This window comes from Shimia sp. R10_1, from assembly GCF_017744095.1.
Taxonomy (GTDB): Bacteria; Pseudomonadota; Alphaproteobacteria; order Rhodobacterales; family Rhodobacteraceae; genus Shimia.
In genome coordinates, this window is sequence record NZ_JAGHQX010000008.1 from 168,076 (window position 1) to 225,746 (window position 57,671).

Sequence of the window (57,671 nt, forward strand, 5' to 3'; positions counted from 1 at the left end):
CGCGTACATCACGCCAATCAATTCTTCGGCTTCCGCATTGCCGCTGTTGGCAGCGGGCAGAAGCTCCTGCATCGCTTTGGTGTACTCTTTGGCATCCATGTAATCCCGGCCGGTCTCGATCTCGGCCAAAACGGGTGTGGTGCTGGCCAAAAGTGCAGCAAAAACAAAGCGTTTCATTCTTTCTCCCTCATCGCAGTTCTTGGCGCTCTCACGTGTGCGCCCGCGTATGGGAGCCCGCTTCCGCAGCCGTTGCAAGAGGATGATTTCATCCAGTTTGACCCGCGTCAGGCCAAGATCGGGCAGCTCTTGTTTTTTGATCCGATCCTGTCGGGCAACCGCAACATTGCCTGCGCCACCTGTCACCATCCGGAGCTGGGGTCCGGCGACGGGCTGAGCCTTGGGATTGGCGAGGGTGGTGACGGGCTGGGGCGGGAGCGGACGCCGGGCACAGGGGACAGCCGGATTGTGAAACGCATCCCGCGCAATGCACCGGCGCTGTGGAATCTGGCGGCGAAAGAGATCGACATCCTGTTTCACGACGGCCGCCTGTCGGTGAGCGATATTTATGAGACCGGTTTTGACAGCCCGGCGCAGGAATGGCTGCCGGGTGGGTTGAATTCAATCCTTGCGGCGCAGGCGCTGTTTCCAATGACCGCTGAGTTTGAGATGGCGGGCAATCCGAAGGAAAACCAGATCGCAGGGGCGGTCTATGACCGGATCGACAATGTCTGGCCGATTGTGGCCAAACGGGTGCGGATCATCCCGGAATATGCGGAGATGTTCATTGCCGCCTATGACGATGTAGATCAGCCGCTCGACATCAATATCACCCATATTGTCAACGCTTTGGCGGCCTTTGAGGGCACGGAGTTCAAGAGCTATGATAGCCCGTTTGATGCCTATCTGAACGGTGACGAAACGGCGCTGAATGCCGAACAAAAGGCCGGTATGGATCTGTTTTACGGCAAGGCGATGTGCAGCAGTTGTCATGCGGGGCCGCTGATGACGGATCAGAAGTTTCACGCGCTGATGTTGCCGCATTTTGGCCCCGGAAAGACGCGCCAATGGGATCCGATTGTGCGCGACGTGGGGCGCATGGGGGCGTCGGACCGGTTGGAGGATGCCTACCGCTTTCGCACGCCCGCGCTGCGCAATGTGGCGTTGACGGCGCCTTATGGCCACAACGGGGCGTATGACAGTCTTGAGGGCATGGTGCGCCATCACATGGACCCGCGCGGCGCCTTTGCGGCTTGGGAAAAGGACAACGCGGTGCTGCCGGAGGTGCCGTGGTTGGCGAAGGTGGATTTTCTGGCCTTTTCTGACACGCGGGAGCGGGCGCGTTTGGCCTCGCGTACCGATATTGAGCGGATTGAGCTTGATGATGCCGAGGTGGCGCAGATCGTGGCGTTTTTGCATGCGCTGACCGGGACGGAGAGCATCAAGGGGCGGCTGGGCGTGCCGGACAGCGTGCCAAGTGGGCTGGAGGTGCCGGAATGAGCAGGATCCTGTGCGTCGGCGCGGCGGTGGTGGATTTTGTCTTTCACCTGCCAGACTTGCCCAATCGGGCGGAGAAATACGGCACGGAAGAAGCGGACATCGTGGGGGGCGGCTGTGCCGCCAATGCTGCTGTGGCGATTGCGCGGATGGGTGGCGCGGCCGTGCTGGGCGCGCGGCTGGGGGAGGACAGCATTGGCGACATGATCGTGGCGGATCTGGCGCGCGAAGGCGTGGATGTCTCCAATGTCACGCGCACGGCGGGGGCGCAGAGTTCCTATTCGTCGGTGCTGATAGATGCGCAGGGAGAACGCCAGATTGTGAATTTCCGCGGGGCGGGGCTGGTGCTGAACACCGACTGGTTTGACGGCCTGACCGATCTGGGCGCGGTGCTGACGGACACGCGGCGAGTGGATGCGGCGCTGGCGGCGTTGGAGCTGGCCCGTGCGCGGGGTATTCCCGGAATTCTGGACGGGGAAGCGCCGATTGATCCGGCGCTGATGGGGGCTGCAAGCCATGTGGCGCTGTCGATGCAGGGGCTGCGCTCGCTTTATCCGGGGGCGGGTATCGAAGAGGCGCTTTTACAGATCGCGGAGGAACACGACTGCTGGGCCTGTGTGACCGACGGGGCGGATGGCGTTTGGTTTACTGATGGGGGCGCGGTGCGCCATGTGGCGGCCTTCCCGATCAGCCCAATTGATACGCTGGGCGCGGGTGACGTCTGGCACGGTGTTTTTGCGCTGATGCTCGCAGAGGGCATGGGCGCTGAAGAGGCAATCCGTCACGCAAACGGCGCGGCGGCCCTGAAATGTTTGACAAAAGGCGGGCGGGCCGGAGCTCCGAGCCGCGCTCAACTCAACGACTTCCTTAAGGAGACGAAGGTATGATTTCCCTGACACCCGGCAAGCTGAGCGGGATGCGCCGCATGGCCGATGAGAACGGCATTTACAAGATGACCGCCGTGGATCAGCGCCCGCCGATCAAGGGCCCGATTGCGAAACATCACGGGGTGGAGACCGCGCCGTGGGAGGAGGTCGCAAAGTTCAAAGGCATGCTGGTGGAGACGCTTCAGGCACATTCCACTGCGATGCTGCTCGACCCACACTACGCCATTCCCTACAGCTTTGATGCGCTCTTGCCGCACAAGGGGCTGGTGGTCACGCTGGAGGACAGCCTGTTCAAGGAAACCCCCGGTGGGCGGCTCTCTGACAGCATCGACAACTGGTCGGTGGGCAAGATCAAGCGCATGGGTGGTGACGCGGTGAAGGTGCTGGCCTGGTATCGGCCGGATGCCTCAGACGCGGTCAATCAGGCGCAGAAGGACTATGTGAAACAGGTGGGCGAAGCCTGTGCAAAATATGACATTCCTTTCCTGTTCGAGCTGTTGGTTTATCCGCTGGCCGCAGACGCCCATCAGACCAAGGAATACGTGGAGATGAAGGGCAAGAAGGCCGATGACGTTCTGAAATCGGTCGAGGAGTTTGCCAAGGCGGACTACGGCGTGGATGTGTTTAAGCTCGAAAGCCCGGTGAATGCGGCGGATGCGGATGGCTCTGCCGAGGTGCAGGCGGTGTTTGATGAGATGGGGCGTCTTGCTGGTCGGCCCTGGGTGATGCTGTCGGCAGGGGCGGGCAAAGCGGAGTTCCGCAATGTGCTGGAGCATGCATTCAAAGCAGGGGCGAGCGGTTTTCTGGCCGGGCGGGCGATCTGGCTCGATGCCTTCAATGCTTATCCGGATTGGGACGCGGTGCGCGCCGGGCTTGAGGGCGATGCGGTGGACTACATGAAAGACATCTCTGCCTTGGCGGATGCGCAGGCGGCCAATTGGGCGCAGCACAGCTGTTATGGCACAGGCGGCGCGCGGCTGCTGGCCGATGATGCCAGATTCCGCAACAGTTACGCAGACATCTGAGGGCATAAGCGCATGAAACTCGGCATTCTTCCATTGGGGCGTCCCACCTTTGACGTGCCCTTTGCAGAGGAAAACCTAACCGCGATGCTGGCGGCTTTGGAAGCGACCGGCCATGAGATTGTTGGCCCGCGTGAGCTGCTGTTTGATGAGGCGGCGACCAAAGCGGGCATTGCCGCGCTGAAGGCCGCGGAGGTGGATCAGGTGATGATCCTGCAGGTCACCTTTACTGACGCGTCGATGACCGTGGCGATTGGCGCGGCGTTTGAGCAGCCGCTGTCGATCTGGTCGATCCCAGAGCCGCGTTTGGGTGGGCGACTGCGGCTGAACTCTTTCTGTGGGCTCAATCTGGCGAGCCATGCTTTGGGTCTGAACAACCGTGCCTTTGGCTGGCTTTATGCGGACCCGACAGGCGATGTGGCTGCGGATTTGACCGCCATGCTCGCGGGCGCGCGGCCCTCAGGTAAGCTGGCGCTGGGCGCGGTGCCGGAGGCCACAGAGGCGGGCCGGGCGATTGCCAAAGCGGTGAACGGGCAGCGGATTGCGCGGATTGGCGAACATCCGGCGGGGTTTGACACCTGCGCCTATGACAAGGCGGATATGAAGGCGCTGTCCGGCGTTGAGGTGGATGAGCTGGCGCTGGACGATCTGTTTGATCTGGCCCGCGCGGTGCCTGCCGAGGCCGCCGCCGAAGTGCGCAAGCAGGCGGATGCGGAGCTGTCGGGGCTGGATGAAGTGGACCCGGAAGAGCTGGACCGCTCACTGCGCCTGAAGGTGGGGCTGGATACGCTCAAAGCAAACGGCGGCTACGGGGCCTTTGCCATTCGCTGCTGGCCAGAGACGTTTACCGAATATGGCGGCGCGGTCTGTGGCCCGGCGTCGATGATGGGGGAGGCGCGGGTGCCTTGCGCCTGTGAGGCGGATGTGTACGGCGCGCTCACGCAGATGGTTCTGGCAGCGGCGGCGGATGCGCCGGTGTTTCTGACCGATCTGGTGGATATGGACGCGGATGATGACACCGGTGTGGTCTGGCACTGCGGACAGGCCCCGATCTCGATGATCGCGCCGGAGGTGCAGGCCGAGGCGACCATTCACACCAACCGCAAGCAACCGCTGCTCTATCAGTTTCCGCTGAAGGCCGGTGAGGTCACGCTGATGCGGATCAGTCAGGCGCATGGGCGGCGGCATATGGTTTTGAGCCATGCCATGATGCTGACGCGGCCAATGTCTTTTACCGGCACGTCTGGGGTCTTGCGTTTTGGGCGCGGGGCGGGTGATGTGCTGAGCGATATCATTGCGAGCGGGCTCGAGCATCATATGGCTCTGGCTTATGGCGATCATCGGGTCGCCCTGCGTGGCGCTGCGGGGGCCATGGGGCTGCCGCTTTTGGAGATTTAAGATGACGATACGATATGGCCTGATCGGGTCAGGCATGATGGGGCAGGAGCATATCCGCAACCTCACCCTGCTTCAGGGCTGTGAGGTGACAGCGGTGAGCGACCCGGATGCGGGCATGCGCCAGCTGTCGGTGGAAAGCTCGGGTGGAACCGCCAAAGCCTTTGGTGACTATAAAGAGATGCTGGGGTCCGGTCTGGTGGATGCGCTGTTGATTGCCGCGCCCAATGACACGCATCATGAAATCCTGCTGGATGTATTAGAGACACCGCACCCGATTTTGGTGGAAAAGCCGCTGTGCACCACATCGGCGCATTGTTCCGAGGTTCTGGCAAAGGCTGAGGGGCGGGCAGCGCCGGTCTGGGTGGCGATGGAGTATCGCTATATGCCCCCGGTTCAGCGTTTGCTGAAGGAGTTGAACGACGGCACCCTGGGCACGCCGCGCATGATGGCGATCCGCGAGCACCGCTTTCCGTTTCTGGAAAAGGTTGGTGATTGGAACCGGTTCAATGCGCGCACGGGCGGCACATTGGTGGAGAAATGCTGCCACTTCTGGGATCTGATGCGGCTGACGCTGCAGAGCGATCCGGTGCGGGTTTACGCCAGCGCGGGTGTGGATGTGAACCATCTGGATGAGGCCTATGACGGGCGCACGCCGGATATTCTGGACAACGCTTTTGTCACCGTTGAGTTTGCCAATGGGGCGCGCGGGATGCTGGATCTGTGCATGTTTGCAGAAGGCTCTTACTGGCAGGAGACTATTGCCGTGACCGGCGAAAAGGCGCGGGTGGAGGCCAAGGTGCCGGGGCCTGCGCGGTTTACCCATGATGGCAAAGAGCGCCACAGCGAGGTGGAGATTAGCCACCGCGCGACCAAAGAGGTGGTGCGCGAAGAGGTCGAGGTGGATGAAAAGGTGTTGCAGGCCGGCGATCACCATGGCTCGACCTATTTTCAGCACGAACGCTTCCGCGATCTGGTGATGCGCGGGCAGGGTGAACCCGAAGTGAGCCTACAGGATGGGCTTTGGTCGGTGCGTGTGGGCGAGGCGGCCGAGGAAAGCGCGCGCAGCGGGCAGGCGGTGACCCTGTGAGTGACGTCTGGGGCCATATGCCGGATGGCAGCGCGGTGCATCGGATCACGCTCACGGGCGGCGGGCTGACTGCCCATCTGCTGACCTATGGCGCGGTGTTACAGGATTTGCGGCTGGCGGGGCATGACGCGCCCTTGGTGCTGGGGTTTCCTGAGTTTGCGCCCTATCTGACCCATTCGCCTTACTTTGGGGCCACGGCGGGGCGGTTTGCGAACCGCATTCGAGACGGGCATCTGGAACTGGACGGGCAAAGCTATCAGCTCGATCGCAACTTCATCGGCACGCACACGCTGCACGGTGGGGCGGACAGCATGGGCAAGCGTCTGTGGGAGATCGCGGCGGAGGCGGAAGACAGCGCGACGCTGCAGATCACGCTGCCCGATGGCCATATGGGCTTTCCCGGCAACCTGACTGCACGGGTGACATTTGCGCTCCTTGACGGCGGCGTGCTGGACATTCGTATGAGGGCCGAGACGGACAAGGCGACGCTGTGCAGTCTGGCGCATCACAGCTATTTCAAGCTGGATGATGTAGAGACGATTTCAGAGCACAGTCTTCAGATTGCTGCAGAGAGCTATCTGCCGGTGGATGCGGAGCTGATCCCAACCGGTGAACAGGCGCCTGTTGCGGGCACCTGCTTTGATTTCCGCCAAGGCGCGCCGGTGAAACAGGCGCATCCGGTGGATCACAATTATTGCTTGTCTGACAAACGCGAAGCCTTGCGTCCGGTGGCCGTGCTTAAATCTGCGGCATCCGGGGTGACAATGCGCTGTTTGACCACCGAGCCGGGTTTACAGGTTTATGATGGCACCCATATCGATATAGCGCTGCCCGGATTGGATGGGCGCGCCATGGGGGGCTTCAGTGGGCTTGCGATGGAGCCGCAAGTCTGGCCAGATGCGCCGCATCACGCGACATTCCCACAGGCCGTGCTGCGGCCTGATGAGACTTATCAACAACACACGCAGTTCGTCTTTTCGAAAGGGCAAACATGAGCAACTTCAATGGATTGATGCTGGAAGCCAACCTGATTGGTGGCCAGTGGGTGGGCGCAGACAATGGCGCGACCACAGAGATCACAAACCCTGCAACCGGCGCGGTGCTTGGCACGGTGCCAGACGCGGGTGGCGCAGAAACCGAGCGCGCCATTGCCGCCGCGTCCCAAGCGTTTAAAAGCTGGTCCAAAACCACGCTGGCAGAGCGCGTGGGCTTGCTGCACAAGCTGCATGATGCGCTGATGGACAACCAAGAAGACCTTGCGCAGCTGCTGACCGCAGAGCAGGGCAAGCCGCTGTTTGAGGCGCGCGGCGAGATCGCGATTGGCGCGGCCTATGTGCGCTGGTTTGCCGAGGAAATCCGACGCACCAAAGGCGAGATCATTCCGGCCCCCACCAATGACAAACGCCTTCTGGTGACCCACCATCCGGTGGGCGTGGTGGGCATGATCACGCCATGGAACTTCCCAAGCTCCATGCTGGCGCGCAAGATTGCACCGGCGCTGGCGGCGGGCTGTACCGTTGTGGCCAAGCCTGCGCCACAGACGCCCTATAGCGGTCTGGTCTGGGGCAAGCTGTGTCAGGACGTCGGCTTCCCAGATGGTGTGGTCAACATCGTGACCGGCGATGCGCCTGCGATTGGCGGCGCGATCATGAGCAACAAAGAGGTGCGTAAAGTGACCTTCACCGGCTCCACGGGCGTGGGCAAACTGTTGCTGCGTCAGGCAGCGGATCAGGTGAAGAAGGTCTCCATGGAGCTGGGCGGCAATGCGCCGTTCATCGTGTTTGACGACGCCGATCTCGATGCCGCTGTCGAAGGCGCGATGATCGCGAAGTTCCGCAACATGGGGCAGACCTGTGTCTGTACCAACCGTTTCTATGTGCAGGCGGGCATTCACGATGCCTTTGTGGCCAAGCTGAAAGACGCGATTGCGGCGATGAAGATTGGCGATGGCACCGAGGATGGCGTGGTGCAGGGACCGTTGATTGACGAGAACGCGGTCAAGAAGGTGGAAGGCATGATTGCTGACGCCAAGGCCAAGGGCGGCGAGGTTGTGCTGGGCGGCGGACGCCATGCGCTGGGCCAGACTTTCTTTGAGCCGACCCTGATCACCGGCGCGACATCGGAGATGCAGTTCACGTCTGACGAGATATTTGGCCCGCTGGCGGCGATCTACAAGTTTGAGGACGAAGAGGATGCCGTGGCGGCGGCCAATGCCACCGACTATGGCCTCGCGGCCTATGCCTACACCAAAGATCTCGCCCGTGCGTTCCGCATGAACGAAAATCTGGAGTACGGCATGGTGGGCGTGAATTCCGGCCTGATCACAACTGTCGAGGCGCCCTTTGGCGGCGTGAAAGAAAGCGGCATGGGCAAAGAGGGCGGCAGCCAAGGTTTGGATGATTACATGATCACCAAATACACCTGTGTCGCCGGGCTCTAAGACCCATTTGGGAGGAGACCTCTGATGATTTTGATCACAGAGTTCATGGATGACACGGCGGTGGGGCGGCTGAAGGCGGCCCACAGCACCACCTATGCGCCAGAACTGGCCGATGCGCAGGGCGATATCCCTGCGCAGATGGCCGGGGTGCAGGCGCTGATTGTGCGCAACCGGACGCAGGTCACGGCTGCGTTGCTCGATGCGGCGCCAGATCTGAAATGCGTTGGGCGCTTGGGCGTCGGGCTCGACAATATCGATGTGGCGGCCTGTGAGGCACGGGGCGTGGAGGTGATGCCTGCGCTTGGGGCCAATACGTTGTCGGTGGCGGAATATGTGGTGACCAATGCCGCCATTCTGCTGCGTGACGCCTATCAGGCCAATGCGGCGATGTTGGCTGGCGATTGGCCGCGCGCAGAGTGTTCCGGCCGTGAGGCGGGCGGGCGTGTGCTCGGCCTGCTGGGCTTTGGCGCCAATGCGCAGGAAACCGGCCGTCTGGCGCGGGCCATGGGGATGACGCTGATCGCCTATGATCCGTTTTTGCCGGAAGATCACCCGGCGTGGCAGCATGCGGAGCGCGGCGAGATTGCGGATGTGTTGGCCAAGGCGGATGTGGTGAGCCTGCATGTGCCGCTGACCGATCAGACGCGCCATATGATGAACGCTGAAGCCTTTGCTCAGATGAAACCGGGGGCTGTGGTGATCAATGCGGCGCGGGGCGGTGTGCTTGATGAAGCGGCGCTGGTGGCGGCGATGCGCTCTGGCCACATCGCAGGCGCGGCACTGGATGTTTTTGAAACCGAACCTCTGACGCAAGATGCGGCAGAGAGATTCAAAGGGGTCAGCAATTTGATCCTGACCCCGCATATCGCGGGGGTCACGCAGGACAGCAATGTGCGCGTGAGTGCAATGATCGCCGATCTGGTGCTTGACCGGTTGGCGTGAGCCAAAGTTAAGGGAGGAACGATGGCTACAAAGATGGATCAGCAGATCGTCAATGATCTGAAGGCAGCGGGGATCGACTATGTCACCTCGGTGCCGTGTAAACAGCTGGCGGGCGTGATTGAGGTGCTTGATGAGACCTCCGAGATCATGCACATGCCCTCCAACAAGGAAGACGAAGGCATGGGGCTGTGCGCCGGGGCCTTTATGGGCGGCATGAAGCCTTGCATCGTGATGCAGAACACCGCGCTGGGCGTGGTGGTGAACACGCTCGCGACACTCATCCAGTTCTATCAGATCCCGCTGCCCATGCTGATTTCCTATCGCGGGGAAGTGGGCGAGCCGGTGGCCTGTCAGGTGGAGATGGCGCTGCACACCAAAGCGATCCTGAACCAGCTGCACATTCCGACCTATCACTTCCACAAGCCGGAGGATGCGGCCGAGCTGCCGGGCATTCTGGAATATTGTCAGATGTCGTCCAAGCCGGTCGCCATTCTTTGTGACGCATCTTTCTGGAGGGCCTCGGCATGATCCGCAATGACGTATTTCAGACGCTGAAACCGATCATCAGCGAGCATCTTGTGGTCTGTAACATCGGCGCGCCGAGCCAGGAGCTGCATGCGATGGACGATCAGCCGTCCAATTTCTACATGCTGGGCACCATGGGGCTGGCGTCGTCTATTGGTCTGGGGCTGGCAGCGGCGCAGGACAAGCCGGTGATCGCGATTGACGGGGACGGCTCTGTGCTCACAAACCTCGGCACGCTCGCGACCATTGGCAACAACGCGCAAGGCAACTTCACGCTGTTGATCATCGACAATGGCTCTTATGGCTCCACCGGGGATCAGCCGACCTATGCGGGGATGAACACCGACCTGGCGGCCGTGGCCCGGGCCTGTGGCGCGCAGAACGTGCAGACCGTTTCGGCGGAGGACACGGCGGCGGCGGTGCAGGCGGCGATTGCCAGCGACGAGATGACCATCATCGTCTCCAAATGTGAGAGCGGCAATGTGAAGGTGCCGGTGATCAAGACCAATCCGATCGTGATCCGCGAGCGCTTTATGGAAGAGGTGCGGCGCTGAGCGCTTTGCCGACTGAACAAAAGTTCATCGAAACCCAAAGGGGCACCGTTCTGAGTGCCCTTTTTTTATTGGGTCAGACGGATTTGCGCTTTGTTGCGGAGAAAAAAGGGGCCGGTTGTGGCTTGATAATTCTCGCGCGGGCGTGGATCATCGCGCCACCAACTTTATCAGGGGAGTGAAATTGATGAAGTTCAAAACAATGATGCTGGCGACCGCTGCGATGGTGGCGATGCCAATGCTGGCACAAGCGGAAACCCTGCGCTGGGCGCGTGCGGGTGATGCGCTTACGCTTGACCCACATGCACAGAACGAAGGCCCGACATCGGCGCTGGCGCACCAGATCATGGAAACGCTGGTGATGCGTGACCATGCGGGTGCGATGGTGCCATCGCTGGCCACTGAATGGGGTCCGTCCGCGGACAATCCAAATGTGTGGGTGTTCAAACTGCGGGAAGGTGTGACCTTCCATGACGGCGCAAGTTTTGACAGCGAAGATGTCAAATTCTCGCTTGACCGCGCGATGACCGAAGACTCGGATTACAAAGAGCTGCTGGCCTCTGTGAAAGAGGTGCGCGCCACCGACGCTTACACGATTGAGATTGAGACCAACGGTCCCAACCCGATCATGGCCAACAACCTGACCAACATGTTCATCATGGACAAAGACTGGGCAGAGGCCAACAACGCCACCAAGGTGCAGGACTATGAAGGCGGCGAAGACACTTTTGCAGCCAAGAACGCCAACGGCACCGGCCCTTACAAGCTGGTCAGCCGCGAGCCGGACGTGAAGACCGTTCTGACGATCAACGAGAACTACTGGGGCAAAGATGAATTCCCGCTTCAGGTGACCGAGATCATCTACACCCCGATCCAGAACGCAGCGACCCGTGTGGCGGCGCTTCTGTCTGGTGAAGTGGACTTCATTCAGGACGTGCCAGTGCAGGATCTGGGCCGTGTGGACAACACCGCTGGTCTGGACGTGCGCACAGCCCCACAGAACCGCGTGATCTTCTTCGGGATGAACCAGGCGGCAGAAGACATTGCCAATGATGATGTGGATGGTGTGAACCCCATGTCTGACGTGCGTGTGCGCAAGGCGATGTCCATGGCGATTGACCGCAACGCGATCATGAAGGTTGTGATGCGTGGTCAGTCCGCGCCTGCGGGCATGATTGCACCGCCATTTGTGAACGGCTGGAACGAGGCGATGGACAGCTCCTCCACCACCGACATCGAAGGCGCGAAGGCGCTGATGGCGGAAGCGGGCTATGCGGACGGCTTTGGCATCACGCTGAACTGCCCGAACGACCGCTATGTCAACGACGAGAAGATCTGTCAGGCGGCTGTGGGCATGCTCGCCAAAATTGGCGTGAAGGTGAATCTGGACGCCAAGCCGAAAGCACAGCACTTCCCGCTGCTCAGCAATCTGGAAACAGATTTCTACATGCTGGGCTGGGGTGTTCCGACCTACGATTCCGAGTATATCTTTAACTTCCTCGCCCACTCCAAAGGTGAGAAGTATGGCTCCTGGAACGCAACCCGCTTTGCGGATGCGGATCTCGATGCGAAGATCGAAGCGCTGGCCGGGGAAACCGATCTGGAGAAGCGCAACGGCATGATCAATGAGATCTGGCAGGTTGTGCAGGATCAGCAGCTGTATATCCCGATCCACCACCAGGTGCTGAACTGGGGCATGAAAGAGAACGTTGGCACCATCGTGGAGCCGGAAGATTCTCCGAAGTTCAAATACTTTGAAATGAACTAAGCCCGCGGGTTTAGGACAACAAGAAACCCCCGCAGTTTGCGCTGCGGGGGTTTTTCTTTGGTTGGCTGTGATCGGTGCTTAGGATTTGGCCCAGAGCGCGCGGGCGGCCTCTGCGATGCTCTCGCGTGACGGCATGGTGGCGGCATAGGCTGGGCCGGTTGCGATAAAGCTGTCATGGGCGGCGATGCGGGCATGGGGCAGGGTGGTCTGCTCATGCAGCAGCGTCATCAGCGCCTCAGACTGGCTGCCGGTGGAGCGGCATTCATCCACCACCAGAACCTTCTCGGCCCCTTCAAGCGCGGCAAGGATGCCCTCTGCAGGCAGGGGCGCGAGCCAGCGCATGTCGATCACGCGAGTCTGGATGCCTTCCTTGGCAAGATCCGCTGCTGCCTGTGTGGAGAGGTAGCGCCCGTTGCCATAGGTCAGAATGGCCAGCGGGCCGTCTCCCTCAACGCCCACTTCACCCAGAGCGATGGATTGATCCGGCGCTGGGTAGGTGGCCATCCAGCCGCTGTCTTTGTCCTCGAGCAGGTCTCGCATCGGATAGAGCGCGATCGGCTCCACCATCACCACCACGCGGTTTTCCGCATGGGCCAGCCGCACACATTCGCGCATCATCTTGGCCGCGTCATCGCCGCGCGAGGGGCAGGCGATGATGATGCCGGGGATGTCGCGCAGCACAGCCAGCGAGTTGTCATTGTGGAAGTGCCCGCCAAAGCCTTTTTGATAGCCGAGCCCGGCGATGCGCAGCACCATCGGGTTGGTGAATTGGCCGTTTGAGAAGAACGACAGGGTTGCCGCCTCGCCGCGCAGCTGGTCTTCGGCGTTGTGCAGATAGGCGAGGAATTGGATTTCCGGCATCGGCACAAAGCCGTTATGTGCCATTCCGATGGCGAGGCCGAGGATGGATTGCTCATCCAGCAGCGTGTCGATCATACGGTCCGCGCCAAAGCGGTCTTTGAGCTTTTGGGTGACGCCGTAGACCCCACCCTTGGTGCCGATGTCCTCGCCCATCATCACGATCTCGCCGTGCTCCAGCATCAGATCGGTGAGGGCCCAGTTGAGCAGGCGCGACATGGGCTGGGGTTTGTCCATCTGCTTGAGATCCGCGCCAAAGGCCTTTTCGCGGGCCTCCGGTGTGGGGCCGTTGCTGGCGGCAATCTCGCGGGCTGGTGGCACCAGCGATGCCATCACCTCAGCTGCATTTGAAAGGCGCGGGGTCTTCACTGCTTTTTCCGCCAGCGCGGCGCAGCGGTCCTCAGCCTGCTGATAGACCGCCAGAGAGGCCTCAGGCGTCTGCGCACCGGCCTCAGACAGCAGGCGCACGGAATGCAGCAGCGGATCATCCGCTTCCCAAGCCTCAAAGGTGGCTTTGGGCAGGTAGGCCTGCTGCATGTCAGAGCCGGCATGGCCGTAAAGGCGCACAAGCGTCAGATGCAGAAAGGCTGGTTTGCGGTGTTTGCGCACATACTCAGCGGCCTCCTGGGCGGCGCGGAACGTGTCATAGATATCAAGCCCGTTGGCGGTGAAGTATTTCAGGCCGGGTTTGTGGGCGAAGTTGGCGTTGATCCAGCCGCCGGGCGTGCGGGTGGAGATGCCGATGCCATTGTCCTCGCAGACAAACAACAGCGGCATGGGGGCAGATTGATAGGCCGTCCAGCAGGCGGTGTTGATCGCCCCCTGCGCGGTGGAGTGGTTGGCGGAGGCGTCGCCAAAGGAGCAGAGGACGATGCTGTCATCGGCCAGTTGTTTATGCTCGGGCGCGCGGCGCTTGGCGAGGCCGATAGAATAGGCGGCTCCCACGGCTTTGGGCAGGTGGGAGGCAATGGTGGAGGTCTGCGGCGGGATGTTGAGCGCCTTGGAGCCCAGCACCTTGTGACGCCCGCCAGAGATCGGATCCTCCATCGAGGTGCAGAAGCTCAGAAGCATGTCCCAAGCCGCATCCACGCCTTCGACCTGCGTTGAACGCATGGTTTGAAACGCGCCGTCGCGATAGTGCAGAAACGCCATGTCATCAGGGCGCAGGGCGGCCGCCACAGCGGCCATGCCCTCATGTCCAGAGGAGCCAATGGTGTAATAGCCATTGCCTTCAGACTGCATTTTGCGCGAGCGGCGGTCCAGATTGCGGCTGAGGCACTGCGCGGCAAAAATCTCTTTGGCTTGTGCGGCCTCAAGGGGACCGTCTGCGGTGGCGCCGGTTGGAAATGCGCCCTGTGCCACGCGTTCTCTGAACGCCTGATCCACGATATCTGCTCGATCCATATGCTCCTCCCTCAGATCTTGAAGACTGCGTAGCACCCCGGAGGAGGAAGGCCAATGTGAAGTTTGTAGATTTACGAAAACTCTCCTTAGGGGTGTGTGATGCCCCTGTCGCACCCTGTCTGGTTCCTGCCTCAAAAGGACCTGATTTTGCCCCAATCCGGGCCCCGGAATGGTCGCATTTACACTTCATTAACCATGGAGGGGACGTCCGGGTGTTGCTGGGCGCGCCGCAGTCACGGGGGCGGCAGTGTGAGGTGTAAAGACCGATGAGACACGGGTTTCGTTTGGGAGAGTTTGATGTGGATGCGTCGCAGGATCTGGCAACGGGTCTGCGGGTGGGCATCCCGTCACAGGGTAAAGAAGATCGACGTTTGATGCGTGAGGCCAAGCGGCGCATGAAAACGTTGTCACGGCGAGAAAAGCCGCCGGTTCAATTGAGCAATGTGGAGCGCGCGATGCTGCGCAATGCGCCGGATCTGGTGACACCGGACATTCGCGCCTTTGCTGATGATACAACGGCGGATTGGCGTGCGCGCTGGCCGCGTCCGCGACTGCTTGCTCTGATTGTTATCATCACCTTGGCAGCGATCGTACCTTCGGTGGCGATGCGGTTGCTGATCTGGTGCGTGATCATGTTGCTTTTGACGTCTGTGATGCTGGGGCCGGAACGGGCACGGGATGCTGTGCAGTTTGCGGGGCAGCATATTGCGCGCGTCTGGGGGCGGGAGATCCGCTTTGTGCAGAGGTTGTGGAGCCGATAAGGCGATTTGCAGAAGGGGCGCCCTTATCGCTCGCGCCGGCCTGAAACCTGCGGGGCGGGGCGCCACATTTTTTCCATAGTTTTATCGCGCCGGTGCCTCATTGATTGCCGAATCTTAACCGCAGGCGCCCGATTTGGGCAGCTGTTGGGTGGTGGTTGTAGGTGTAAGCGATGAGCCAAGATGTTTTGGGAAAAAGTTCCGCGCAATCAGGTGAGTTCGGACGGGCCATAGTGGCCCCTGGAGAGCCATTCACCGATACAACCTTGCTGACCATTCGGGCGCTTCTGGCAGAATCAGACCCCGTGCCGCAGCCCAAACCCCTCTCTTTCAGCTTGCCGGCCAAATCCGCTGGCCGGTCTGACCCTTTGGTGTCGCCGCAGCGCAATCCGTATGCCGCAGCGCCTGAGCCAGTGGATCACGGCCCTGAAGGGCACGGCGAGCGGCAGGTGGAGGTTGCGCGCGGGCGCGGCCAGTCTAGTGCCGCATGTGCCGCAGAAGAGAGCTCTTTGCCGCCAAGGCGCAGCTGGCGTCGGATCGAGGTTGTGGAGAGCTGGCCTGGGCGAAACTTGCGGCGGGTGCTCATGTCGCCGAGAATGCTGGCCGTTGGCTTTCTGTGTGGTGTCGTGGTTTGGGAGCCTTGGTTTATTCCCGCGCTTGCTTTGATGATGGTGTCTGCGGTTTTGCTGATCGGAGCCTTGATTGGGCAGGATCGCATGGCCCGGATTGTGCTGTATCTTCTCAAGCGCTTTGTCTGGGCGGATCCGTCGCTTGGGCGGCTGTTACAGCGGATTTTGCCTGCGCGATGGCATGGTATCCTATATCGCCCGGTGACCGAAGCAGATGCCTGGGACGGTCTGATCGATCCCAGCTTTGAGGCCCGTCTGGCGCGGATCCGACGCTGAGCATTTCAGGCTGCTTTTCTATTCCCTGCGCTTGGGCCTTGAAATTGCCGCAAGCCCCAAGTATGTCAGCCTTTGATCAAGGCAAAGAAGAAGCGTCATGGCGAAAACCAATCCGATCACTTTTATTCAGCAAGTCCGCGCGGAAGTTTCCAAAGTGGTCTGGCCGACCCGTCGCGAGGTGCTGTTGACCACCGTAATGGTCTTCATCATGGCGGCGTTGACGGCGGCCTTCTTCTCGTTGGTGGATATTCTGATCCGCTCTGGCCTTCAGGGCATTCTGGCGCTTTTCGGCTAATCCACACAGGCCTTTGCGCAGGCTTTCAGCGGCCTGCGTCCGTCGGTTGTCCCTTGAATTGAGCGGGCAAGGGCGGTAGGGACTGCGTCTATAAGATGCATGGCGTGTGGCGATTCGAGTTGCACGCCGATTTTTTGTTCCTGACAGTCCGATTTGAGACTGCGAACATAAACGACACTCCGGCCAGATGCCGGCAAGGACGGGAAGAACAACAGATGGCGAAACGGTGGTATTCGGTTAGCGTGCTTTCGAACTTCGAAAAGAAGGTCGCCGAGACAATTCGCACGTCGGTCGAAGAGCAGGGGCTTGAGGACCAGATTGACGAAGTGCTGGTGCCGACCGAAGAAGTGATCGAAGTGCGCCGTGGCAAGAAGGTGACCACCGAGCGCCGCTTTATGCCGGGCTACGTGCTTGTTCACATGGAAATGAGCGATCAGGGTTATCACCTGATCAACTCCATCAACCGCGTCACCGGCTTCTTGGGTCCGCAAGGTCGCCCCATGCCAATGCGTGACGCTGAAGTTCAGGGCATCCTGGGCCGCGTTGAAGAAGGCGAAGCAGCACCGAAGCTGATGATCAGCTTTGAGGTGGGCGAGAAGGTCAAGGTCAACGAAGGTCCGTTTGAGGACTTCGACGGTATGGTTGAGGAAGTGGACGAAGAGAACCAGCGCCTGAAGGTGACCGTGTCGATCTTTGGCCGCGAGACCCCGGTTGAGCTGGAATACACGCAGGTGACCAAGCAGATGTAAGCTGCGCACTTTGCAGAGACAAAAAAGCCCCGCATCAGACGATGCGGGGCTTTTTCTTTGTCTGGTGGTTGCCTGTGAAGATCAGGCTTCGATCATGTCCACGCGGGTCGCGTGGCGGCCTCCTTCAAATTCGGTGGATAGGAAGGCATCCACGATTTCAAGCGCGAGTCCCTCGCCGACCACACGGGCGCCAAGCGACAGAATGTTGGCGTTGTTGTGCGCGCGGATCATCGCGGCGGAAAACGTGTCAGAGCAGACACCGCAGCGGATGCCTTTGACCTTATTGGCGGCCATCATGATGCCCTGACCGGTGCCGCAAAGGATGATGCCAAGATCCGCCTCGCCAGCGACGACGCGTTCGGCGGCGGCTTGCCCGTGTTTGGGGTAGTGGGTGCTTTCGGTGGTGGTCGGGCCGATGTCGAGCACCTCATAGCCTTGGGCGGAGATGTGATCGGCCACTGCGCGGCGCAGATCAATGGCGGCGTGGTCGCTGGAAAGCACGATGCGTTTGTTGGATGTCATGAGGGAGCCTCTGAAGGTTGCGGAGGAGATAGAGTGCGGCGCGCTTGAAGCAGGTGGGGCGGGCTTTGTCAAATTTTGGGGTGGAAGATGCGAGACCGGTTGCGCAAAAGGGTTTGGCACAGTGCGCAAAGACGGATCCCCCTTGCCAACACCCCAAAACAGGTCTAAACGCCGCCTCTATCGTCTTCGGGCGAGATTCTCTCGTGGGAGGTCTTGGGCATCGCGATGCACAGATCGGACCACGCAACACAAACCGGGCAGATCGCGTTCTGCCTATGTTGAAAGGAAAACCAAATGGCTAAGAAGCTTGCTGGTACAATGAAGCTGCAGGTTCCTGCAGGTCAAGCCAACCCTTCCCCACCCGTCGGTCCGGCGCTGGGTCAGCGCGGCATCAACATCATGGAATTCTGTAAAGCGTTCAACGCTAAGACACAGGACATGGAGCCAGGTGCGCCTTGCCCAACCGTGATCACCTACTATCAGGACAAGTCCTTCACCATGGACATCAAGACGCCACCTGCGTCTTACTACCTGAAGAAGGCTGCCAAGCTGAAATCCGGTGCAAACCTGCCAGGTCGTGAGACCGTAGGTTCCGTGACCGCCGCTCAGGTGAAAGAAATCGCCGAAGCGAAAATGAAAGACCTGAACGCAAACGACATCGATGCTGCAATGCAGATCATCCTTGGTTCCGCGCGCTCCATGGGCATCGAGGTGAAGTAATGGCTAAGCTTGGTAAACGTACTGCCGCAGCGCGCGAAGCGTTCGCAGGCAAATCCGACCTGACCGTTGAAGAAGCTGTTGCACTGGTCAAAGGTGCAGCCTCTGCAAAATTCGACGAGACCGTTGAAATCGCTGTTCAGCTGGGTGTTGACCCACGTCACGCAGACCAGATGGTGCGCGGCGTTGTTGGTCTGCCTAACGGCACCGGCAAAGACGTGCGTGTTGCGGTATTCGCACGCGGCGCAAAAGCCGAAGAAGCTCAGGCAGCTGGCGCGGACATCGTTGGCGCAGAAGATCTGATGGAGACCGTTCAAGGCGGCACCATCGACTTTGATCGCTGCATCGCGACTCCTGACATGATGCCTGTTGTTGGCCGTCTGGGTAAAGTGCTTGGCCCACGTAACCTGATGCCAAACCCAAAAGTTGGCACCGTGACCATGGACGTTGCTGACGCTGTCAAAAACGCCAAGGGCGGCGAAGTTCAGTTCAAAGTGGAAAAAGCCGGTGTTGTACACGCAGGCGTTGGCAAAGTGTCTTTTGACGAAGGCAAGCTGGTTGAGAACGTGAAAGCCTTCATGGGCGCAGTTCTGAAAGCCAAGCCTGCTGGCGCAAAAGGTGCCTACGTGAAAAAAGTTGCGCTGTCCTCCACAATGGGCCCAGGCGTGACCATCTCTGTGGACGCTGCTTCCGCTGAGTGATTTCGAACTCTGTTCGAACTGTTGAATTTTGAGAGCCCCTGTTGCCGCAGGGGCTCTCTTTTTATGTTTCATGACGTAAATGTATATTTTTTGTAAAGAAAATTGACTTGGTCTCTCTTTTGGTTACGGTCCCTGCATTAAATCGCGCGTGGACCTAAGCTGCGCGCCTATAACACGTATTGATTTTGAAGAGGCGGTGAATGGCAAATGCAGTGGACTTGCCGCGTTGGAAGCGACGCCGGCGTATTGAAAAGATTCATGCTCAGGCCAAAGCGCAATTGACCGACAAAAGCGCAGATTTTCGCCCGCGTCGCCTCCTCAAAAGGCTGGAAGAGATTTCCACGCCCAATCTGCGGGCAACGCCCACCTATCAGGAAGCCAAGCTGTTGCTTTGGATCGGCATGGAGGCCCGCGCAGCGCGCGCCCGGCGCACGATGAGCCGGCTGCGGGAATTGCGCATTGAACGGAATGAAATCGCGAAATTCAACGCCTTTGAAGCCCTGCTTAAGGAGGCTGTTGGGCGTGATTTCATCTTTGGTCATGACTATGAAACCAAGTTTTTTGCGGATGTAGACCATAGCGTCGTCTGGTCTGAGGTGGGGCGCATCATCGACTGGTTGCAGCGTGATTATGGTGAGGTGTTTCTGAACTCAGGGACGTTGCTTGGCGTGATCCGCGACAAGCGGCTGATTGGGCATGATGATGACATTGACCTTGCGATCAGGCTAAAGGCGGGCAACGCAGAAGAGGCCGCGCGGGAATGGAATGGTTTGTGTCGCCGCCTTCAGGCCGAGGGGCTTTTGAGCGACGAAATGGACGCTGGGCCTGCAGACATTTTGAAGCTGAAGACCGATGGCCAGCATCAGGTGGATCTGTTCCCCTGCTGGATTGCGGACGGGCGTGTGTTTGTGTTCCCACATACGTCTGGCGAGCTGGCCGAGAGCGAAGTCTATCCATTGCAAGCCTGCGATGTCACGGGGCTGCCGGTGCCTGCGTCGGCAGAAAAGATGCTGGCGATCAACTATGGCGCAAACTGGCGCAAACCTGATCCGTATTTCAGCTTCCCCTGGGGGCATGCAAAGCAGAAGTTCCACAGCTTTCTGAGTGGACTTGACGGGGCGCCAAGCCCTGTCAGCAAAAAGAAATACACATCGCTTGTGACCTATGGGACCTTTGATCTGTTTCATATCGGACATGTGCGGCTGTTGCAGCGTTTGTCAGAATTGGCAGAGAACGTGATTGTTGGCTGCTCCACCGATGAGTTCAATGCGATCAAAGGCAAGAAATCGGTGTTGCCCTATGCGCAGCGCGTGGAGGTGCTCAAGTCCTGTTCTTATGTGACTGAGGTATTTGCAGAAAATGATTGGTCGCAGAAACGTCAGGACATATTGGACCGTCAGGCCGATGCTTTTGCGATTGGGGATGATTGGGCTGGTGAGTTTGACGAGCTCAAGGACATTTGTGATGTGATTTATCTGCCGCGCACCGAGGATATCTCTACAACAGAGATCAGGGACCACGTTCAAAGGCGCGTGGCGATTGGTGAATAGATCCATATTTTTTGTCGCTATTGCAGGGGTGTTTCGACATGATGGCACGCACTGAAAGTGACACCCTCTAGGACCTTATGCTCAGATTGCTGATTTATGCCCCTGTGCCGCTGTATGAGGCTGATGGGCAGTTGTTTCTGGAAGATCAGGCGCGGGTCGGTTTGCGGCTCTGGGCGGATAATTTTGCGACCGTTGCGGCCATGATGCCGGTGATTAAGGGGCGTCCGCCTGAGGGCTGGCGCGCCTATGTGCCTGACAGCATAGAGCGGGTGACGCTCCACCCTTTGCCAGCGGCCTATACGCCCATGCGCTTTGCGCGACACTTTCTGGCGACACGCCGCCAGATCGCGGCGCGGATTGAGGCGGCAGATATCCTGTCATTTGCGATTGGCGGGCTTTGGGGAGACTGGGGCGCGGTGGCCTGTCTGACCGCCCATCGCGCCAAGCGCCCCTTTGCTGTGTGGACCGATCGGGTGGAAAGTGACGTGACCCGCCTGACCGCCGCGCAGGGACCGCTGAAGACACGGCTGCGCAAACGGCTGACAGCCGGGCCGATGTGGGCGCTGGAAAAAGCGGTGATCCGGCGCGCGGATCTGGGGCTGTTTCATGGGCGCGAGACTTTTGACACCTACGCGCCCTTCAGTCGCAATCCGCATGTGGTGCATGACATTCTGCTGGATCGCAGTTTCCAGATTGACGACGCCAGCTTTCACGCCAAGCAGCAGGCGATGCAGAAGGGGCCGTTGCAGATCGTTTATGCCGGGCGCGCTGATGCCATGAAGGGGCCGCTGGAGTGGCTCAGCGTTTTGCAACAGCTTCGGGACGCGGGTGTGGCGTTTTCTGCCCGTTGGCTGGGCGATGGCCCGATGCTGGAGGAGATGCGGCGTGCTGTCACCCGTGCAGGTTTGCAAGATGTGGTGGCGTTGCCGGGATTCACGGCTGATCGAGAGGTGGTAATGACCGCTCTAAGAGAGGCGCATCTTTTTCTGTTTTGCCACAAGACGCCCGAAAGCCCGCGGTGCCTGATTGAGGCGCTGATGTCGGGCACGCCGATTGTGGGCTATGACGGCGCCTATCCGCGTGAGCTTGTGGCGGCCCATGGCGGGGGGCGTTTTGTGGCGCGGGGCGAGGTGCAGGCGCTGACAGAGACCGTCCGCGCGCTGGCGCATGAGCCGCAGGCGCTGCTGGCCCTGCAAGACGGCGCCCGGCGGGACGGACAGTCCTTTGATCAGGACAGTGTGTTTCGCTATCGCAGCGATATCCTGAAGCAGGCCCTGAGTGGGGCGTGATCCCGCTCTCTACGCTTTCTTCTGGACATATGCGGTTTCTGGCGATGTATTTGAAACCATTCAAACAACCGGCGGGCAGCGCTGGTGGAACTGACTTTTGGGGGAGCGGGACATTGAGGCGCATTTTGACCGTGGCGGCCCTGTGGCTGGCCAGCGTGGAGTTGGCGGCCGCAGATTGTTCTGACGCGCGCAGCATCTGGGGGGATGTGAAAGACAGCGGCTCGCCGCAGGTTATTGAGGACTATCTTTCGATCTTTGGGGACTGCGCGATTTATTCGGGACTGGCGCGGGAAAAACTGGCGGCTTTGCAGGGAGGGCAGCCTGCTTCGGCTGGGGCTGCGACAGAAGTGCAACCTTCACAGCAACAAGTGTCTGCAGAAGAGCCTGTTCAGGTAGCGCGGAGCCTGAGCTCACATGAGCGCTTGTGCTTAAACAAAGCGATGCCCCCACACCATGTGGAGGGCATACCTGGGGTTGTCTGGAAAAACATTTCGGTTCAGCAGGCTTTGGTGGCATGCGCGCCCGTTGCAGAACTGGAGCATCCGAACGCCGACGCCCTTGCCGCCTATGGGCGGGTTTTAAGCAAGGCCGAGCGATACAGTGAAGCGTTTCGAGTAAGCCAGCGGGCTGCCGAACTGGGCAGCGGCTTTGCAGCAAGCACCTTGGGGCAGATCTTTGCAAAAGGGCGCGGCGTGTCAAAAGATTATAAAAGAGCTATTCAGTTTTATGAAATTGCCGCTGAAAGAGGATCTACGCATGGATACTATAATTTGGGAGATGCGTATCAGAACGGCAAAGGTGTAGAGGTGAATGGCCCTCTTGCGCTTTCATATTTTGAAGCGGCAGCAGCCCTTGGCGACGGCGATGCCTATGATCGCATTGGGGGTATCTATCGCAAGGGTGAGATCGTCGCTCAGGATACAACCAAGGCTATGGAAGCTTATCTGGAAGCGTATCAGCGGGGCTATCACAAAAGCGGGGCTTACATCGGCTATATTCTGGAGACAGGGCAGGGCGGTTATCCGCAAGATGAAAGCCTGGCGCTTGAGTGGTATGCTCAGGTTATTGCAAAAGGAGAGTATGTGGACTGGGCCACTTATCGTGCTGGTAACATGTTCAGAGACGGGCGTGGTGTTGTCGCGGATGAGGAGCAGGCAGCGGGCTTATACGTCTTGGGGGTGAATCAAGATTATGCCCCAAGCATGCGTGAATTGGGTAAGCTGTATTATAGCTGGGGCATGTATGAAGATGCCGAAGTCGAGCTGAGGCGGGCGGGTCTCAGAGATGATGAAGAGGCCTTTGTACTCCTTGAGCGTTGGTTTAGCGATTGAGGCAGGTGTTGCGTTCAACGCAACGCGCGTCTGCGGCAGAGTGGCTCTGAGCGGACGGCCTCGCGTTGCACAAACTTCAGATGGCCCAGCACAGGTTTGAAAGCCTCGCGATGGTCATCACGGGCCATATAGTCAAGGATCCGGTAGATGTTGATCGGCTGCTGTTTGATCAGCGCAAGGATGCGCTCCTGCGCCTCCTCAGGCGGGTAGCTGTCAATCAGCACACAGGCGCTTTGGGTGGGCGTCAGGATGTAGAAGTCCTGTGGCCTGCGTTTGGTGAAATGGGTGGCATTGAACGGCGATTCCCCGAGGGCGCGAAACTTCGGCATGATCATCTGCATGTCCGCAGTGGTGTGGCTGATCACGTGCCCTGAGGTTTGGGTGAACCCCAGAGGTTTGAGTTTCTGCAGTACGTGGTTGCGCATGGGGCCGGCCAGCGCATCCACGTCGGCGCGGTCGTACTTCAAGTCATCAAACACCGAGATGATCTGCAGATCCCAGTCGACCACATAAAGAAATGGATCTTTGTCGAGCACCCTCAGGCTATCCTTCAGCGCAGCGATGGTAACAGGCGCGCTCGTTTGCGTGGCCGGTCGTGCCGCGGGCGCGGTGAGGGCTGAGGTGATCCTGTTCAGGAGGCTGCGTGCTGGCATGGGGCTCTCATCTTATCGATGTGTGTTTGTAGCACAGAGTACGCAGGCGCGGCGCTGCTGGGTCATTCAAAACCGCGCGATTGCGATATCTGTGATCATCTATTGATCCGCCGCCGCCGTATTCTCATTTAGAACACAGACACATGATCGCAGGAGGGTGTGATATGCTCCAAGAGAAGCGCAAAGATTTGGACTCTGAGAAGCAGAAGAAGCTGTTGCAGCGGCTGGTGTCTGAGCTGAGTGGGCTGTATCCGGATCTCTACTATCAGCCGACCAGCGAAGTCGCCGCCCTGATCCTGCGGCACGTGGCGGGAGAGGCGAAGCTCAACGCCGATGAGCACGCGCTGATGAAACCTCTGAACAAACGCGATGTTGAGGTGTTGTTGAGCCTGCATTGAGCGGCGTCAACATTGCTCGCAACCTCGCTTACAGCTCAGACGGATACGGTGACGCTGTAGCCGAACTCTGCCACCTCGCGGGGCGGCAAGAGCAGGCTGTTGGGGCGATCTGCGATCTGAGCACCGGCACCGGCAAGCGCCGCTGTGCCATGCCAAGGCTCTACACAGAGGAACGGCGCGCCGATCGGTTTCCAAAGCGCGATGTCAGGCAGGTTGTGAAAGGTGAAGGACAGCGCGGCCCCATCTTCGGTGCCGTAGCGCAGCGGCTCTGACGCATCTGGAAAGACGAGTGCGCCATCCTTGAACAACGCCTCCTTGATTGGCAGCACGCCATCCTGAAAGGGGCCAGGGGTCAGCGTTGGCTCCAGCAAGCCATCATCGCGCAGAGGGCGCTGTTGGGGATTGGTGGCGGAGGCAAGGGTGACATGGTGGAGATCCTCAGAGTGCCCGGGAATGGGCCAGTTAAATGCCGGATGAAAGCCAAACCCAAAAGGCATCGGAGCCTCAGACTGGTTCTCTACGCGTGCCGTGACAGAAAGCGTGTTGCCGTCCAGCGCATGTGTCAGGTGCAGGGCGAAGTCGAACGGGTAGAGGGCGCGTGTTTCGGCATCAGCGCGCAGCACGTGGTGACAGTCTGTGGGGGTGTGTGCCTCAAGCGCAAAGCGGCGTCGGCGGGCAAACCCATGTTGCGCCATCTCTGCGCGGTGGGCGCCGATCTCGATACGATCGTCGGGGGCGCGTCCGACGATGGGAAACAGAACTGGCGCACGCCCGGTCCAGAACGTGGCGTCGCCATGCCACAGGAGGTCCGCCCCTTGGGATGTGCGCAGATATTGCATTTCTGCGCCTGTGGCGGCGACAGAGAGGCTCAGGTGATGGTTCTTCAGAATACAATCAGAGGTCATGAAAGTGCTTTGGTGCTAAAGATGGCTGGAACGTCTGCTTTGACACTAGCGCCCTGACCGGAGATTGAAATTGGTTTTTTGCTATTGCGAGCGAGAGGGCGGCTGTCTTGGCAATAAGTGTGATTGACGGTGATAGAGTGTTTGTGTTCGGCTTTGGGTGTTATCAAAAGAATGGATTTAGAATGATGTCAAAATTCGCAGGATTTGCAGTAGGAATGTTTATGGCGGCAGGCCCAAGTGCTGTGTCCGCCGGTGGCTGTTTCGGGGCTGGCGGGGCGGATCACGTTGATGTTGAGGTTTGTAATCGCCCCAATCAAGTGTGCGTAGAGATGTGTGTTGGCATGACGCTGTGGCGTGAGGGCGCAGCTGAACTGCCGTTGAAGCGTCTTTTGTTTACCATGGCGAATTTCAACGTATCAGATGCCGATATTGAACATTATGGCATGACCTCAGATGAAATAGAGGCGTTTTTTGAAGGGGACTGGTTGAAGTTGGATGTTCAGCATGCGCTGCCAACTGTGACGGTTTCCAGCAAGTGGTGTCGGGAGTGCAATTGATTATGTAAGTCGGGCGGTGTGAAATCTCCCTTTGGTGTCTTGCATTGGAGATCGCGCAAGGGTAAGACGCGCCTGCCCAGCCCGGAGATCGCATCTGCGATTCTTTCTGGGGTGGCCTGTCCAAGACGGAGGGTTCCGGCATATGCCTGAATAATTCCTTCCTGAGATGGGGTAAGAGACAAGAATTCTAAGAAGGCCCTTTCCGGGCGCTTCGGCGATCTTGGTTCCCAACCCTTTGTTTGGACCTAAACGCATGCCGCTTTGCGGTGTGCAAAACTGAGCCGGGGCGCAAGCCCCATATTTGGAGTAAAACTGTGGATAGAGCACAAAAAGAGAAGGTGGTCGAGGAACTCGGCCAGATCTTTGAAAGCTCTGGCGTTGTAGTGGTTGCCCACTACGCGGGTCTCACGGTTGCTGACATGCAAGACCTGCGCGCACGTGCGCGTGACGCGGGTGGTGCAGTACGTGTCGCCAAGAACAGGCTCGCCAAGATCGCCCTGGAAGGCAAACCATGCGAGAGCATGGGTGACCTTCTGTCGGGTATGACCGTTCTAACCTATTCCGAGGACCCTGTGGCAGCCGCCAAAGTGGCCGAGGACTTCGCCAAGACGAACAAGAAGTTCGAAATCCTTGGCGGTGCAATGGGCGAGAACGCTCTGGACCGTGCCGGTGTTGAAGCCGTGTCGAAAATGCCTTCCCGCGAAGAGCTTATCGCTCAGATCGCAGGCATGCTCGGCGCACCTGCTTCCAGCATCGCCGGTGCAATTGGCGCACCTGCTTCGAACATCGCATCCATCCTGTCTACCATCGAGGAAAAGGCAGAGGCTGCGTAAGCAACTTTTTGAGCCGCGTCGGGTGAATGCCCAACGTTGGAACACATATCTGATAACGGAAAGAGTCTAAAATGGCTGATCTGAAAGCACTCGCAGAAAGCATCGTGGGTCTGACCCTGCTGGAAGCACAAGAACTGAAAACCATCCTCAAAGACGAGTATGGCATCGAACCAGCCGCCGGTGGCGCGGTTGTAATGGCAGCAGCTGGCGGCGACGCCGGTGGCGCAGCTGAAGAAGAAAAGACTGAATTCGACGTGATCCTGAAATCCGCAGGCGCATCGAAAATCAACGTCATCAAAGAAGTTCGCGGCATCACAGGCCTGGGCCTGAAAGAAGCCAAAGAGCTGGTCGAAGCTGGCGGCAAAGCAGTTAAAGAAGGCGTGTCCAAGGACGAAGCCGAAGACATCAAAGGCAAGCTGGAAGCAGCTGGCGCTGAAGTCGAAGTTAAGTAATTCGGTTTTCTACCGATTTGCTGCAGGCGTCCCATCTGGGGCGCCTGTTTTCGTTTGGGCGACATGTTGCCTGTTGCAGTCATAAAGCGTTAAACATCGTGCTTTGGCCATCTAGCGGTTGCCAATGGGCGCGCAATGGGCAATCACAAGACTGAGAGCGCGGCTTTTGCCTGCGCCCAAGCAGATAACCTGGCCCTTTGGCATTCCCCTCATATTCACGCCTGGGGGCCATAGATAAGAAGAAAACTATGAAACACTCCATTCCCCTGACAGCCCTTCCGGAAAATACTGTTTTTGGCGCGGGCGATGTTTTCGTCCTGTTTGGTGAACTCTTTGGTCGTGGCTACGCGACAGGCCTGATTGATGCGGCAAAAGCGGCTGGCATGAGCGTTGTGGGCATCACCGTTGGCCGCCGTGAAGACGATGGCGCGCTGCGTGCCTTGACCGCAGAAGAGCTGGCGCAGGCGGAAGAGAACCTTGGCGGCAAGATCATCAACATCCCCTTGATGGCGGGGTTTGACATGGACGCCCCTGAAGGTGGGGCCACCCCAACCGACATGCTGTCAGACATGACGCTGGACAACTGGCAGGACTACAAGCTTGACTGGGCTGCCGTGGACACCTGCCGCGAGATCGGCACCGCGCGTTTCACCGATGCGCTTGGCCGCGTGATGGCAGAGCTTGAAAGCTTCATCCCTGCAGGAAAGAATGTGTTCTTTGCCCACACAATGGCTGGCGGCATTCCGCGTGCGAAGGCCTTCCTGGCGATTGCCAACCGGATCTACAAAGGCCGTGGCGCACGCCACATGCCGTCTCAAGCGCTGATGGACAGCGATCTGGGTAAGCTGATCTTGCAGAACTTTGACGAAGTGACCGCCAACAGCTTTGGCCATCTGTTGGCACAAAGTGCCGCGCTGCGCGGCAAGATCGAAGCAGGCGGCGGACAGGTGCGTTACACCGCCTATGGCTATCACGGCACCCGTGTGCTGATTGATGGCGCCTATCAGTGGCAAACCTACACCAGCTACACGCAGGGCTATGCCAAGATGAAGCTGGAAGGCTTTGCGCAGCAGGCTTGGGAGCAGGGCGTGAAGGCGACCGTGTTCAACTGCCCGGAAATCCGCACCAACTCCTCTGACGTGTTTGCCGGTATCGAGCTGTCACTGCTGCCGCTGCTGGAGGCGTTCCGCAAAGAGGGCGGCGGCGACTGGGCGCAGGGCGTCTGGGATGACTGTCAGGCGTTGCTGAAAGACGAGGTGAAGCTTGAGGAGGTGCTGGCAACGGTTGGTGCCTATCAGCAGAATCCGGTGATGCAGTCCTTCTACAACTTCGAAGCCTGGCCAATGCAGAACAGCCCGGAGCAGGTGGAAATGACCGTTGGCACCTCTGGTGACATTGTGGCGCTGCACAAGAACCGCAAGGAACTGGTGAGCGATGTGCTGAGCACCTATGTGGTGAACGCAACCGGCGCGCTGATGTTTGCGGCCTCAAGCAAGGCGGATGGTCCGGTTCTGTGGCTGGATCACGATCTGGTTGCGCAGCATTTGATCGCCGCGAACAGTTAATCCTGCGCATATGCGGCTGATTTGAGGGCGTCCATTTGGGCGCCCTTTTCTTTTGGCCGTCGTCGCAAAGTGAAACACGTTTTTGTGCTGCCCTTGTTTTTGCGTCCCAAATCGCTGAGGCTTTGCTGGATTTCATAAGTTTATTCAAAGGCGCAACCTCAGAAGGAGCGGCACATGTGCGATCTGTGTGTGATCAATGCGGTCAAAGACAAAATGCTTTCACGGCGAGATTTTTTCCGTGCTGGGGCAGCAGCCAGTGCGGTAGCTGCGGTTGAAGCGGCTTCTGCAACACCAGTTATTGCCCATAATCATGGCGGTATTACGGATCTGACCCACAGTTTATCTCCGGACTTCCCGACGTATGGCGGTGCGCCCGGATTTGGCACGGAGGCGGTGTTTGAGTTTGCCAAGGATGGCTTCAACCTGTTGAATCTGACCATCGCAGAGCACACAGGCACGCATATTGATGCGCCTCTACATTTCTCTGCGGATGGCCATTCGGTTGACGAGATCCCGGTGGAAAATCTAATTGCGCCGATATGCGTTGTGGATATTGCCGCGCGCGCAGCTGAGGATGCTGACACAACGGTGACGCCGGATGATCTGAAGGCCTGGATTGCCGGCAATGGAGAAATTCCAGACGGGGCCTGTGTGGCCATGCATTCTGGCTGGGGAGCGCATGTGGCGACGGAGCGGTTCCGTGGGTTTGACGGGCAGGCGCAGCACTATCCGGGGTTTCATGTTGAGGCAGCGCAAATGTTGATGGAAGAAACGGGCGCGGCAAGTATTGCGGTGGATACGCTGTCGCTTGATCCGGGAAATTCTGCGGATTTTGCGACGCATTATGCCTGGCTGCCCTCGAACCGTTTTGGCATCGAGAATGTCGCAAATCTTGACAAGCTGCCAGCGTCCGGGGCCACAGTGTTTATCGGTGCGCCAAAGTTTGCAGGAGGCACAGGTGGGCCTGCGCGGATCATTGCGATGGTGTAAGAGCTGTGGCATTCGCGGGCGTTTTGAGCTTTTCAGCGCCCCTACAGCCAGGGGGCGCTGCCGAAGGCGCATCGGTGATTTGGCAAATGTCAAGCCCTCAGGGGTTGCCAAGGCATGCGCGATTCAATATTCGGTAGTCTCTTGCGGTTTCGAGCGATTCGGGGCCGCTTTTGCCCTTTGCGGACATGATCTGTCCCGAGTGGCGCGAACAAACGGCGAAACAGCCAAGGCAGGGGCAACGGGGCGGCAAACCCCAAGATCAGAAGACGACTGACGAAACTTACGATACGGACCTTAAAATAGATTGAAGACCCCGGCTTGGTAAGCCTCTTGGGGTGCGAGAGCGGCGCACACGAGAAGTTTTCCAAGGCAGGGTTTGGAACGGGAGGCTCCCTTTGGGACGGGGGCCGGGAATTGTCCAGACTTTGACCGTCTCGTATGGGCGTGGTGCCGGGGACCCGACGGCATTTGCGCTCGGTGAGAAATGAAAGGTGACGATAGTCATGGCTCAAAGCTTTCTTGGCCAGAAACGTTTGCGCAAATATTACGGCAAGATCCGCGAAGTGCTGGAGATGCCGAACCTGATCGAGGTTCAGAAATCCTCTTATGATCTTTTCCTGAAATCCGGTGATGCACCGCAGCCAACCGCTGGCGAAGGCATCATGGGCGTATTTCAGTCGGTTTTCCCGATCAAAGATTTCAACGAAACCAGCATTCTGGAATTCGTGAACTATGAGCTGGAAAAGCCAAAGTACGATGTAGAAGAATGTCAGCAGCGTGACATGACCTACAGCGCGCCTTTGAAGGTGACCCTGCGCCTCATCGTGTTTGATGTGGACGAAGACACCGGCGCGAAGTCTGTGAAAGACATCAAGGAACAAGACGTGTTCATGGGCGACATGCCTCTGATGACACAGAACGGTACCTTTGTGGTGAACGGCACCGAGCGCGTGATCGTGTCTCAGATGCACCGTTCCCCTGGTGTGTTCTTTGACCACGACAAAGGCAAAACTCACTCCTCCGGCAAACTGCTGTTTGCCTGCCGCATCATTCCCTATCGCGGCAGCTGGTTGGACTTTGAGTTTGACGCCAAAGACATCGTGTATGCCCGTATCGACCGCCGTCGTAAGCTGCCTGTGACCACCCTGCTGTATGCGCTGGGTCTGGATCAGGAAGGCATCATGAATGCCTACTATGACACGGTGAACTTCAAACTGGAGAAGAACAAAGGTTGGGTCACCAAGTTCTTCCCTGAGCGTGTGCGCGGCACCCGTCCTGTGATGGATCTGGTGGACGCAGCAACCGGCGAGATCATCGCTGAAGCGGGCAAGAAAGTGACTCCGCGCGCTGTTAAGAAGATCATCGACGAAGGCAAGATCACCGAGCTGCTGGTGCCGTTTGAGCACATCGTTGGCAAATTCGTTGCAGAAGACATCATCAACGAAGAAACCGGTGCGATCTATGTGGAAGCCGGTGACGAGCTGACACTGGAGTACGACAAAGACGGCGACCTGATCGGCGGCTCTCTGAAAGAGCTGATCGACGCGGGCTTCACCGACATTCCGGTGCTGGACATCGACAATGTCAATGTTGGCCCTTACATGCGCAACACCATGGCGGCTGACAAGAACATGAGCCGCGACACCGCGCTTATGGACATCTACCGCGTGATGCGTCCGGGTGAGCCACCCACCGTTGAAGCGGCAAGCGCGCTGTTTGACACTCTGTTCTTTGACAGCGAGCGTTATGACCTTTCCGCGGTTGGCCGTGTGAAAATGAACATGCGTCTGGCGCTGGATGCCGAAGACACGCAGCGCACCCTGCGCAAAGAAGACATCATCTCCTGCATCAAGGCGCTGGTGGATCTGCGTGATGGTCGCGGCGACGTCGATGACATCGACCACCTCGGCAACCGTCGTGTGCGCTCCGTTGGCGAGCTGATGGAAAACCAGTACCGCGTTGGCCTGCTGCGCATGGAACGTGCGATCAAAGAGCGTATGAGCTCTGTTGAGATCGACACGGTGATGCCGCAAGACCTGATCAACGCAAAACCAGCGGCTGCTGCTGTGCGTGAATTCTTCGGCTCCTCGCAGCTGTCGCAGTTCATGGACCAAACCAACCCGCTGTCTGAAGTGACGCACAAGCGTCGTCTCTCCGCGTTGGGCCCAGGCGGTCTGACCCGTGAGCGTGCGGGCTTTGAGGTGCGCGACGTGCACGCGACCCACTACGGTCGTATGTGCCCGATTGAGACACCGGAAGGTCCAAACATTGGTCTGATCAACTCGCTGGCGACCTTTGCCCGCGTGAACAAATACGGTTTCATCGAAACACCGTACCGCAAGGTTGAGAACGGCGTGGTCTCCGACGAGGTGAACTACATGTCCGCAACCGAAGAGCAGCGTCACACTGTTGCTCAGGCGAACGCGGCGCTCGATGACAACGGCAAATTCGTGAACGAATTCGTCAACACCCGTCAGGCGGGCGAATATACGCTGGCCGCTTCGGAAAATGTGGATCTGATCGACGTGAGCCCGAAACAGCTGGTGTCTGTTGCGGCCTCGCTCATTCCGTTCCTTGAAAACGACGACGCCAACCGCGCTCTGATGGGCTCGAACATGCAACGTCAGGCGGTTCCACTGCTGCGCGCAGAGGCGCCACTGGTGGGCACCGGCATCGAAGGCAAAGTGGCGATCGACTCTGGCGCGGCCATTCAGGCCAAGCGTGCGGGCATCATCGACCAGGTGGATGCACAGCGTATCGTGATCCGCGCCACCTCCGATCTGGAGCTGGGCGACGCGGGTGTGGACATCTACCGTCTGCGCAAGTTCCAGCGTTCCAACCAGAACACCTGCATCAACCAGCGTCCGCTGGTAAAAGTGGGTGACACGGTTGCGAAGGGTGAGGTGATTGCCGATGGTCCGTCCACCGATATTGGTGAACTGGCGCTTGGTAAGAACGTGGTCGTCGCGTTTATGCCTTGGAACGGCTACAACTACGAAGACTCCATTCTGATTTCCGAGCGCATCGCGCGTGACGACGTGTTTACTTCGGTTCACATCGAAGAATTCGAAGTCGCCGCACGTGACACGAAGCTTGGCCCAGAAGAGATCACTCGCGACATTCCAAACGTTGGTGAAGAAGCGCTGCGCAACCTCGATGAGGCTGGCATCGTTTACATCGGTGCGGATGTTGAGCCGGGCGACATTCTCGTTGGTAAGATCACACCGAAGGGCGAAAGCCCGATGACCCCAGAAGAAAAGCTTCTGCGCGCCATCTTCGGTGAGAAAGCCTCCGACGTGCGTGATACCTCGCTGCGCGTGAAGCCGGGTGACTTCGGTACTGTTGTGGAAGTGCGTGTCTTCAACCGCCATGGTGTGGAAAAAGACGAGCGTGCGCTGCAGATCGAGCGTGAAGAGATCGAGCGTCTGGCGCGTGACCGTGACGACGAACTCGGCATTCTGGACCGCAACATCTATGCCCGTCTGAAAGGCATGATCCTCGGCAAAGTGGCTGTTAAAGGCCCTCGCGGTGTGAAATCCAACTCGGAGATCACAGAGGAACTGCTGGCCAGCCTGAGCCGCGGCCAATGGTGGCAGCTGGCGCTGGAAGATGAAGCCGACGCACAGGTTGTTGAGGCTCTGAACGAGCAGTACGAGATCCAGAAGCGTGCGCTTGAGCACCGCTTTGAGGACAAGGTCGAGAAAGTCCGTCGCGGCGACGATCTGCCACCAGGTGTGATGAAGATGGTCAAAGTCTTCATCGCGGTGAAGCGTAAGCTGCAGCCGGGCGATAAGATGGCCGGTCGTCACGGGAACAAAGGTGTTATTTCCAAGGTTGTGCCTATGGAAGACATGCCATTCCTGCAGGACGGTACGCCGGTTGACTTCTGTCTGAACCCACTGGGTGTGCCTTCGCGTATGAACGTTGGTCAGATCCTTGAAACCCACATGGGTTGGGCCGCACGTGGCCTTGGTCTGAAAATTGACGACGCGGTGCAGGAATACCGTCGCTCTGGCGATCTGACCCCTGTGCGCGAAATGATGCGTCTGGCTTATGGCGAAGATGTCTACGAAGAAGGCATCGCTGGCATGGACGAAGGTCAGCTTCTGGAAGCGGCGGGCAATGTGACCCGTGGTGTTCCAATCGCGACCCCGGTCTTTGACGGCGCCAAAGAAGGTGACGTGAACGACGCGCTGGTGCGTGCTGGCTTCTCTGAAAGCGGTCAGTCCATCCTGTTTGACGGTCGTACCGGTGAACAGTTTGCACGTCCGGTGACTGTGGGCATCAAGTACCTCTTGAAACTGCACCACCTGGTGGATGACAAAATCCACGCGCGTTCCACTGGCCCATACTCCCTCGTCACACAGCAGCCGCTGGGTGGTAAGGCACAGTTTGGTGGTCAGCGCTTTGGGGAGATGGAGGTCTGGGCTCTGGAAGCTTACGGCGCCGCCTACACCCTGCAGGAAATGCTCACCGTTAAGTCGGATGACGTGGCAGGCCGGACCAAGGTCTATGAAAGCATCGTCAAGGGCGAGGACAACTTTGAAGCGGGCGTCCCAGAATCGTTCAACGTTCTGGTCAAAGAAGTCCGTGGCCTCGGCCTGAATATGGAACTCCTGGACTCGGAGATTGAGGAGTGAGGGCGCAAGCCCTCACCACCCCCAACTCTCCCAACCAAATTTGAGGTATCAAAATGAACCAGGAACTGACGAACAACCCGTTTAACCCGCTGACCCCACAGAAGGCGTTTGACGAGATCAAAGTGTCTCTCGCATCTCCTGAGCGGATCCTGTCGTGGTCCTACGGTGAGATCAAAAAGCCGGAAACCATCAACTACCGGACGTTCAAACCAGAGCGTGACGGTCTGTTCTGTGCGCGTATCTTTGGCCCGATCAAAGACTACGAATGTCTCTGCGGCAAATATAAGCGCATGAAATATCGCGGCGTTGTCTGCGAAAAATGTGGTGTGGAAGTCACGCTGCAGAAAGTGCGCCGTGAGCGCATGGGCCACATCGAACTGGCTGCGCCAGTGGCACACATCTGGTTCCTGAAATCGCTGCCATCCCGCATCGGTCTGATGCTGGACATGACACTGCGTGATCTGGAACGTGTTCTGTACTTTGAAAACTACGTTGTTATTGAGCCCGGTCTGACCGATCTGACCTACGGCCAGATGATGACCGAAGAAGAGTACATGGACGCCCAAGACCAGTACGGCATGGACGCCTTCACCGCCAACATCGGTGCGGAAGCGATCCGTGAGATGCTGGCCCAGATTGATCTGGAAGCCGAAGCAGACCAGCTGCGCGCTGATCTGGCCGAAGCGACCGGTGAGCTGAAGCCCAAGAAGATCATCAAGCGTCTGAAAGTGGTTGAGAGCTTCATCGAGTCCGGCAACCGTCCGGAATGGATGATCCTGACCGTGATCCCTGTGATCCCGCCAGAGCTGCGCCCACTGGTGCCGCTGGATGGTGGCCGCTTTGCGACGTCCGACCTCAACGATCTCTATCGTCGTGTGATCAACCGGAACAACCGTCTGAAGCGTCTGATCGAACTGCGTGCGCCTGACATCATTGTGCGCAACGAAAAGCGGATGCTCCAGGAATCTGTGGATGCGCTGTTTGACAACGGCCGCCGTGGCCGCGTGATCACCGGCGCCAACAAGCGTCCGCTGAAATCGCTCTCTGACATGCTGAAAGGTAAGCAGGGTCGTTTCCGTCAGAACCTTTTGGGTAAGCGCGTCGACTTCTCTGGCCGTTCGGTGATTGTGACCGGTCCGGAACTCAAGCTGCATCAATGTGGTCTTCCCAAGAAGATGGCGCTGGAGCTGTTCAAACCTTTCATCTACTCCCGTCTGGAAGCCAAAGGTCTGTCCTCCACTGTGAAGCAGGCCAAGAAGCTGGTGGAAAAAGAGCGTCCCGAAGTATGGGATATCCTCGATGAGGTGATCCGCGAACACCCCGTCATGCTGAACCGTGCGCCCACGCTGCACCGTTTGGGCATTCAGGCGTTCGAACCCACCCTGATCGAAGGTAAAGCGATCCAGCTGCACCCGCTTGTCTGTTCTGCGTTTAATGCGGACTTTGACGGCGACCAGATGGCTGTGCACGTGCCGCTCTCGCTGGAAGCCCAGCTGGAAGCGCGTGTTCTGATGATGTCCACGAACAACGTTCTGTCCCCTGCAAACGGTGCGCCGATCATCGTGCCTTCGCAGGATATGATCTTGGGCCTCTACTACACCACCATCATGCGTGAAGGCATGAAGGGTGAGGGCATGGTGTTCTCCTCCATCGAGGAAGTTCAGTACGCTCTGGACGCCGGTGAAGTGCATCTGCACGCCAAAATCACTGCACGTATCCCACAGATCGACGAGAACGGTCTGGAAGTGGTGCAGCGTTTTGAAACCACCCCGGGCCGTGTGCGTCTGGGCGCGCTGCTGCCGCAGAACAACAAGGCGCCGTTTGAGCTGGTGAACAAGCTCCTGCGGAAGAAAGACGTGCAGAACGTGATTGACACCGTCTATCGCTACTGTGGTCAGAAAGAGTCCGTGATCTTCTGTGACCAGATCATGACCATGGGCTTCCGCGAAGCGTTCAAGGCTGGCATCTCGTTTGGTAAAGACGACATGGTGATCCCAGACAACAAATGGGGCATCGTGGACGAGACCCGCGATCAGGTGAAAGACTTCGAACAACAGTACATGGACGGCCTGATCACTCAGGGCGAAAAGTACAACAAAGTTGTGGATGCATGGTCGAAGTGTAACGACAAAGTCACCGACGCGATGATGGACACCATCTCCGCCGGTAAGTCCGACGAGAGCGGCGCCGAAGCGGAGCCAAACTCGGTTTACATGATGGCCCACTCCGGTGCGCGTGGCTCGGTCACACAGATGAAGCAGCTGGGCGGGATGCGCGGCCTGATGGCGAAGCCGAACGGCGACATCATCGAGACCCCGATTATCTCGAACTTTAAAGAAGGTCTGACCGTTCTGGAGTACTTCAACTCCACCCACGGTGCCCGTAAGGGTCTGTCAGATACGGCTTTGAAGACTGCGAACTCCGGTTACCTGACCCGCCGTCTGGTGGACGTGGCGCAGGACTGCATCGTGCGTATGCATGACTGTGGCACCGACACGGCGATCAACGCGGAAGCGGCTGTGAACGACGGTGAGGTTGTGGCCTCTCTGGCAGAGCGTATCCTGGGCCGTGTTGCGGCTGAGGACATCATGAAGCCGGGCACCGATGAGGTGCTGGTCGCGCATGGTCAGCTGATCGACGAGCGTATGGCGGATGCGATCGACGAAGCCGGTGTGCAGAATGCGCGTATCCGTAGCCCACTGACCTGTGAGGCTGAGGAAGGCGTCTGCGCGATGTGCTATGGTCGTGACCTTGCACGCGGTACGCTGGTGAACAGCGGCGAAGCCGTGGGCATCATCGCGGCACAGTCGATTGGTGAACCTGGCACACAGCTGACGATGCGGACCTTCCACATCGGTGGGGTTGCACAAGGTGGCCAGCAGTCGTTCCTGGAAGCCAGCCAAGAAGGTAAGATCGTCTTCGAAGGCGCCAACATCCTTGAGAACGCCAAAGGCGAAGCTCTGGTGATGGGCCGCAACATGAAGCTGATTATCCAAGGTGAAGACGGCGAAGAGCGCGCAAGCCACAAAGTGGGCTATGGCTCCAAGCTGTTTGTCACTGATGGTCAGACCATTGGTCGTGGCGACAAGCTGTTTGAATGGGACCCATACACCCTCCCGATCCTCGCGGAGAAGGATGGTAAGGCGAAGTTCGTTGACCTCATCACCGGCCTGTCGGTGCGTGACGAAACCGATGACGCAACCGGTATGACCCAGAAGATCGTGTCTGACTGGCGCGCCGCACCGAAGGGCAACGAGCTCAAGCCGGAAGTGATCCTTGTGGACGCGGATGGTGAGCCTGTGCGCAACGATGCTGGCAACCCGGTACACTACCCAATGTCCGTGGACGCCATCCTGTCTGTTGAAGACGGTCAGGACGTTCAGGCCGGTGACGTTGTCGCGCGTATCCCGCGTGAGGGCGCCAAGACCAAGGACATCACCGGTGGTCTGCCACGTGTGGCCGAACTCTTTGAAGCGCGTCGTCCGAAAGACCACGCAATCATCGCGGAAATCGATGGTTACGTGCGCTTTGGCCGCGACTACAAGAACAAGCGCCGTATCGCGATCGAGCCGTCTGATGAGAGCCAGGAAACCGTGGAATACATGGTGCCCAAGGGCAAACACATCCCAGTGCAGGAAGGCGACTTCGTGCAGAAGGGTGACTACATCATGGACGGTAACCCGGCGCCGCACGACATCCTCTCCATCATGGGTGTTGAAGCGCTGGCGGACTACATGATCGACGAAGTGCAGGACGTGTATCGACTGCAGGGTGTGAAGATCAACGACAAGCACATCGAGGTGATCGTGCGCCAGATGCTGCAGAAGTGGGAGATCCAGGACTCTGGTGAAACCACCCTGCTCAAAGGCGAGCACGTTGAGAAGATCGAGTTTGACGCTGCCAACGAGAAGGCACTGGCCGAAGGCCGTCGTCCTGCTCAGGGTGAGCCGATCTTGCTCGGTATCACCAAAGCGTCGCTGCAAACGCGCTCCTTCATCTCCGCGGCATCGTTCCAGGAGACCACCCGTGTTCTCACCGAGGCCTCTGTCCAAGGTAAGAAAGACAAGCTGGTCGGCCTGAAAGAGAACGTCATCGTGGGCCGCTTGATCCCGGCCGGTACCGGTGGGGCCACACAGCAGGTGCGCCGCGTTGCGTCTGAGCGTGACAACGTGGTGATCGAAGCCCGCCGTGAGGAGGCCGAGGCCGCCGCACGTCTGGCAGCACCAACCGACGATGTGACTGCAGACGATGTGTTTGACAGCGGTCTGGTGGAAACACCTGAAAGCCGCGACTTCGACTAAACCGTCGAACGCTGAACCACTTTTTGAAAGGGCCCCCGGCATTCCGCCGGGGGCCCTTTTGCCTTCGGTGAAGATATTTTTGGCAAGAGGAAACCCGGGCTTGGCAAATCTCTCGCACGGCCCTAACGTCGCGCGGTTGCTCGAAGGGAAGGGGGCCGATGGCGATTTCAGATAACACCAAAGGCGCGCTTCTGATGATGTGCTCCATGGCGGCCTTTACGTTCAACGACACGATGGTGAAGTCGCTGGGGCCGGATGTGCCGCTGTTTCAAATGCTGTTTCTGCGCGGCGTGGTGGCCAGCGCGCTGATCTATCTGCTGGCAAGATCGCTTGGCAAGCTGCGTTGGAAACTCTCGCGCCATGACTGGAGCCTGGTGGCGCTGCGTACGCTCTCTGAGATCGGGGCAGCCTATTTCTTTATCACGGCGCTCTATCACATGCCGATTGCCAATGTGACGGCGGTTTTGCAGATCCTGCCCTTGACGGTGACCTTGGGCGGGGCGTTGTTTTTTGGCGAAACCGTTGGTTGGCGGCGGGCGCTGGCGATTGCCGCAGGCTTTTGTGGGATGCTCTTGATTGTGCGTCCCGGGCCTGACGGCTTTGATCAATACGCGCTCTATGCGCTGGTCGCGGTTGCTTTTGTCACGTTGCGCGATCTGGCAACGCGCAAGATGTCATCTGAGGTGCCCTCCCTCACCGTGACGCTTGTCGCCTCCCTTGGGGTCATGCTGTTTGCGGGTGTTGCGAGCCTTGGCACGCAGTGGGTGTCGCTCACCACAGACCAATGGGTTCTGCTGATTGGTGCCGCGGTGTTCATTTTGGGGGGCTATCTGTTTTCGGTGCTGGTGATGCGTGTCGGCGAGATCAGTTTCATCGCACCGTTCCGCTACAGCAGCCTGCTTTGGGCGCTGATGTTGGGCTATCTGGTGTTTGGGGATTGGCCAGACACGGTTACTCTTACCGGAGCTGCGATTGTGGTCGGGGCCGGGGTCTTCACCTTGATCCGCGGGCGGCGCCTGTCTCAGGCAAACAGCGCGCGCACCTGATCCGCATCCACCGCAAAGCGCAGGCGGTATTCCTCTTCTTGCGCGGCGCTTAGGGGGGCCACTGGCACCGGTTTCACCTTCTTCTGGCGGCTGTCGTTATAGCCATTGTGGGTGCGCAGCCACATTGGCGTATCGGTGAAAGAGACGGTGGGCATATGCTGGTTCATGATGCCGTGGCGAAAGTTCATGATGGTCTGGGACACGCCGCCGCGCACATACATGCCAAGGGCGGCAACATAGAGGTTGCGCACTGTGTCGGTGGCGGCAATGCCTGCCGCACTCATTTCGGCGATGTAGCCCCGGTTCCAGTCAAAGGCTACGGTCGCATTGTCGCGTAAAAGACCCGGTACATCGTCCACAGCTGCGCGCAGCCGCTCTATGAAATCCACTGAGATGGCATCATCATCGTCATGACGAAACTGCAGGCAGGGGGCTTTCATATCTTTGCGCGCGCGGTTGATGATGTCTTTCATCAATAAACGGTGCCGCTTGGGCGGGTGCGCTTCGATCCGGACCTGTGGCAAGGTGGCGGTGATGTCCTGCAGCCGCTCTCTGTGGTGTTTGGGCAGGCTGTCGCCGATCACGACAATCAGCTCAAAGTTCTGGTCGCTCTGTTCCCGCAGGCAGGGCAGGGCAATGGCCTCAAACAGCTTAAAGCGTTCCTCCAGCCGGTGCTCCTGATAGAGAAAGGCGATGCGGTCCTCAATCGTGTCATGTTCCACTTGAAACCCGCCCAATGCCGGGTATGAAAACCGGCACAGGCCAATGACCTGCATGTCTCTGCTCTGCATCTTACGCGCCTTGTGTCTTGCTGGTTGCACCTTGGCAGCAGTGGCGGATCAGCGCAACAGGGGGCAGCTGTTGACAAGTTTGCCGACTCCCCATATACGCGCGTCATCCGGCAATGGGCTTAGTCTGCCTAACGCCGTTTCATACCTGTAGTGGTCAAGTTCCGGTCTACTTTGAAGGCCGCAACCTCTGAGACTCCACCGCGTCGTTTGCCTCGGAATGGAAACGATTGCGGTTTTTGCGCTTGTGCATGCACAAGTTGTGAAAGACCCGATAACCGCGTTGAGCTTCGGCTTGGCGTACAAATGGAAGCAATAGGAAAGAGACCCTATGCCAACGATTCAGCAGCTGATCCGCAAACCGCGTCAGCCTAAAATCAAGCGCTCCAAGTCACAGCACCTGGAGCAGTGCCCTCAGAAGCGCGGCGTATGTACACGTGTGTACACCACCACGCCTAAGAAACCGAACTCCGCTATGCGTAAAGTTGCGAAGGTGCGCCTGACCAACGGTTACGAAGTGATCTCTTACATCCCAGGTGAAAGCCACAACCTTCAGGAACACTCTGTGGTTCTGATCCGCGGCGGCCGTGTAAAAGACCTTCCGGGTGTCCGTTATCACATCCTGCGTGGTGTTCTGGATACCCAAGGCGTCAAAGACCGTAAGCAACGTCGTTCGAAGTACGGCGCGAAGCGTCCTAAGTAAGAAGGAGAGGCTGATATGTCACGTCGTCACGCCGCCGAAAAACGCGAGATTCTGCCTGACGCCAAATTTGGCGACAAGGTTCTGAGCAAATTCATGAACAACCTGATGATCGACGGCAAGAAATCTGTTGCCGAAAAGATCGTTTACAACGCGCTGGACCGCGTTGAAAACAAGGTGAAGCGCGCCCCTGTTGAAGTGTTCCACGAAGCACTCGACAACATCAAACCATCGGTTGAGGTTCGCTCCCGCCGTGTGGGTGGTGCCACCTATCAGGTTCCGGTCGAAGTGCGCCCTGAGCGCCGCGAAGCCCTGGCCATCCGTTGGCTGATTGGTGCTGCGCGTGGCCGCAACGAAAACACCATGGAAGAACGCCTGGCTGGTGAACTTCTGGATGCCGTGAACTCCCGCGGTACCGCCGTTAAGAAGCGCGAAGACACTCACAAAATGGCAGAAGCTAACAAAGCCTTCAGCCATTATCGTTGGTAAAGCCCAGAGGACATTAGACCAATGGCACGCGAATATACGCTCGAACATTACCGTAACTTCGGTATCATGGCGCACATCGACGCAGGTAAAACCACCTGCTCCGAGCGCATCCTGTATTACACCGGCAAATCCCACAACATCGGTGAGGTGCACGATGGTGCAGCCACCATGGACTGGATGGAGCAGGAGCAGGAACGCGGTATCACCATCACTTCCGCTGCGACGACCACTTTCTGGGAGCGCACCGAGGATGGCCAAACCGCTGATACCCCAAAGCACCGTCTGAACATCATCGACACCCCAGGCCACGTTGACTTCACCATCGAAGTTGAGCGTTCTCTGGCGGTTCTCGACGGTGCCGTCTGTGTTCTGGACGCCAACGCTGGTGTTGAACCTCAGACCGAAACCGTGTGGCGTCAGGCTGACCGCTACAAGGTTCCGCGTATGGTGTTCGTCAACAAGATGGACAAAATCGGCGCTGACTTCTTCAACTGTGTGAACATGATTGAAGACCGCACCGGTGCAACCGCTGTTCCAATCGCGTTCCCGATCGGCGCAGAAACCGAGCTGGAAGGCCTGGTTGATCTGGTCACCATGGAAGAGTGGCTGTGGCAGGGCGAAGATCTGGGCGCGTCCTGGATCAAAGCACCTATTCGCGACGAACTCAAAGATCTGGCCGACGAATGGCGCGCCAAGATGATTGAGAACGCCGTCGAGCAGGACGACGATGCCATGGAAGCCTATCTGGAAGGCGAAGAGCCTGACGTGCCAACACTGCGCGCACTGCTGCGCAAAGGCACTCTGTCTCTGTCTTTCGTTCCGGTTCTCGGCGGCTCCGCGTTCAAGAACAAAGGCGTTCAACCTCTGCTCAACGCTGTGATCGACTACCTGCCGTCCCCACTGGACGTTGTGGATTACATGGGCTTCGCACCGGGTGACGAAACCGAAGAGCGTAACATTGCCCGTCGTGCAGACGACGACATGGCGTTCTCCGGCCTGGCGTTCAAAATCATGAACGACCCGTTTGTGGGCTCCCTGACCTTTACCCGGATCTACTCCGGTGTGTTGAACAAGGGCGACACGCTTCTGAACTCTACCAAAGGTCGTAAAGAGCGCATCGGTCGTATGATGATGATGCACTCCAACAACCGCGAAGAAATCACCGAAGCATTTGCGGGTGACATCATCGCGCTGGCAGGTCTGAAAGACACCACAACCGGTGACACGCTCTGCGCGACCAACGATCCGGTGGTTCTGGAAACCATGACCTTCCCGGATCCGGTGATCGAAATCGCTGTTGAGCCAAAGACAAAAGCTGACCAAGAGAAAATGTCTCAGGGTCTGCAGCGTCTGGCAGCCGAAGACCCATCCTTCCGTGTTGAGACCGACCTCGAGTCCGGTCAGACCATCATGAAGGGCATGGGCGAACTTCACCTGGACATCCTCGTGGACCGTCTGAAGCGTGAGTTCAAGGTTGAGGCCAACATCGGTGCACCGCAGGTGGCATACCGTGAAACGATCTCCAAGGCGATCGAGCACACCTATACCCACAAGAAACAGTCTGGTGGTTCCGGTCAGTACGCTGAAGTCAAAATGGAAATCATGCCGACTGAAGCGGGCGAGGGCTACTCCTTTGAAAGCCGCATCGTTGGTGGTGCTGTTCCAAAGGAATACATCCCAGGTGTTGAAAAGGGCATTCAGTCCGTCATGGACTCCGGTCCTTTGGCTGGCTTCCCTGTGATCGACTTCAAAGTTGCTCTGATCGACGGTAAGTTCCACGACGTGGACTCCAGCGTTCTGGCCTTTGAAATCGCAGCTCGTATGGCAATGCGTGAAGGCATGAAACTGGCCGGCGCGAAACTGCTTGAGCCAATCATGAAAGTGGAAGTGATCACACCGGAAGAATACACCGGTGGCATCATTGGTGACCTCACCTCCCGTCGTGGTCAGGTGTCTGGTCAGGAGCCTCGCGGCAACGCTGTTGCAATCGACGCATTTGTGCCTCTGGCCAACATGTTCGGTTACATCAACAACCTGCGTTCGATGTCTTCCGGCCGTGCTCAGTTCACCATGCAGTTCGACCACTACGATCCAGTTCCGCAGAACATCTCCGACGAGATCCAAGCGAAATACGCATAACGAAATTTGGGAAGCGGGCTGCCCGCTTCCCCTCTCAACATTAAGGAGGCCATCATGGCTAAGGAAAAGTTTGAGCGCAGTAAACCGCACTGCAACATCGGCACCATTGGTCACGTTGACCACGGCAAAACCACGCTGACCGCAGCGATCACCAAACAGTTTGGTGACTTCAAAGCGTACGACGAAATCGACGGCGCGCCTGAAGAAAAAGCACGTGGCATCACCATCTCCACTGCGCACGTGGAATATGAAACCGAAGCACGTCACTACGCACACGTTGACTGCCCAGGCCACGCTGACTACGTGAAAAACATGATCACCGGTGCGGCGCAGATGGACGGCGCGATCCTGGTTGTGAACGCAGCAGACGGCCCAATGCCACAGACCCGTGAGCACATCCTGCTGGGCCGCCAGGTTGGCATCCCTGCCATGGTTGTTTTCATGAACAAAGTGGACCAGGTTGACGACGAAGAACTGCTCGAGCTGGTGGAAATGGAAATCCGCGAGCTGCTGTCTGAGTATGAATTCCCAGGCGACGACATCCCTGTGATCGCTGGCTCCGCTCTGGCGGCTCTGGAAGACCGCGACGACAACATCGGCAAAGAGAAAATTGCTGAGCTGATGGCGGCTGTTGACGAGTACATCCCACAGCCACCACGTGCGACTGACCAGCCGTTCCTGATGCCAATCGAAGACGTGTTCTCGATCTCTGGCCGCGGTACTGTTGTGACCGGCCGTGTTGAGCGTGGCGTGATCAACGTTGGCGACGAAATCGAAATCGTTGGCATCAAAGACACTCAGAAAACCACCTGTACCGGTGTTGAAATGTTCCGCAAGCTGCTGGACTCCGGTGAAGCGGGCGACAACATCGGCGCGCTGCTGCGTGGTGTTGACCGTGAAGCGGTTGAGCGTGGCCAGGTTCTGTGTAAGCCAGGTTCCGTGAACCCACACACCAAGTTCGAAGCAGAAGCCTACATTCTGACCAAAGACGAAGGTGGCCGTCACACCCCGTTCTTCGCGAACTACCGTCCACAGTTCTACTTCCGTACAACTGACGTGACCGGCACTGTTGAACTGCCAGCGGGCACCGAGATGGTGATGCCTGGCGACAACCTGAAGTTCAACGTTGAGCTGATCGCACCGATCGCAATGGAAGCCGGCCTGCGCTTCGCGATCCGTGAAGGCGGCCGCACCGTTGGTTCCGGTGTTGTGTCCAAAATCGTCGAATAATCAGAGCCTCTGATTTTTGATGGAAAGGCCGTCCCCCGGGGCGGCCTTTTTCTATGCCCGCACCCCAAGACAGCCCAAACAAAGAAACACGCGCTCACCAGCACGCGCCCGCCGCGCTTTTGCGCTGGTGATGGCAGCTTGGGGAATCTGAAAATGTCAGTCCGGCGCTTGCACCCAGGCGATGGCCTCTTCATAGGCGGAGGCTGCAAAGTGCTCGGCGTCCAATCCGACGACATGTTTGCCAAACTTGGAGGCCATGGCCTGCCAGCCTGCGTCACCGACAATGGCTGCACGGCGCAGCTGGCCAACATGCGAATGGGCCAACGCAAAGTGTTCCTTGAGTGCCCCAAGACCCTGCCAGCCGTCAAATTCCCGCAGATCGATCACCAGCCCAATCTCACCCATGGTGGCAAAGACGCTGTCCAAATCCTCAGATTTGCCAGCGTAGGTCTCGGAGTCGAGTTTGCCCATCAGGCGGACCACCACTGTGTCTTTTGCAAGCGCATCAATCTGAATCGACCCGAGGCTTTCGCGCAGCCACAACCTGGCTGTGTCCGCCTCCGCCAGTGAGAACCGGGCGACAGGGCAGGGCATAAACACGCTGAACATGCCGACCATACGCTGGATGCCAGGATCGTCTGTGACCAGAGCCACCCGATCAAAGCCGCGCCAGTGCTTTAGGCCCATACGGCTGTCTTCGCGCAGGGCGCCGAAGGTGAAATCGCTCATGCCGCCCTCAACAATCGCAAGCAGGCGGATGTGGTCTGCGGTTTCGATCGCCTTGTCGATCGCAGGTGCGAGCGTGGTTGTGTAGTCGTCTTCTGAAATCGGCGCTGTCATAGTGATTTCAACAAAACGCGCGTCTTCACTGGTTTTTACGTCAATCATGGCAAGATCCTAAATCAATCATATGGAGAGCACTCTGCCACACCGCTCAGCTTTTGGTCGGAAAAATCTCAGGAGGGTATGCGCTGCGCCAAACCCCGCTGATCTGGCAAGCCTCTGAGATTAATCGGCTTAACCTGTTCACAAAAAGGTGTTCGGACCTTGCAATTCACGGTTTGGTGAGGTGACATTGGGCCCTATGGCTGCCGGCCTGAGGCAGCGATGCGAACAGGGGAACACTATGAAACGCATGATGTCAGCCGCTTTGGCTGCAGCGGTCTGCGCTGCGCCTGCAATGGCAGAGACTTTTAAATGGGCGGGCACGACGGACCCGCAAACCATGGACCCGCATGCAGTGAACTCTGCGCCGGTTTTGGGGTTTTTGAACAACGTCTATGAGGGGCTTGTGCGCCGCGGCAAAGACATGTCGGTGCAACCCGCGCTGGCCACCAGCTGGGAGCCGATTGGCGCGGGCGAAGGCTGGCGCTTCTTCCTGCGCGAAGGCGTGACTTTCCATGACGGGGCGACTTTTGATGCGGAAGATGTGCTGTTTTCCTATCAGCGCGCCTCAAGCGAGGTGTCTGACACGCGCAGCTGGTTTGCACCTGTGTCTGACGTGAAGGTGGTGGATGCCTATACTGTCGACATTCTGACCAGCGCACCAAACCCGATCTTCCCAGACAGCATTGCCAACTGGATGATCATGGACAAAGGCTGGGCAGAGGCCAACAGCGCGGCCCTGCCAGACAAAGAAAATGGCAACTACGCCACGCTGAATGCCAATGGAACGGGCGCGTTCAAAGTGACCGCACGGGAGCCCGGCCTGCGCACGGAGCTGGCGCCGCATGACGGCTGGTGGGACGAAGCCACCCACAACATCACCAAAGCGGAATTCACGCCGATCCAGAACGCCGCCACCGCCGTGGCCGCGCTGTTGTCTGACGAAGTGGATATGATCAACCCGGTGCCAATTCAGGACGCCGCGCGCCTTCAGGGGCAGGATGGTGTTCAGATCATTCAGGGCATCGAAGCCCGCGTGATCATGCTGGGTTTCGCCCAAGACGCGGATGAGCTGAAATACGGCGCGGATGCGGGCAAGCCAAACCCGTTCAAAGATGCGCGCGTGCGGGAAGCCGTGGCGAAGGCCGTAAATGTCGACGCGATCCTCAAAACCATCATGCGCGGCAACGCGGAACCTGCGAGCCAGCTCGTCAGCCCGGCGATGCGCGGCTATTCCGCTGCCAACGCAGACCGCCCCGCTTTTGATGTAGATGGTGCCAAGGCTCTGTTGGCAGAGGCAGGCTATGCTGATGGGTTTGCGTTTGGTCTGAAGTGCCCGAACAACCGCTATCTGAATGATGAGGCGGTCTGTCAGGCAGTGACATCCATGCTCGCAAAGGTGGGGATCACGGCACAGCTTGATGCGATGCCTGTACAAAACTACTGGCCGGAACTGCGCGCCGATAACTTTGACATGTATCTGCTGGGCTGGTCCCCAGGCACATTTGATGCAGAGCATCCGATCCGCTTCCTGGCGTCCACGCCAAATGCTGAGAAAAAGCTGGGCAGCTGGAACTTTGGTGGCTACTCCAACGCCCGCATTGATGAGCTTCTGCCGATGATCCAATCTGAGATTGATGATGGCAAACGTCAGGCGATGCTGGATGAATCAGCCAAGATTCTTCAGGATGAAACCGCTTATGTGCCGATGTATGTGCAACCTCTGGTTTGGGGCGCACGTGACAATATCACCCTGACTCAACGGCCGGATAACTTCTTTATTCTGCGCTGGGTGAGCGTGCAATAAAACTGCATAAAAACGAGGCGTCGGGCAACACTCCGACGCCTCTTTTGCTTTGCTTGACCCTCTCTCCAGAAGGGCGCAAGGACCGCTCATAAAAACAAAGGGACGCAGTGATGCTGACGTATGTCATTAAACGAGTGTTGCAGTCCGCGCTGGTACTTCTGATCGTGGGGCTTGTTGCTTTCAGCATGTTCCGCTTTGTCGGTGATCCCATCGACAATATGCTGGGTCAGGAACGCACGGATGCAGATATTTCCCGCTTGCGGGCAGAACTGGGGTTGGATGAGCCTTTCCCGGTCCAATACTACAAATTTCTCGAAGGCGCTGTGCAGGGCGATTTTGGCGTGAGCTATCGCCAGGGCCGCCCCGTGGGGGAGATCCTTCTGGAGCGCGCGCCCGCCACGCTGGAGCTGGCAGCTGTAAGTGGCTTTCTGGCGATCACCATAGGCATCGGCCTGGGTGTCTTCACCGCAATCCGCAGAGATGGGTTCATGGCGAATGCGATCATGTCGATCTCTTTGATTGGGGTGTCATTGCCAACCTTTCTGATCGGTATCCTGCTCATATATATCTTTGCGGTGGAGCTTGGCTGGCTGCCCTCCTTTGGGAGGGGAGACGTGGTGCAGCTCGGCTGGTGGAGCACTGGTCTGCTGACCGCGTCGGGCCTGAAGGCGATTGTCCTGCCGGCGATCACGCTCGGGCTTTACCAGATGACGCTGATCATGCGCCTCGTGCGCTCTGAGATGCTGGAAGTGCTGCGTCAGGATTATGTACGCTTTGCCCGGGCCCGTGGTCTGAAGGCGCGCACTGTGAACTTCCGTCATGCGCTGAAAAACACACTGGTGCCGGTGATCACCGTCACAGGTCTGCAGCTTGGCTCGATCATCGCCTTTGCGATCATCACCGAAACGGTGTTCCAATGGCCCGGTGTTGGCTTGCTGTTCATCAACGCGATCCAGTTTGTCGATATCCCGGTGATGGCGGCGTATCTCATGTTGATTTCGGTGATGTTTGTGGCGATCAACCTGATCGTTGACCTGCTTTATTTTGCAATCGATCCGCGCCTGCGCACGGATGGTAAGGGGGCGCACTGATGTCTGACCAAACCTCAACCGCGCCGCAGTCCCGACTGGCGAAAGCCTGGGACAGCGACTTCGCTTACAACTTCCGCCGCTCGCCAGTGGCCGTGGTGTCCTTCCTTGTGGTGATGCTCTTGGTGCTGAGCGCCATCTTCGCCCCGCTGATTGCGCCTTATGACCCGTTTGATCCGGGCTCACTGGATCTGATGAACGGCTTCACCGCGCCGATGGCCGCCAATGATTTCACCGGAGACACCTTCTGGCTGGGCACAGATGATCAGGGGCGCGATGTGTTCTCCACCATCCTTTACGGCATGCGGATTTCGCTGTTTGTGGGTTTCTCTGCCGTGCTCTTTGCCATGGTGCTGGGCATCACGCTGGGCCTGATTGCGGGCTATGTTGGCGGCTGGGTGGAAACCATCATCATGCGCGCCGCAGATGTGCAGCTGACCTTCCCCGCCATTCTGGTGGCCATGCTGATCTTTGGCATCGCCAAGGGCATCACGCCGATTGAGCATCAGGACACGATGGCGATCTGGGTGCTGATCCTTGCGATTGGTCTATCGGATTGGGTGCAGTTTGCCCGCGTGGTGCGTGGGGCAACGCTGGTGGAGAAGGACAAAGAATATGTGCAGGCTGCGCGTATGATTGGACGGGGCCGGGGTATCATCATGCTGCGCCACATTCTGCCCAATGTGCTCTCGCCTGTGCTGGTGATCGCAACCATCTCTCTGGCGCTGGCCATTATTGCCGAGGCGACGCTGTCCTTCCTTGGTGTGGGCGCACCGCCGACCCAGCCTTCGCTGGGCACGCTGATCCGCATCGGGCAACAGTTCCTGTTCTCCGGCGAGTGGTGGATTTTGCTGTTCCCCTCCGCCACGCTTCTGGCGCTGGCGCTGTCTGTGAACCTGCTGGGCGACTGGCTGCGTGATGCATTGAACCCGAGGCTGCAGTGATGAGCGATACACTTCTTGATATCGAGGGCCTGTCGGTCCACTTCCCGACCCGTCGCAAGCTCTTTGTGGCGGTGAACAAAGCCAACCTCGCGGTGGAGCCCGGCGAAATCCACGGTCTTGTGGGTGAATCCGGTGCGGGCAAATCCACCATCGGCGCCGCCGTGATGGGGCTGCTCGAACGTCCCGGTCATATCGCGGGCGGTACGGTGAGCTTCAAAGGAGAGGCGATCAGCGGGCGCGATGCCGAAGGCATGCGCGCGCTGCGCGGGGCCAAGATCTCCATGATCTTCCAAGACCCGCTGACCTCGCTGAACCCGCTTCTGACCGTTGGTCAGCAGCTGGAAGAAACCATCCAGTTCCATCTCAAGCTCTCTGATGCAGACAGCAAGAAACGGGCGATTGAACTGCTGGATCGCGTGGGTATTCCCAACCCGGATGAGCGCATCAATCAATATCCGCACCAGTTTTCCGGCGGCATGCGCCAGCGGGTGGTGATTGCGCTTGCGCTCTGTTCAGAGCCGGATGTGATCATCGCGGATGAACCCACCACGGCGCTCGACGTCTCCATTCAGGCGCAGATCCTTGAGCTGATCAAGGAGCTCGCGCGGGAGCGTCAGACCGGCGTGATCCTGATCACCCACGACATGGGTGTGATTGCGGACACCACCGACAAGGTGACCGTGATGTATCAGGGGGAGGTCGTCGAAAGCGGCACCACCGAGCAGGTGCTGGGCGCGCCTCAGCATGAGTACACCAAATCGCTCATCGCCGCTGTGCCCCGCCCCACGCTGAAAGTGCACCGCTTCCCGCAGCTTTCCTACGGGGGCCGTGAGATCGCGTTTCACATCGACGATCTGGCGCGCAACTGGGCGCGGCCTGAGCCGACCAAATCCGGCACGCTTCTGAAGGTCGAAGGGCTCACCAAAACCTTCCTGCAGAGCGGCTCGATCATCCCGTCGCGGCGCAAATACTTCACTGCCGTGGACAAGGTCAGCTTTGACATCCGCGAAGGCGAGGTCTTTGGCATCGTGGGGGAAAGTGGCTCAGGCAAATCCACCGTCGCGCGGATGATTGCCACGCTTTATCAAACCAACGGGGGTAAGATCTTCTTTGACGATCAGGAGGTGACAAGCCTCAAGACCGCCAAGGATCTGGAAAGCTATCGCCGTCAGATCCAGATGATCTTTCAGGATCCGTTCTCAAGCCTCAACCCGCGCATGCGGGTGGATGAGATCATTGCGGAGCCTGTCCGTCACCACAAGCTTCTGGAAGGCGACGCCATTCAGCACCGTGTGGATGAATTGTTGGAGCGTGTGGGGCTTGGCTCTGAAGCCGGTCGCAAATACCCGCATGAGTTCTCCGGCGGTCAGCGCCAGCGGATCTCGATTGCGCGTGCTCTGGCGACCCAGCCGCGCTTCCTGATCTGTGACGAGCCAACCTCGGCGCTCGATGTCTCCATTCAGGCGCAGATCCTGAACATCCTCAAGGATCTTCAGGAGCATCTGGGCCTGACCATGCTTTTCATCAGTCACGACCTGCCGGTGGTGCGCCAGATGTGTGATCGGGTGGGCGTAATGCGCCAGGGACAGATGGTGGAGGTGGCTGACACCGAAACTCTCTTTGCTGCCCCGAAAGAGGCGTATACGCGGGAGCTTTTGAGCCTGATGCCCAAACTCGAAGGGCTCTCAACCGAAGGCCTTGAAGGCGAGATCGTCTAACCTCTCGAGCCAAAACTGGAAAGCGCCGCCATTGAGCGGCGCTTTTTTATGGCGCCTCTTTCAGGACTTGGGCAGGATGCCTGCAAATAGCCGAGGAGCGCACCATGTCTGACACCCTGCCTGAATTGCGTGATGGTGAAAGCCAGCTGGAATTTGATCCGCTGGAGCGCGTGGATGCCCAATTGCGCTTCATTGGCCGCATTCACACCCCGTGGCAGCGCGGCGATTGTCCCAAGAATGTGACCCGCGCGCGGGAAAGCGGGCAGGGGGCATCAATCACTCTGGAGCCGGGCTTTGCCGAAGGTCTGACTGGGCTGTCTTTGGGGGATGGGATTTTGCTGTTTTACTGGATGCATCAGGCGCGGCGCGATCTGATCACCCAGCGGCCACGACATAAGCCAGAGGCACAGGGCACATTTGCGCTGCGCTCTCCCAATCGGCCCAATCCGATTTCGCTGGCGGCGGTGCGGATCACATCACTGGATCTCGCGGCGGGCCGGATTGGCATTGATGCCATCGATTGTTTTGACGGCACACCGTTGCTGGATATCAAACCCAGCGCACCGGCGGTGGATGTGCCTCCTGTGCAGCCTTAGAGGCGGCCTCAGGCGCGGATTTTTAGGGTCGGCCCATTTGGTGACGTGTGGGGCCAGATTCGGCGATTGAGATTGCCGGATGGCGGCGGCAGCAGGGCCTGTTCCGCATCTTTGCAGCTGGCCACGATGAAGGCCCCTGCACGTGTTCTGATGCGCTCAGAACGGGCGGATTTGCGGCCTGCACCTCTGGGAAGCACCCATACAGACAGATGTGTCTTACTCATTTTGTCCCCCTCGTAGGATCTGCGGAGGTCGGCGCGTGGGTGCCGAATCTGATTCCGTTAAAAGACCTTCGATGGAAGCCAGAAATAACGAGGAATGGTTAATGAAGAGTCTGCACGCTGCGGCTGTGTGCCAAAAATCCAGACAAGAATTGGGGCGCATAGCTGACTAGTCAGCAGTGCTTGTGCCAGTATTCTTTTCTTTTTTGTGAAAGATAAAGTGGCATCCCGTAGGGGAATCGAACCCCTCTTTCCAGGTTGAAAACCTGGCGTCCTAACCGATAGACGAACGGGACGCTCTTTATGGGCGCGTCAGAGATAAAATCCCCATACCCCGCTTCTGGCATCCCGTAGGGGAATCGAACCCCTCTTTCCAGGTTGAAAACCTGGCGTCCTAACCGATAGACGAACGGGACGCGCTGAAGCGTGAGGCGTATCTAGTGAATGGCGCGGATGGGCGCAAGCGGAAATTTGAGCCTATGTACGTTTTTTTTCGGAAAGCCGTTTGGGCAGGTATTGAGGGGGCTACACCGGCTGTCACACGGCATGGCTTGCCCCAGTATATACAGGGCAAACCGAGGTTCAGGCGGCTCTTGCGGCGTCTTCCAGCCGCAGTTGCACAGACTGGCGACCGCCCCATGTGTTGATCTCCAGACGGCCTGCCAGATGGAATCGCGCACCGCCGTGTGATTCCAATGCTGCCCCCAGCGGGGTGTCATAAGCGCCAAAGGCAATGGCATCGATGCGGGCGCCGAATCCGTCGCCAAATGTCAGTTTCAGATGGCTTTCGCCCACCCGTTTGGTGAAGCGAATCTCCACATCCGGGAAGGCAAAACGCGGGGCCGGGGCCCCAGCCCCAAACGGGCCTGCCTTCTCAATGTCACTGATCAGCTCCACTGTGGCTCCGGTTGGCATCAGCAGGCTGTCGAGTTTCAGATCCGCCGGGCCCATGTCGCCTGCGCCCTGTTTGGCCATCAGCTCTGTGAGCCGTGCCATGGCGGGCTCCAGCTGATCACGTGCCACGGTCAGCCCGGCTGCCATTTTGTGCCCGCCCCCTTTGATCAGCAGGCCCTCTGCTGCCAGTTTCTGGATCGAAGCCCCAAGATCCACGCCAGAGACAGAGCGGCCAGAGCCTTTGCCTTCATCGCCATCAAGCCCGATCACAATGGCGGGGCGGTTGGTGGCCTCTTTCAGGCGGGAGGCGACAATGCCGACCACGCCGGGGTGCCAGCCTTCGCCGGCGGCCCAGACCAGCGGCGCATCCAGCCCGCGTTTCTCAGCCTGTGCCATGGCGGCGGCGCGCACAGCGGCCTCAATGTCGCGCCGCTCGGTGTTAAGCTCATCCAGCCGCTCGGCCAGCGCGCGGGCTTCTTGTTCGTTGTCTGTAGAAAGAAGACGCGCGCCCAGATCCGCCTGCCCGATGCGTCCACCAGCATTCACGCGTGGCCCCAGCAGAAAGCCGAGGTGATAGCTGTTGGGGGCGCTGTCCATGCGGCTCACATCAGAGAGCGCGACAACTCCTATGCGGTCGCGTCGCGCCATGACCTTCAGGCCCTGACGCACCAGCGCGCGGTTCACGCCCACGAGGGGGGCCACATCGGCCACGGTGCCAAGCGCCACCAGATCAAGCATCGCCATCAGATCCGGCCCGCGCGTGCCATCCGCCTCGCGCATCTGGCGGTTGGCCTCCACCAGCATGAGAAACACCACCGCCGCCGCGCAGAGATGGGCGAGATCGCCGCTTTCATCCTGTCGGTTGGGGTTCACCACGGCCACGCAATCCGGCAGAGTCTCGCCGCCCAAGTGGTGGTCGAGCACGATCACATCTGCGGCTTTGGCTGCGGCAATCGGGTCGTGGCTGAGCGTGCCACAGTCCACACAGATAATCAGGTCATGCGTGTCGGCCAGCTGCGCCATTGCGGCCTCATTGGGGCCATAGCCCTCATCAATGCGGTCTGGGACATAAATTGTTGCCTGAAGCCCCATATGACGCAGCCATGTGATCAAGAGCGCCGCAGAAGTGCCGCCATCCACGTCGTAATCGGCAAACACCGCGATGCGCTCACGTTTGCGCACCGCTTGCAGGAAACGCGCGGCGGCGCTCTGCATGTCTTTGATGCTGCGTGGGTCGGGCAACAGGTCAGCTAGTCGCGGCTCCAGAAAGCTCTCCGCTTCCGCCGCTGTCACCCCGCGGCGTGCCAGCACCGCACAAAGGGCAGGGGGCAGGGTGGTGTCCTGCGCCAGCAGCTCAGCGGCGCGGGTGGCCTCCACATCCGGCCCCAGCCAGCGTCGTCCGGTCAGGCTTTCGGATACACCAAGGAAGTCGGTCATGGGCAGGGCTTTCATCTTATCAAAAGGCCCGCCAAAGAGGCGGGCCGTGAGGGGCGCTTTGGCCCAGTCAATCAGTGGAGCGTGCTGCGATCAAGCGGTCTGATCGATCGGCGCGCGGTAGGTCATGCGACGCACGGAACCAGACTTGGAGCGCATCAGCAGCGTCTCGGTTTCGATCCAACCCGGGGTGCGCTTGATGCGCGGCAGCAGAGAGCCGCCAGTCACGCCGGTTGCGGCAAAGATCACATCCTGTGTGACCATCTCGTCGCGGGAATAGATGCGGTCCAGATCGGTGATGCCGGTCTTGGCGGCACGGGCGCGCTCGTCATCGTTGCGGAACACCAGACGGCCCCACATCTGACCGCCCATGCATTTCAGCGCCGCCGCTGCCAGAACACCTTCAGGTGCGCCGCCGCGGCCCATATACATGTCGATGCCGGTTTCTTCGGCTTCGGCGCAGTGCATCACGCCAGCCACGTCACCATCGGTGATCAGGCGGATGGAGGCACCGGTGGCGCGCACTTCGGCGATCATGTCTTCGTGGCGCGGACGCTCCAGAATGCAGACGGTGATGTCGGAGGTGTCACAGCCTTTGGCCTTGGCCAGGGCTTCCACACGCTCTTTCGGGCTCATTTCCAGCGAGATAACGTTTTCCGCGTAGCCCGGGCCGATGGCCAGCTTGTCCATATAGGTGTCTGGCGCGTGCAGCATGGAGCCGCGCGGGCCCATGGCAATCACGGTCAGCGCGTTGGGCATGTCTTTGGCGGTCAGCGTGGTGCCTTCCAGCGGGTCCAGCGCAATGTCCACGCCGGGGCCGTTGCCGGTGCCCACTTCTTCGCCGATGAACAGCATCGGCGCTTCGTCGCGCTCGCCCTCACCGATCACCACAACACCGGCGATGTCCAGAAGGTTGAGCTGTTCGCGCATGGCGTTCACAGCGGCTTGGTCTGCGGCTTTCTCATCGCCGTTGCCGATCAGGGCAGCGGAGGCAATCGCCGCCTGTTCAGCCACGCGGGCCAAACCAAGGGACAGCATACGGTCGTGAAATTCCGGCTTTTGGGACATGGGAGGATCCTTATGTACAAACTTAAGTATCGACTAACGTAGGGGCGGCGCGCTCACAAGAGGGGCGCGCCATTCAAATTTCAAACCTGTTCAATCCGCAACGCTACCGGCGCATTTGCAAGCACTCCGGTGGATTGCATGGCTTCTATGGCCGCGTCCAGCGCCGCACGCTGGGTTTTGTGGGTCACGATCAGGACAGGGGCGTGCTTGTCGTCATGACGGGTCTGGCGCATCCGGTCGATGCTGATGCCATTGTCGCCAAGCGCGGTGGCGATCTTTGCCATCGCGCCGGGGCGATCTTCCAGCGTCAGGCGCAGATAGAACGGCGCAGGCGAGTTGGATCGTGCGGCGGTTGCTGTGGCGAGTTGCGCTGCGGGCATGCCAAAGGTTGACAGGCGGAAGCCACGCGCAATGTCACAGACATCGCCCATCACCGCGCTGGCGGTGGGGCCTTCGCCTGCACCGGGGCCGCGCAGCACAACCTGCTCCACAGCGTCGCCTTCGATCACCACCATATTGGTGCCACCAGTCAGCTGGCCCAATGGGCTGTCTGCGGGCACAAGGCAGGGCGACATGCGCTGCTCAAGACCGCGGCCCGTCATCTGGGTCACGCCCAGCAGTTTGATCTTGTAGCCCAGCTCGGCGGCCTGATGGATGTCTTCAATCGAAATGCGCTGGATGCCCTCAAGCTCAACGCCGTCAAAATCCACCTTGGTGCCAAAGGCGATGGAGGACAGCAACGACAGTTTGTGCCCCGCATCAATCCCGCCCACGTCAAGGTTGGGGTCCGCTTCCAGATAGCCAAGCGCGTCCGCTTCGGCAAAGACCTCCTCATAAGGAAGCCCTGCATCCTGCATGCGGGTCAGGATGTAGTTACAGGTGCCGTTCATCACGCCCATGATCCGGGTGATGTCATTGCCGGCCAGCCCTTCGGTCAGCGATTTGATCACCGGAATGCCACCTGCCACAGCCGCCTCAAAGCGGATCACCGCGCCTTTGGCTTCTGCGGCTTCTGCCAGTGCCTGACCGTGATGGGCCAGCAGGGCCTTGTTGGCAGTGACAACATCTTTGCCAAGCGCAAGGGCAGCTTCAATGGCATCTTTCGCAGGGCCGTCTTCACCGCCCATCAGCTCGACAAAAACATCCACGTCATCGCGCTTTGCCAAAGCGACAGGATCGTCTTCCCAGGCATAGTTTGCCAGCGACACACCCCGGTCCTTATTTTTGGAGCGGGCACTCACCGCGGTGATTTCTACCGGGCGACCTGTGCGCGCGGCCAGCAGATTGGCTTTCTGGCGTACAATCTTAACGACACCCACGCCCACGGTGCCCAATCCGGCAATCCCAAGACGGAGCGGTGTGGTATTGGGGTTGCTGTTCTGCGCATCGGTCATGAAGCACTACCTCGATTATGGTTGGAGTGGTCTGCTGTATCGCCTTGCCGTGTAGCCGCTCATGCGCCGGGGCGCAACGCGTCACGGTGGCGATATGGCTTATTGCAGGTCACGCGCGCGCCGTTGAAGTCGCGCACCGCGCGCCTCGATCTCTTCCTCGCTGGTGTCTGTGAGGCGCTGTTGTGGCGCTCGGGGCAAGTCGCGCATCGGCAGAAGGTCCGGGTATGGCGCGGCTTCCACTTCTTTGGAAACAGCGGTATCCAGCCCGGGGACCGTGCCGCAGCCCGCCAGAGCCGTGGCGCATAAGATCCCCAAAAGGCGCATTTTGATCTGAATTGTCACGCGCGTGGCCCTTTTTCTGCGTCGCCTTGTTATGGCCCAGCCCCGGCCAAAGACACAAGCCACCTCAGGGGCTTTGTCTGCGTCAAAGTGGCCTTTTAAAGAAACATTTGTTCAGTTAAATTGGCCGGTATGGCAAGAACCCAAGGCTCCCACTCCGATATCACTGGCCCGCGTGTGCGCGCGGCGGCACTCTCTTTATTTGCGCAACACGGCTACGCCGCTGTCTCTATGCGCCAGATTGCCCGCGAGGTCGGCGTGCAGGCGGGGGCGCTCTATAACTACACGCCAGACAAGCAAAGCCTGCTGTTTGATCTGATGAAAAACCACATGGATGAGCTGCTCGCAACCCGTGCCAGCTTGGATGCGCCAACCTCCCCCGTGGCCGCCTTGGAAACCTTTAC

General features: G+C 58.7%; 51 protein-coding genes and 2 tRNA genes (2 of these 53 only partly in view). 39 read left to right on the forward strand and 14 right to left on the reverse strand.

The window, feature by feature from the left end; translation table 11 throughout:
* Positions 1-177, reverse strand: the 5' end (the start) of a protein-coding gene (locus tag J7413_RS15720) for a tetratricopeptide repeat protein (RefSeq protein WP_209099907.1). 297 nt of this gene lie to the left of the window's left edge; only the first 177 of its 474 coding nucleotides appear in the window; its start codon is at positions 175-177; its stop codon lies beyond the left edge, outside the window.
* A gap of 72 nt (positions 178-249) precedes the next feature.
* Between J7413_RS15720 and J7413_RS15725 the strand changes: the two genes are divergently transcribed.
* The 11 genes from J7413_RS15725 to J7413_RS15775 all read left to right on the forward strand — a co-directional run bounded on the left by J7413_RS15725 (position 250) and on the right by J7413_RS15775 (position 12,114).
* Positions 250-1,497 (forward strand): cytochrome c peroxidase, encoded by a 1,248-nt coding sequence (locus J7413_RS15725; RefSeq protein ID WP_247743566.1) that lies wholly within the window; start codon positions 250-252, stop codon positions 1,495-1,497.
* Positions 1,494-2,381: a PfkB family carbohydrate kinase gene (locus J7413_RS15730; RefSeq protein WP_209099909.1), complete on the forward strand. Its 888-nt coding sequence runs from the start codon at positions 1,494-1,496 to the stop codon at positions 2,379-2,381. Before J7413_RS15725 ends, J7413_RS15730 begins: the two co-directional genes overlap by 4 nt.
* Positions 2,378-3,406 (forward strand): tagatose 1,6-diphosphate aldolase, encoded by a 1,029-nt coding sequence (locus J7413_RS15735; protein WP_209099911.1) that lies wholly within the window; start codon positions 2,378-2,380, stop codon positions 3,404-3,406. The genes J7413_RS15730 and J7413_RS15735 overlap by 4 nt, the downstream gene beginning before the upstream one ends.
* Before the next feature lie 12 nt (positions 3,407-3,418).
* Complete coding sequence (locus J7413_RS15740) at positions 3,419-4,801, forward strand: hypothetical protein (RefSeq protein ID WP_209099913.1); 1,383 nt, start codon at positions 3,419-3,421, stop codon at positions 4,799-4,801.
* A 1-nt stretch (position 4,802) separates the two neighbouring features.
* Positions 4,803-5,888, forward strand: a complete 1,086-nt coding sequence (locus J7413_RS15745; RefSeq protein WP_209099915.1) for a Gfo/Idh/MocA family oxidoreductase — start codon at positions 4,803-4,805, stop codon at positions 5,886-5,888.
* A complete protein-coding gene (locus J7413_RS15750; RefSeq protein WP_348538766.1) occupies positions 5,885-6,883 on the forward strand; it encodes an aldose epimerase family protein in 999 nt (332 codons plus the stop codon). The genes J7413_RS15745 and J7413_RS15750 overlap by 4 nt, the downstream gene beginning before the upstream one ends.
* Entirely contained in the window at positions 6,880-8,328 is a 1,449-nt protein-coding gene (locus J7413_RS15755; RefSeq protein ID WP_209099917.1) for an NAD-dependent succinate-semialdehyde dehydrogenase, read from the forward strand. Before J7413_RS15750 ends, J7413_RS15755 begins: the two co-directional genes overlap by 4 nt.
* A 24-nt stretch (positions 8,329-8,352) precedes the next feature.
* Positions 8,353-9,270, forward strand: coding sequence for a hydroxyacid dehydrogenase (locus J7413_RS15760; RefSeq protein ID WP_209099919.1), 918 nt, complete (start codon positions 8,353-8,355; stop codon positions 9,268-9,270).
* A 21-nt stretch (positions 9,271-9,291) separates the two neighbouring features.
* Positions 9,292-9,798, forward strand: a complete 507-nt coding sequence (gene comD / locus J7413_RS15765; RefSeq protein WP_247743567.1) for a sulfopyruvate decarboxylase subunit alpha — start codon at positions 9,292-9,294, stop codon at positions 9,796-9,798.
* Entirely contained in the window at positions 9,795-10,349 is a 555-nt protein-coding gene (comE, locus tag J7413_RS15770; RefSeq protein ID WP_209065874.1) for a sulfopyruvate decarboxylase subunit beta, read from the forward strand. Before comD ends, comE begins: the two co-directional genes overlap by 4 nt.
* Before the next feature lie 184 nt (positions 10,350-10,533).
* Entirely contained in the window at positions 10,534-12,114 is a 1,581-nt protein-coding gene (locus J7413_RS15775; protein WP_209099921.1) for an ABC transporter substrate-binding protein, read from the forward strand.
* Positions 12,115-12,192: 78 nt separating this feature from the next.
* Here the strand turns inward: J7413_RS15775 and J7413_RS15780 are convergent, their stop codons facing one another.
* Positions 12,193-14,376, reverse strand: a complete 2,184-nt coding sequence (locus J7413_RS15780) for a thiamine pyrophosphate-dependent enzyme (RefSeq protein WP_209099923.1) — start codon at positions 14,374-14,376, stop codon at positions 12,193-12,195.
* A 266-nt stretch (positions 14,377-14,642) separates the two neighbouring features.
* On the opposite strand from J7413_RS15780, the gene J7413_RS15785 reads away from it, so the two are divergent.
* The 4 genes from J7413_RS15785 to nusG all read left to right on the forward strand — a co-directional run bounded on the left by J7413_RS15785 (position 14,643) and on the right by nusG (position 17,083).
* Positions 14,643-15,137 carry a hypothetical protein gene (locus J7413_RS15785; protein WP_209099925.1) on the forward strand — a complete coding sequence of 165 codons (495 nt, stop codon included), beginning with the start codon at positions 14,643-14,645 and terminating at the stop codon, positions 15,135-15,137.
* A 170-nt stretch (positions 15,138-15,307) separates the two neighbouring features.
* Entirely contained in the window at positions 15,308-16,039 is a 732-nt protein-coding gene (locus J7413_RS15790) for a hypothetical protein (protein WP_209099927.1), read from the forward strand.
* A 97-nt stretch (positions 16,040-16,136) separates the two neighbouring features.
* Positions 16,137-16,334 carry a preprotein translocase subunit SecE gene (secE, locus tag J7413_RS15795; protein WP_209065879.1) on the forward strand — a complete coding sequence of 66 codons (198 nt, stop codon included), beginning with the start codon at positions 16,137-16,139 and terminating at the stop codon, positions 16,332-16,334.
* Between the two features lie 215 nt (positions 16,335-16,549).
* A complete protein-coding gene (gene nusG / locus J7413_RS15800) occupies positions 16,550-17,083 on the forward strand; it encodes a transcription termination/antitermination protein NusG (RefSeq protein ID WP_209099929.1) in 534 nt (177 codons plus the stop codon).
* A gap of 81 nt (positions 17,084-17,164) precedes the next feature.
* On the opposite strand, the gene rpiB is transcribed toward nusG, so the two are convergent.
* Positions 17,165-17,605, reverse strand: a complete 441-nt coding sequence (gene rpiB / locus J7413_RS15805) for a ribose 5-phosphate isomerase B (RefSeq protein ID WP_209099930.1) — start codon at positions 17,603-17,605, stop codon at positions 17,165-17,167.
* Between the two features lie 294 nt (positions 17,606-17,899).
* Here rpiB and rplK point away from each other — a divergent pair, with 294 nt between their 5' ends.
* The 5 genes from rplK to J7413_RS15830 all read left to right on the forward strand — a co-directional run bounded on the left by rplK (position 17,900) and on the right by J7413_RS15830 (position 23,193).
* A complete protein-coding gene (rplK, locus tag J7413_RS15810; RefSeq protein WP_058239823.1) occupies positions 17,900-18,325 on the forward strand; it encodes a 50S ribosomal protein L11 in 426 nt (141 codons plus the stop codon).
* Positions 18,325-19,023: a 50S ribosomal protein L1 gene (gene rplA / locus J7413_RS15815; protein ID WP_209099931.1), complete on the forward strand. Its 699-nt coding sequence runs from the start codon at positions 18,325-18,327 to the stop codon at positions 19,021-19,023. Before rplK ends, rplA begins: the two co-directional genes overlap by 1 nt.
* Positions 19,024-19,223: 200 nt before the next feature.
* On the forward strand, positions 19,224-20,573 hold the full coding sequence (locus J7413_RS20755; RefSeq protein WP_209099932.1) for an adenylyltransferase/cytidyltransferase family protein: 1,350 nt from the start codon (positions 19,224-19,226) through the stop codon (positions 20,571-20,573).
* Positions 20,574-20,650: 77 nt separating this feature from the next.
* Positions 20,651-21,862, forward strand: coding sequence for a glycosyltransferase (locus tag J7413_RS15825; protein ID WP_209099933.1), 1,212 nt, complete (start codon positions 20,651-20,653; stop codon positions 21,860-21,862).
* Positions 21,863-22,068: 206 nt separating this feature from the next.
* Positions 22,069-23,193: a tetratricopeptide repeat protein gene (locus tag J7413_RS15830; protein WP_209099934.1), complete on the forward strand. Its 1,125-nt coding sequence runs from the start codon at positions 22,069-22,071 to the stop codon at positions 23,191-23,193.
* Between the two features lie 14 nt (positions 23,194-23,207).
* Here the strand turns inward: J7413_RS15830 and J7413_RS15835 are convergent, their stop codons facing one another.
* Positions 23,208-23,846, reverse strand: coding sequence for a hypothetical protein (locus tag J7413_RS15835; RefSeq protein ID WP_209099935.1), 639 nt, complete (start codon positions 23,844-23,846; stop codon positions 23,208-23,210).
* Between the two features lie 164 nt (positions 23,847-24,010).
* Between J7413_RS15835 and J7413_RS15840 the strand changes: the two genes are divergently transcribed.
* Positions 24,011-24,244, forward strand: coding sequence for a hypothetical protein (locus J7413_RS15840; protein WP_209099937.1), 234 nt, complete (start codon positions 24,011-24,013; stop codon positions 24,242-24,244).
* Positions 24,245-24,279: 35 nt separating this feature from the next.
* On the opposite strand, the gene J7413_RS15845 is transcribed toward J7413_RS15840, so the two are convergent.
* Positions 24,280-25,149, reverse strand: a complete 870-nt coding sequence (locus J7413_RS15845; protein WP_209099939.1) for an aldose 1-epimerase family protein — start codon at positions 25,147-25,149, stop codon at positions 24,280-24,282.
* 107 nt (positions 25,150-25,256) lie between these two features.
* Between J7413_RS15845 and J7413_RS15850 the strand changes: the two genes are divergently transcribed.
* The 8 genes from J7413_RS15850 to J7413_RS15885 all read left to right on the forward strand — a co-directional run bounded on the left by J7413_RS15850 (position 25,257) and on the right by J7413_RS15885 (position 39,533).
* Entirely contained in the window at positions 25,257-25,706 is a 450-nt protein-coding gene (locus tag J7413_RS15850) for a hypothetical protein (protein WP_209099941.1), read from the forward strand.
* A 314-nt stretch (positions 25,707-26,020) separates the two neighbouring features.
* Positions 26,021-26,539, forward strand: a complete 519-nt coding sequence (rplJ, locus tag J7413_RS15855) for a 50S ribosomal protein L10 (protein ID WP_209099943.1) — start codon at positions 26,021-26,023, stop codon at positions 26,537-26,539.
* Positions 26,540-26,610: 71 nt separating this feature from the next.
* Positions 26,611-26,991: a 50S ribosomal protein L7/L12 gene (gene rplL / locus J7413_RS15860; RefSeq protein ID WP_209065891.1), complete on the forward strand. Its 381-nt coding sequence runs from the start codon at positions 26,611-26,613 to the stop codon at positions 26,989-26,991.
* Between the two features lie 248 nt (positions 26,992-27,239).
* A complete protein-coding gene (locus tag J7413_RS15865) occupies positions 27,240-28,556 on the forward strand; it encodes a hypothetical protein (RefSeq protein WP_209099945.1) in 1,317 nt (438 codons plus the stop codon).
* Between the two features lie 174 nt (positions 28,557-28,730).
* The gene (locus J7413_RS15870) at positions 28,731-29,546 is read left to right on the forward strand and encodes a cyclase family protein (protein ID WP_209099947.1); all 816 of its coding nucleotides are present in this window, start codon (positions 28,731-28,733) and stop codon (positions 29,544-29,546) included.
* 503 nt (positions 29,547-30,049) lie between these two features.
* Positions 30,050-34,186: a DNA-directed RNA polymerase subunit beta gene (gene rpoB, locus J7413_RS15875; protein WP_209099949.1), complete on the forward strand. Its 4,137-nt coding sequence runs from the start codon at positions 30,050-30,052 to the stop codon at positions 34,184-34,186.
* 53 nt (positions 34,187-34,239) lie between these two features.
* Positions 34,240-38,487 (forward strand): DNA-directed RNA polymerase subunit beta', encoded by a 4,248-nt coding sequence (gene rpoC, locus J7413_RS15880; protein ID WP_209099951.1) that lies wholly within the window; start codon positions 34,240-34,242, stop codon positions 38,485-38,487.
* Between the two features lie 158 nt (positions 38,488-38,645).
* A complete protein-coding gene (locus J7413_RS15885) occupies positions 38,646-39,533 on the forward strand; it encodes a DMT family transporter (RefSeq protein ID WP_209099953.1) in 888 nt (295 codons plus the stop codon).
* Here the strand turns inward: J7413_RS15885 and J7413_RS15890 are convergent.
* On the reverse strand, positions 39,509-40,309 hold the full coding sequence (locus J7413_RS15890) for a putative rhamnosyl transferase (RefSeq protein WP_209100047.1): 801 nt from the start codon (positions 40,307-40,309) through the stop codon (positions 39,509-39,511). The two genes, J7413_RS15885 and J7413_RS15890, sit on opposite strands and share 25 nt — an antisense overlap.
* Positions 40,310-40,652: 343 nt before the next feature.
* Between J7413_RS15890 and rpsL the strand changes: the two genes are divergently transcribed.
* Genes rpsL through tuf form a run of 4 tightly spaced genes read left to right on the forward strand, consistent with a single transcriptional unit; the run spans position 40,653 to position 44,879 of the window.
* Positions 40,653-41,024, forward strand: coding sequence for a 30S ribosomal protein S12 (gene rpsL / locus J7413_RS15895; protein WP_054000841.1), 372 nt, complete (start codon positions 40,653-40,655; stop codon positions 41,022-41,024).
* Positions 41,025-41,039: 15 nt separating this feature from the next.
* A complete protein-coding gene (gene rpsG / locus J7413_RS15900; RefSeq protein ID WP_132861092.1) occupies positions 41,040-41,510 on the forward strand; it encodes a 30S ribosomal protein S7 in 471 nt (156 codons plus the stop codon).
* Positions 41,511-41,531: 21 nt separating this feature from the next.
* Positions 41,532-43,649, forward strand: coding sequence for an elongation factor G (fusA, locus tag J7413_RS15905; protein ID WP_209099955.1), 2,118 nt, complete (start codon positions 41,532-41,534; stop codon positions 43,647-43,649).
* A gap of 54 nt (positions 43,650-43,703) precedes the next feature.
* On the forward strand, positions 43,704-44,879 hold the full coding sequence (gene tuf / locus J7413_RS15910) for an elongation factor Tu (protein ID WP_209066146.1): 1,176 nt from the start codon (positions 43,704-43,706) through the stop codon (positions 44,877-44,879).
* Between the two features lie 156 nt (positions 44,880-45,035).
* On the opposite strand, the gene J7413_RS15915 is transcribed toward tuf, so the two are convergent.
* A complete protein-coding gene (locus J7413_RS15915) occupies positions 45,036-45,767 on the reverse strand; it encodes an STAS/SEC14 domain-containing protein (RefSeq protein WP_209099956.1) in 732 nt (243 codons plus the stop codon).
* 238 nt (positions 45,768-46,005) lie between these two features.
* Here J7413_RS15915 and J7413_RS15920 point away from each other — a divergent pair, with 238 nt between their 5' ends.
* The 5 genes from J7413_RS15920 to J7413_RS15940 all read left to right on the forward strand — a co-directional run bounded on the left by J7413_RS15920 (position 46,006) and on the right by J7413_RS15940 (position 51,917).
* Entirely contained in the window at positions 46,006-47,571 is a 1,566-nt protein-coding gene (locus tag J7413_RS15920; RefSeq protein WP_209099957.1) for an ABC transporter substrate-binding protein, read from the forward strand.
* Positions 47,572-47,681: 110 nt separating this feature from the next.
* Complete coding sequence (locus J7413_RS15925; protein WP_209099958.1) at positions 47,682-48,662, forward strand: ABC transporter permease; 981 nt, start codon at positions 47,682-47,684, stop codon at positions 48,660-48,662.
* Positions 48,662-49,603: an ABC transporter permease gene (locus J7413_RS15930; RefSeq protein WP_209099959.1), complete on the forward strand. Its 942-nt coding sequence runs from the start codon at positions 48,662-48,664 to the stop codon at positions 49,601-49,603. Before J7413_RS15925 ends, J7413_RS15930 begins: the two co-directional genes overlap by 1 nt.
* Positions 49,603-51,321: an ABC transporter ATP-binding protein gene (locus tag J7413_RS15935; RefSeq protein WP_209099960.1), complete on the forward strand. Its 1,719-nt coding sequence runs from the start codon at positions 49,603-49,605 to the stop codon at positions 51,319-51,321. The genes J7413_RS15930 and J7413_RS15935 overlap by 1 nt, the downstream gene beginning before the upstream one ends.
* A 104-nt stretch (positions 51,322-51,425) precedes the next feature.
* Complete coding sequence (locus J7413_RS15940; RefSeq protein ID WP_209099961.1) at positions 51,426-51,917, forward strand: SAM-dependent methyltransferase; 492 nt, start codon at positions 51,426-51,428, stop codon at positions 51,915-51,917.
* Positions 51,918-51,925: 8 nt separating this feature from the next.
* Here J7413_RS15940 and J7413_RS15945 read toward each other — a convergent pair whose 3' ends face one another.
* From J7413_RS15945 to J7413_RS15975, 7 genes are all read right to left on the reverse strand, one after another.
* Positions 51,926-52,141 (reverse strand): hypothetical protein, encoded by a 216-nt coding sequence (locus tag J7413_RS15945; protein WP_209099962.1) that lies wholly within the window; start codon positions 52,139-52,141, stop codon positions 51,926-51,928.
* A gap of 218 nt (positions 52,142-52,359) precedes the next feature.
* Positions 52,360-52,434: transfer RNA gene (locus tag J7413_RS15950), tRNA-Glu, on the reverse strand.
* A 45-nt stretch (positions 52,435-52,479) separates the two neighbouring features.
* A tRNA-Glu gene (locus J7413_RS15955) sits at positions 52,480-52,554 on the reverse strand.
* Positions 52,555-52,720: 166 nt separating this feature from the next.
* Complete coding sequence (recJ, locus tag J7413_RS15960; protein WP_209099964.1) at positions 52,721-54,469, reverse strand: single-stranded-DNA-specific exonuclease RecJ; 1,749 nt, start codon at positions 54,467-54,469, stop codon at positions 52,721-52,723.
* 90 nt (positions 54,470-54,559) lie between these two features.
* Positions 54,560-55,534, reverse strand: coding sequence for a class II fructose-bisphosphatase (glpX, locus tag J7413_RS15965; RefSeq protein WP_209099966.1), 975 nt, complete (start codon positions 55,532-55,534; stop codon positions 54,560-54,562).
* 80 nt (positions 55,535-55,614) lie between these two features.
* Complete coding sequence (locus J7413_RS15970; protein WP_209099968.1) at positions 55,615-56,928, reverse strand: homoserine dehydrogenase; 1,314 nt, start codon at positions 56,926-56,928, stop codon at positions 55,615-55,617.
* A gap of 99 nt (positions 56,929-57,027) precedes the next feature.
* Positions 57,028-57,270, reverse strand: a complete 243-nt coding sequence (locus J7413_RS15975; RefSeq protein ID WP_209099970.1) for a hypothetical protein — start codon at positions 57,268-57,270, stop codon at positions 57,028-57,030.
* Between the two features lie 129 nt (positions 57,271-57,399).
* Here J7413_RS15975 and J7413_RS15980 point away from each other — a divergent pair, with 129 nt between their 5' ends.
* Positions 57,400-57,671, forward strand: partial view of a TetR family transcriptional regulator gene (locus tag J7413_RS15980; protein ID WP_209099972.1) — the 5' portion only. Its footprint extends 322 nt past the window's final position; only the first 272 of its 594 coding nucleotides appear in the window; its start codon is at positions 57,400-57,402; its stop codon lies off the right edge, out of view.

Excerpts from the sequence above, each read along its gene's own strand:
- J7413_RS15730 (WP_209099909.1), top strand. The coding sequence starts at position 1,494 with ATGAGCAGGATCCTGTGCGTCGGCGCGGCGGTGGTGGATTTTGTCTTT.
- J7413_RS15735 (WP_209099911.1), top strand. The coding sequence starts at position 2,378 with ATGATTTCCCTGACACCCGGCAAGCTGAGCGGGATGCGCCGCATGGCC.
- J7413_RS15740 (WP_209099913.1), top strand. The coding sequence starts at position 3,419 with ATGAAACTCGGCATTCTTCCATTGGGGCGTCCCACCTTTGACGTGCCC.
- J7413_RS15745 (WP_209099915.1), top strand. The coding sequence starts at position 4,803 with ATGACGATACGATATGGCCTGATCGGGTCAGGCATGATGGGGCAGGAG.
- J7413_RS15755 (WP_209099917.1), top strand. The coding sequence starts at position 6,880 with ATGAGCAACTTCAATGGATTGATGCTGGAAGCCAACCTGATTGGTGGC.
- J7413_RS15760 (WP_209099919.1), top strand. The coding sequence starts at position 8,353 with ATGATTTTGATCACAGAGTTCATGGATGACACGGCGGTGGGGCGGCTG.
- comD (WP_247743567.1), top strand. The coding sequence starts at position 9,292 with ATGGCTACAAAGATGGATCAGCAGATCGTCAATGATCTGAAGGCAGCG.
- comE (WP_209065874.1), top strand. The coding sequence starts at position 9,795 with ATGATCCGCAATGACGTATTTCAGACGCTGAAACCGATCATCAGCGAG.
- J7413_RS15775 (WP_209099921.1), top strand. The coding sequence starts at position 10,534 with ATGAAGTTCAAAACAATGATGCTGGCGACCGCTGCGATGGTGGCGATG.
- J7413_RS15780 (WP_209099923.1), bottom strand. The coding sequence starts at position 14,376 with ATGGATCGAGCAGATATCGTGGATCAGGCGTTCAGAGAACGCGTGGCA.
- J7413_RS15785 (WP_209099925.1), top strand. The coding sequence starts at position 14,643 with ATGAGACACGGGTTTCGTTTGGGAGAGTTTGATGTGGATGCGTCGCAG.
- J7413_RS15790 (WP_209099927.1), top strand. The coding sequence starts at position 15,308 with ATGAGCCAAGATGTTTTGGGAAAAAGTTCCGCGCAATCAGGTGAGTTC.
- secE (WP_209065879.1), top strand. The coding sequence starts at position 16,137 with ATGGCGAAAACCAATCCGATCACTTTTATTCAGCAAGTCCGCGCGGAA.
- nusG (WP_209099929.1), top strand. The coding sequence starts at position 16,550 with ATGGCGAAACGGTGGTATTCGGTTAGCGTGCTTTCGAACTTCGAAAAG.
- rpiB (WP_209099930.1), bottom strand. The coding sequence starts at position 17,605 with ATGACATCCAACAAACGCATCGTGCTTTCCAGCGACCACGCCGCCATT.
- rplK (WP_058239823.1), top strand. The coding sequence starts at position 17,900 with ATGGCTAAGAAGCTTGCTGGTACAATGAAGCTGCAGGTTCCTGCAGGT.
- rplA (WP_209099931.1), top strand. The coding sequence starts at position 18,325 with ATGGCTAAGCTTGGTAAACGTACTGCCGCAGCGCGCGAAGCGTTCGCA.
- J7413_RS20755 (WP_209099932.1), top strand. The coding sequence starts at position 19,224 with ATGGCAAATGCAGTGGACTTGCCGCGTTGGAAGCGACGCCGGCGTATT.
- J7413_RS15825 (WP_209099933.1), top strand. The coding sequence starts at position 20,651 with ATGCTCAGATTGCTGATTTATGCCCCTGTGCCGCTGTATGAGGCTGAT.
- J7413_RS15835 (WP_209099935.1), bottom strand. The coding sequence starts at position 23,846 with ATGCCAGCACGCAGCCTCCTGAACAGGATCACCTCAGCCCTCACCGCG.
- J7413_RS15840 (WP_209099937.1), top strand. The coding sequence starts at position 24,011 with ATGCTCCAAGAGAAGCGCAAAGATTTGGACTCTGAGAAGCAGAAGAAG.
- J7413_RS15845 (WP_209099939.1), bottom strand. The coding sequence starts at position 25,149 with ATGACCTCTGATTGTATTCTGAAGAACCATCACCTGAGCCTCTCTGTC.
- rplL (WP_209065891.1), top strand. The coding sequence starts at position 26,611 with ATGGCTGATCTGAAAGCACTCGCAGAAAGCATCGTGGGTCTGACCCTG.
- J7413_RS15865 (WP_209099945.1), top strand. The coding sequence starts at position 27,240 with ATGAAACACTCCATTCCCCTGACAGCCCTTCCGGAAAATACTGTTTTT.
- J7413_RS15870 (WP_209099947.1), top strand. The coding sequence starts at position 28,731 with ATGTGCGATCTGTGTGTGATCAATGCGGTCAAAGACAAAATGCTTTCA.
- rpoB (WP_209099949.1), top strand. The coding sequence starts at position 30,050 with ATGGCTCAAAGCTTTCTTGGCCAGAAACGTTTGCGCAAATATTACGGC.
- rpoC (WP_209099951.1), top strand. The coding sequence starts at position 34,240 with ATGAACCAGGAACTGACGAACAACCCGTTTAACCCGCTGACCCCACAG.
- J7413_RS15885 (WP_209099953.1), top strand. The coding sequence starts at position 38,646 with ATGGCGATTTCAGATAACACCAAAGGCGCGCTTCTGATGATGTGCTCC.
- J7413_RS15890 (WP_209100047.1), bottom strand. The coding sequence starts at position 40,309 with ATGCAGGTCATTGGCCTGTGCCGGTTTTCATACCCGGCATTGGGCGGG.
- rpsL (WP_054000841.1), top strand. The coding sequence starts at position 40,653 with ATGCCAACGATTCAGCAGCTGATCCGCAAACCGCGTCAGCCTAAAATC.
- rpsG (WP_132861092.1), top strand. The coding sequence starts at position 41,040 with ATGTCACGTCGTCACGCCGCCGAAAAACGCGAGATTCTGCCTGACGCC.
- fusA (WP_209099955.1), top strand. The coding sequence starts at position 41,532 with ATGGCACGCGAATATACGCTCGAACATTACCGTAACTTCGGTATCATG.
- tuf (WP_209066146.1), top strand. The coding sequence starts at position 43,704 with ATGGCTAAGGAAAAGTTTGAGCGCAGTAAACCGCACTGCAACATCGGC.
- J7413_RS15915 (WP_209099956.1), bottom strand. The coding sequence starts at position 45,767 with ATGATTGACGTAAAAACCAGTGAAGACGCGCGTTTTGTTGAAATCACT.
- J7413_RS15920 (WP_209099957.1), top strand. The coding sequence starts at position 46,006 with ATGAAACGCATGATGTCAGCCGCTTTGGCTGCAGCGGTCTGCGCTGCG.
- J7413_RS15925 (WP_209099958.1), top strand. The coding sequence starts at position 47,682 with ATGCTGACGTATGTCATTAAACGAGTGTTGCAGTCCGCGCTGGTACTT.
- J7413_RS15930 (WP_209099959.1), top strand. The coding sequence starts at position 48,662 with ATGTCTGACCAAACCTCAACCGCGCCGCAGTCCCGACTGGCGAAAGCC.
- J7413_RS15935 (WP_209099960.1), top strand. The coding sequence starts at position 49,603 with ATGAGCGATACACTTCTTGATATCGAGGGCCTGTCGGTCCACTTCCCG.
- J7413_RS15940 (WP_209099961.1), top strand. The coding sequence starts at position 51,426 with ATGTCTGACACCCTGCCTGAATTGCGTGATGGTGAAAGCCAGCTGGAA.
- J7413_RS15945 (WP_209099962.1), bottom strand. The coding sequence starts at position 52,141 with ATGAGTAAGACACATCTGTCTGTATGGGTGCTTCCCAGAGGTGCAGGC.
- recJ (WP_209099964.1), bottom strand. The coding sequence starts at position 54,469 with ATGACCGACTTCCTTGGTGTATCCGAAAGCCTGACCGGACGACGCTGG.
- glpX (WP_209099966.1), bottom strand. The coding sequence starts at position 55,534 with ATGTCCCAAAAGCCGGAATTTCACGACCGTATGCTGTCCCTTGGTTTG.
- J7413_RS15970 (WP_209099968.1), bottom strand. The coding sequence starts at position 56,928 with ATGACCGATGCGCAGAACAGCAACCCCAATACCACACCGCTCCGTCTT.